The sequence below is a fragment of the Natrinema hispanicum genome, from assembly GCF_004217335.1.
In the GTDB taxonomy this organism is placed as follows: Archaea; Halobacteriota; Halobacteria; order Halobacteriales; family Natrialbaceae; genus Natrinema; species Natrinema hispanicum.
Map to the genome: position 1 here is coordinate 113,425 of NZ_SHMP01000006.1, position 54,342 is coordinate 167,766.

Here is a 54,342-nt window from a genome sequence, read left to right on the forward strand (position 1 = left end):
GACGGACCCGACCTCCCCGACGAGTTCATCGCCCCCGAAGGCGGCTACTTCGAGGACTTCGTTGCGGCGCTCGAGGAAGCCGACGACCAAAACGCTGCCGTCGCCTACCGCCACGAACGCGGTCGCACGCAGGACGACGTGACCGTCGCCTCCCTGCCGCTGGCGACGCTCAACACGGCCAAACAACACCACAACGTCGACGTGATGTCCGACTCTCCCTCCGGTGACATCGTCACCTACGGTGACGTGACCCGCTCGACGGCGCTCGGTCACGCTCGCTCGGACGAGCAGACCTGGCGCGAAGTCGGCTTCGACGACGAATCGTTCCACACATTCGTCGCCGTCGGCGACACCGTCTACGCCTTTACGCGCGTCCTCGAGGCCGAAGACGACGCCTCGAGCGACAAAGCCGGTACCGTCACCTTCGAACACATCGCGTTCAACCAGGACGACGAACCTGTCTACTCGGGAACGCGAACCGCGGAGATTCGAAAGCGTTCTAACTAACACGATCGATCGTTACAAACGACCGCAGACGACTACCAATTCAAATCATGACTGACGACATTCGACTCTGCCGTACGTTCCAGACTGCACCGGCCGCCGTTCCAAAAGACGACTCCGCGAAGTACCTGCGCTCGGGCCTTGAGGCCGAGGGCTTCCAGGCTCCCGACTGGCTCGTCCCCGACATGGAAGACGGCACCGCGCCGAACATGAAAGACGAGGGCCTCGAGAACACGATCGACCTCATCCCGGACTACGACTTCCCCGGCGAGATCTGGCCCCGCGTCGAATGGAGCTACGAGGACGCCTCGTTCCGTGACCGCGGTCGCGAACAGATCGACCAGCTCGTGAGCGAGATCGGCGACCACATCGACGGCGTCGTCGTGCCGAAGGTCGGCCGCGTCGAAGACGTCAAGCGCGCCGCCGAGGCTGTCGCCGAAGCCGAGTCCGAACACGGGTACGAGGACGGCTCGATCAAGCTCTCGGTCATCGTCGAAACCGGCCGTGCTCGCTCGGATCTGCGCGACATCGCCAAGTTCGGTGCAGACTCTCGGCTGACCGCACTCGTCTTCGGCCCCGTTGACTACGCGGCCGAACTCGGCGCGCGTGACCTCGGTGACGGCCGCCCGCGCTGGGACGGTCTCCTCGAGCGCCTCTCGAACGAAGCCAGCGCTGCTGACCTGCTCTGTATCGGTGGTCCCTTCGACGACCTGTTCAAAGAGCGCGCCGGCCTGACCTACTACAACGCCGACGCCTACGCCGACCAGGTCGAACACGAAGCCCACCTCGGCCTCGACGGCTCCTGGTCGCTGTACCCAAAGCAGACGATTCAGGCAAACACCGTCCACATGCCCACGCCCGAGGAACTCGAGCGTGACGTGAGCAAGATCGAACGCTTCAACGAGGCCAAGGCCGAGGGCACCGGCGCGGTCACGCTCGACGGCCAGATGGTCGACGAAGCGACGTTCAAGGTCTTCCGCAACACGGTCCAGCAGGTCCGTGCGATCGACGAGACCCGCCCCGCACAGACCGAAGAATACTACGACGAAGACCTGCTCGAGCGCGCTCGCGACCTCGAGCTGTCGTACACGTAACGCGCACAATCGGCGGCTGATTGCGATTTCACTCGCGGTTTCGTTTTTTTACAGTCGGTGTGATGCGGAGACGCGTCTGTTGGACCCAGCGTTATGGAGCGACCAGCGTTGCGTCCGCGGCCGCTGCCGCGGCGCGCTCGAGTAAGTCGCCGGGCTCGGCTGCGAGCAGCGGCTCGAGGCGGGCGTTGGTCTCGACGCGGCCAGGTGTGACACGGTTGCAGCCGGCATCGATCGTCGAATCAGTAAACGTCCCGATCTCGCGGGCTTTCGCGACGATGTCTGCTTTGTCCCACGTCAGCAGTGGCCGGTGGATCGGGAGCCGTGTCGCACGGCTGGTTACCCCGAGATTGCGGACGGTCTGGCTGGATTTCTGGCCGGCTGCCTCACCGGTGACGATACCGTTGGCGTTGACGCGGTCGGCCAGCGTTTCGGCGGCGCGGTAGAAAAAGCGACGCAGCGAAAGCATCCGGCCCTGTTCCATCTCATTGACCAGCAGCTCAACCGTCTCACCGCCCGGAATCCGGTAGACGTGCATGTCGAAGTTCGGTGCGTACGTCGAGAGGATCCGGACAGTCTCCATCGCACGTGCTTCGTGGTCGATGCCGCCGTAATCACCGAGATCGACGTAGGCCGGGACGACCGGGCTGCCACGGCGCATCATCTCGTAGGCCGCGACCGGCGAGTCGATGCCGCCGCTGACCAGCGCGATGACCGGCTCCTGTGAGCCAAGCGGGAGTCCACCCGGTCCAGGGACCGTCTCGAGATAGATGAAGGTCAGATCCTGGCGGACTTCGACGCCAAAAGTCAGGTCGGGATCGTCGAGGTCGACTTCGGGCTCGAAGTCGTCTTCAACGGCCTCCCAGATGGCAGTCCCGCCCTCGCGAGCTATGTCCTCGCTATCGTAGGGCAGGGTCTTGTCGGCGCGGCGAGCGTCGACGGCGAACGTCCCACCGTTGTAGCACGCGCGGGCGGTCTCCTCGAGGGCTTCGATGATCCGTGCTTTCTCGGTGCTGACGACCAGGGCGGGACTCGCGGAGACGACGCCGAAGGCGTCCGTGACGGCGTCGGTCGCGTCCTCGATGGCGTCTTCGCGCGTGTGAATCAACGGCCGATTCCACCGGCGTTCGACCTCGCCGGGAATCGAGCGGTCAGCGAGGAGGGCCTCGATGTTTTCGACGAGGAGCCCCTCCATGTACCGCTTGACGGTGTTGCTCTTGGTGTTGACGTCCCCATGACGGACGAGGACGGTGTCGGCTCCCGGGGGATGCATGGGCTGTGATAGATGGTTGCGACTATAAGGGGATTACGAGGTGCGTATCGGTCTCGAGCGGTCGAGGACAGGCCCACCGTCTCAGACGGCCGACTCGTCGACCGTCGGACTCAGACTCCCAGTATAGGTGTAGATCCCGACGACGAGTACGATACCGGCCAGTAGCGGAATGACGGCACTGAGCGCATAGAGCACGTCGAAGCCGATCGCGTCCGCGAAGGGTAGTGAGATCAATGGGCCGAGCGCACCGCCGACGTCACCGAAGACGTTGTTGGTCCCCATCGCCCGCCCCATACGGTCCTCGGGTGTAAGGTCCGCCAGCAGAGCAGTCAGGGGGCCGCCGACGCCGCCCTGTCCCGCGCCGATCAGCGTACAGCCGGCGACGACGATTGCAAGCGAGTGTGCAACCGTCAGGACCGCGAACCCGGCACAGCTCGTCACGAGAAAGGCGAGGAGAACCGGAACCCGAGCGCCGACGCTGTCGCTGATTTTGCCACCGGAGATCGTGAAAACGGCTCCCGAAAGCGCCGAGACAGCCATCAGCAGGCCGGACGTGCCCTGTTCGCCGTAGTCGATGCCGATTCTCGCGAGCTCGACGGCGAGCGTCATCGATTCGGCCTCGAGATACAACACGAGCGTCGAGAACAGCACGCCGAAGTACGCGAAGTAGAGCCCGAAGTTGACGAGCCCGATGGTGAGCGCAGGCAGGGTGGTCTCGACGTCCCACGGTCTGACCGACGAGTCGGGGCTGTCGACGTGGGTTTCGGGGACGATGGCGTACGCAATGACGCTCGCGAGCCCGGCAAACGAGGCTGCGAGGACGAACGCAGCGACGTTGCTGTAGACTTCGCTGACGATCCCACCGAGGACCATGCCGGCGGGGAAGCCGAACGTGATTCCGGCGCGGACGATGCCCATGCTCGTCCCGCGTGAGTCTGCCTCGCTGATGTCGGCGGTAATCGTATACGCCGTCGCGAACACGAGGGCGCTGCCGACGCCCCACAGGATCCGCGCGAGGACGAACCAGAACTCGGGCATCGCAGACGTAATCGCGACCACGTAGCCGGCGGTCGCAGCACCCTCGATGGCAAGCCCCGCAACGAACGGCTTTCGGGTACCGATCCGATCGACGAGCACGCCGGCGGGCGCGTTCGCAAACAGCCGCGTCCAGCGATTCGCCGAGAGGATAACGCCGACCATGAACGCCGAAATCCCGAGCACCTCACCGAGATTCGGCAGGATCGGAAAGACGACACCACCGCCGAAACCGACGAAGAAGGTACTCGCAACGACGGCGTAGACGACCGAGCGGGCGTCGTCTCGACTCGAGTTAGACACGAGTAGTCACGATGGGTTTGGAGCGCACACTGGATTCCGACGAGTTTCGATTCGGATGGCGATACGTGTGAGCAGTGGTTATGTATTCCGACACATCGTCCAGCCCAGTTCGGGCGTGGGCCGACGCGTCGACGTGGATCGAAAAGCCCAGTCGAACGATGATGTCGGACCTCGATACGGTCTGGTATCACTGTATCCCGGCACACCCGCAACGGGTCGCGGGTGTGTCGGAACTGACTGGTCGGTGCTCCTACGTGAGTGTGACCGAGCTGCGACTCGAGACGACCGGGGTTAGAACGTCGTGAGTTCGCCCTCGATCACGCTGCGAGTGATCTCGGTGACGGTAGCGAGTTCACGGTCGACGATCGCTTCGACGTCAGCGTCGACGTCGGAGACCGCAACGCCGTCGTCGGTGACGAGCTGGACGTCGGCGACGTGGGGCTGGTCGATCGGACGGCCGATCTGGGAGAGCAGTCGGACGCGAAGGTCACGGATGCCGTCGACCTCGCTGACGACGCTCTCGGCGATTTCCGTCGAGAGAAGGTTGTAGATCTTCCCGATGTGGTTGACCGGGTTTTTCCCGCTGGTCGCTTCCATCGACATCGAGCGGTTGGGCGTAATGAGCCCGTTCGCACGGTTTCCCCGACCGACGGAGCCGTCGTCACCCTGTTCGGCGGACGTTCCGGTGACGGTCAGGAAGATCGAGCCCTCCTCGTAGTCGTCGGCCGTGTTGACGTGGACAGCGACCTCGCGGTCAGTGTGTTCGCGAGCGACGCCATCGACGAACTCTCGGACGGACTCGACGGCTTCGATGTAGTCGTCGAGATCGGCGATGTATTCGTCGATCATCGCTGCGGCGACGGTGACGTCGATCGTGTCGCCCTCGCGTTTGCCCATGATCTTTACGTCCGGGCCGACTTCGGGGTTTTCGGCCGCGTACTCGCCGTTCAGCCGGCGCTCGGCATCGAGAACGATCTGCTCGGTCTCGGTCAGCGGCGCGTGGCCGACGCCGAAACTCGTGTCGTTTGCCATTGGGACGCTCACTTCGTCTTCGCCGAAGACTTCCTGCAGATCGCCGCTGCCCTCACCGAGTTTGACGTCGACGACGATGTCCTCACCGACGGTCAGGTGGGGAATCTCGGACTCGAGGTACTCGCGGGCGGCCCGCAGCGCGATGGTCTCGGCGGGGATGGCCTGACCGTCGTAGTGTTTGGTCGCGCGGCCGACGATCAGCAGATAGATGGGGTCGACGACCTCGCCGCCGCCGAAGGCGGGTGCGGCTTCGCCCGCGACGAGTTGGGTCTCGTCGGTGTTGAAGTGGAGGACTTCACCGACACGGTCGATGTACTCGCGGGCGAGCGCTCCGGCGACGCTCTCGGCGATTCCGTCACAGATAGAGTCGGGGTGACCGATCCCCTTTCGTTCGACGATCTCGACCTCCTGATCCTCGACCGCTTGCCGGTCGATAGATTCGACTCGAATGTTCCGCTCGCTCATTGACGGCACTTGAGCGAGCGTGGTCGTATAACTTGCGGAAACAGATATGGGTCAGAAAATGCTTGCTGGTTATTCGGAAGTCGATCAGGACTCGAGCAGCAGGCCTAGATACGACGTCCGCAACTGATCGTCGGGGTCGAGTCCCAGCCGCTCGAGGACGTCGTAGGCACCCTCTCGAGCGGTCTCGAGGTCGGCTTCGGCTGCGACTTCGGTCTCGACTTCGACGTACTCGCCGACGTCATCGACCGAATCGAGGGTGACCGTGTACCCATCGAGCGAAAACCGTTCGCGGTCCTTGCGGACGGTCGCAGTGGGCTCGAAACCGAGACTCGTCAGGATCGCGTCGGTCGTCTCAGCATCTTCGATCCCGGTTTCGAACTCCTCGCGGGTCTTCGTCTCCTCGTCGACGAGCGGGCCCTTGTAGGTGACGCGGGTTTTTTCGGCACCGTCGGCGGGGCGTTCCGAGCGAATCCGCAACGCCTCGTCGGTCTCGGCGAAATCGCGATGTGGCGCGTTGTAGTAGGTGTCTGCCTGGACGACCGAGCCCAGCCGTGTCGCCCCACGTGTTTCGAGGCGGTCACGAACAGCCTCGAGATCGGCGGGTACCTTCACTTCGACCTCGTACATGCTCGTGGAGACGGACGACGGTCGTAAGTATCGGTCGCTCTCGCCCGAAAACGTCGTACTTAAATGTAGACGGGCGGACGTACAACGTATGACTGAGGATCAAGAGGCCGAGCTCGACGAGCAGGCCGATGACGTCGACGAAGAAGTAGCTGAGGAAGCCGCCGCCGAAGCCGAGGGGCTTCAGGAAGGCGACTTCGTCGAACTCGACTACACCGCCTACACCGTCGAGGACGAACAACTGGTCGACACGACCGACCCCGAAGTCGCCGAAGAAGAGGGCGTCGACGATCAGGGCCAGGAGTTCAAGCCGCGAACGATCGTTCTGGGCGAGGGCCACATTTTCGAGGGCGTCGAGGACGCACTCGTCGGCTCCGAACCCGGCGACTCCGGCAGCGTGACGATCCCCGCCGAGGACGCCTTCGGCGAGTACGACCCGGACAACGTCCAGACCGTCAGCGCCGAGAAGATCGACGAGGACGACCGCTACCCCGGTGCAAACGTACAGATCGACGGCCAGCAGGGCTATATCAGTACGATCATCGGCGGCCGCGCCCGCGTCGACTTCAACCACCCGCTGGCTGGTGACGACGTCGAGTACGAGTACGAGGTCCTCGACGTCGTCGACGACCGCGAACAGCAGGCCGCTGGTCTCTTCGAGATGTACCTCGGGATGGAGCCCGAACTCTGGATCGAGACGGACGAAGTCGAGGAAGAGGTTCCCGTCGAACCCGACGAGGACGACGAGGACGCCGAACCCGAATTCGAGACCGAAACCGTCGAGAAGGAGACGCTCTACCTCGAGTCCACGCCCCAGATGACGATGAACCAGCAGTGGATGATGGGCAAACAGCAGATCGGTCAGGACATCATCGAGAAGGTCGGTGTCGACCGCGTCATCGTCCAGGAAGTCATCGACGGCATGGGTGGCATGGGCATGGGCGGTATGATGGGCGGCATGGGCGGTATGGGCGGCGGCGACATCGAGGAAGCCCTCGAGGACGCCGACGTCGATGCCGACGAGATCGTCGACGAGCTCGAAGGCGCAGAGGAGTAACGCGACCCGCCAAATTCTGTTGTTTTTCGAAACCGATACTGACGAGTTCGAACGCGCGTTGGTTCCAGTTTTCACCGCGGGCAAATAGCGGTGCATCGATGGAGTCCGGACAGCCGTCGCTGATTCCTGCAGGGACTGAGAGAGGTATCCGGACGACTGTCACAGTTCCGGCCGGCCGCGCCAATCTGCGGTCCCACCGGGACAGCGGGACAGCAGCCCGTCTCAGTCGAAGCGGTTGTCGACGCGTTACGCGATGTCGCGGCTCGTGTCGATCGCTACTTCCTCGGTCAACTCGAGTTTGATCGCCTCGGTCGGCTGGCTGCCACCGCGGAACTTTGGGATCGTCAGGTGGTTCTCGAGTTCGGTGCCGGCGATCTCGGTCCGGAGATCGAAGACGGCATCAACGGCGTGGAAGGTCCGCGTTCGGTTCGCGGGCTCGTTGCGGCCTTTCAGGCAGTGGAGCATGGCGATGCTGCCAGTCTCGAGCATCGTGGACTTGAGTTCGTTGAGGAAGTCGACGTAATCGTCCGTGTCGGCCCGTTCTAAGACGTCCAGCGTGTCGATGATGAGGTTGGCACCGTCGGGGAGCGCGCCGATGAGTTGTGTCGCTTCCTCGAGGGGCGTGTCACTGGCGACGTGTCTGACCGTGGGGCTGCCGACCGAGGACGGAGAAGTCTCGATGGCGTGGCGGACGGCGTCGTCGGTGCGTTCGGTCGAGAGGTATAGCGTTCCGCGTGCGGCCGTAAGTTCGTAGAGGAGGAGTTCGGACTGGCTGGCCGGCTCGGCAGCGAACGCGACGAGACACCCCGGCGGCAGTCCACCGTCGAGTTTGCGATCGAGCACGCTGATTCCGGTATCCAGCCGACCGACCATACAATTGTAACCAATTGCTGCAGTGCCTGTATAACTCTTTGCCTTAGTATCATGGTTTCTGTCAATACGGAACATGATATGTCGCGTGCTCGGTTTGCATCTCGTGGCGACTGGCTCGCCGGGTCGAATGGAGAGATTCAAGGGGCACGCCACAGCCTACACGAACGAATGCGCCACGATCACCTCATCACGAGCAAACAATTCTCGCGGGCGGACATCGAGACCGTCCTCGATTACGCGGCCGAGATCGACGCCGACCCGTCGGCCGTCGCCGACCGTCATGCCGAGACGTTGCTCGGACTGCTCTTTTTCGAGCCGAGCACGCGGACGAAGATGAGCTTCGAGACCGCGATGAAACGCCTCGGCGGCGACGTCGTCGATATGGGCTCGATCGAGTCCTCGAGCGTCAAGAAAGGGGAAACGCTCGCAGATACCGTCCGCGTCATCGAGGGATACGCCGACGCGTTGGTCTTGCGCCATCCCAAGGAGGGGGCAGCGACGATGGCCAGCGAGTTCGTCGACGTCCCGCTGGTCAACGCGGGTGACGGTGCGGGCCAGCACCCGACACAGACGATGCTCGATCTCTACACGATCCGGGAGAACGCCGGCTTAGACGACCTGACGATCGGCATCATGGGCGATCTGAAGTACGGTCGGACCGTCCACTCGCTGGCCTACGCGCTGACGAACTTCGACGCCCACCAGCACTTCATCAGCCCGGAGAGCCTGCAGTTGCCCCGTGAGGTCGTCTACGACCTCCACCAGCAGGATGCGCCGGGGATCCGCGAACACGACTCCTTAGAGGAGGTCCTGCCGTCGCTGGACGTCCTCTATGTCACGCGGATCCAGCGCGAGCGGTTCCCCGACGAAAACGAGTACCAGAAAGTCGCCGGTGAGTACCAGATCGATGCCGACACGCTCGAGGCCGCAAGCGACGACCTGACGATCATGCATCCGCTGCCCCGTGTCGACGAGATCGCCCCGGAGATCGACGAGACCGAGCACGCGGCGTACTTCGAGCAGGCACACAACGGCGTGCCGGTTCGGATGGCGCTGCTGGATCTCCTGTTGAGCGGCGACAAGGCGATCGGAGGTGAGGGAGATGAGTGACGATCACGACCACCACGACGGCAACGACGAGCACGAACTACGGGTCAGCAAGATCCGCGACGGAACCGTCATCGATCACGTCCGCGGCGGGCAGGCACTGAACGTGCTCGCGATCTTGGGCATCGACGGCAGCGACGGCGAGGAGGTCTCGGTCGGGATGAACGTTCCCTCCGATCGGCTCGCGCGCAAGGACATCGTCAAGGTCGAAGGCCGCGAGCTGAGCCAGGACGAAGTCGATGTCCTCTCACTGATCGCGCCCGATGCGACCATCAACATCGTCCGTGACTTCGACGTCGTCGAGAAACACCGCGTCGAACGGCCCGACGTCGTCGAAGGTGTGCTCTCCTGTCCCAACGCCGGCTGTATCACGACGAGCGGTGAACCCGTCACTTCTCGATTTGCGGTTCTGGAAGACGGTGTCCGCTGTGCCTACTGCGGAACGATCGTCCGCGAAGAGATCGCGTCGCTGATCGACACGTAAGCGGCTGTCGACTGTCCTTGGTTTCTCGCTGAGACGATCATCCAGAATACCTAAGTATTTGCCACCCAATCTCCACCTGTACATGTCACGTACTGTCAAGATCGTACTCGCCCTGTTCGTTGTCGCCGTCCTCTATAAAGTCACGTTCGGCGGCTCCGACGACGTCGAAGTCGACTACGACCCGGCCGAATAGGCGACTGCTGGACGACCCGATTGCGACTGATCGCACACCTGCTGCGATCGGATGGAGAGACAGGAGAGCACTCTATTCCGAACGGCTTACGGTGACGGCGGCGTACCCTGAATTATGTACGGCGTCGTCACCCGTAACGCCGAAGAAGTACGATGGCCGGAGTTCGAGCGCGGCTTCTACGAGGTCAAAGACGTGACCGGTCGGTCTTCCGACCCGATCGCCGACGGGGTCAATATGGTCTCGTGTTTCGGCGATAACGCTGCTGCCGACGCCGATCCGTCACTGATGCCCGTCGACGATATGGGTCGGCCAGCCGACCGCCAACAGCCCTACTTCGACTGGGCCTACATCTGTCCGTCCCGCGAGGACTACCGAGAGGGCCTGTTCGAGGTTATCGACGACTGTGTCGCCGAAAACGAGGACGTGCGTCTCGACGATATCGGCTTCCCACGCGCTGAATACTGCCACTGTGGCGTCTGCGAGCAGGCGTTCGAGGCAAGCGAATTCGACGACCGCATGGAATGGCGCGCCAGTGTCATCACCGAATTCGTCGAGGAAGCCGTCGACCGGATTCCCGGAACCGTCTATATGACCCTCTACCCCGATCCCTATCCCGGACATCTCTACGAGCGCGCCGGAATCGACCTCGAGGCCATCGAAGAATACGTCGACGAGTTCGTCGTCCCGCTGTACGATACGAACTACGGGACGACCTACTGGCTCGAGACGATCGCCAAAGGGTTCGAAAGCGCACTCGAGACGCCGTTTAACATCGAGTTGTACGCGGTCAACGTCGACATCGACAACCTCATCCACGCCAGCGAAGTCGCCCAGGAGTACGCCAAGGGCGTCTTCTTCGGCTACGATGCAGGCAGCGGCCGCGCGGCCCTGCGCCGGATGCAGGCCGACGAGCGCGAGGGGGTCACCCACGGCGAACCGGCTTCGGAATCGGATTCCTGATACTGACAGCTAGCAGTACGAAAGCGGCCACCGTGTGCAGCGTCGCTTTCTGACACGGACCCCCGTTAGTGGGGTCCGGTGTACCCGCGACTCCCCTGCGGTGTGCCGGGGAACTCGGTCGGAAACCGTTTCAGCTGTTACTATAGCCCGGCCCAGTCAGACCGCCTGAACGGGGATTTCCGTCTGACGCATGACTTGTTCGGTGACGCTGCCAAGCGAGGTTCGGCGGTCGTCGGTCACACCGCGCCGTCCCATCACGATCAGATCGGCATCCTCGCGTTCAGCGAAGGTGACGATCTCGTCCCAGGGGTTGCCACGTCGACATTCGTGTTCGACGTCGACGCCGAGGGTGCGGCCACGTTCTTCGATCTCTTTGAGCAGTTCCATGGCCTCGTCTTCGTGTTTCTCGTGGTCGACCTCGACAGTGCCGAGCGCTGGCGGTCTGCCGTATCGACGCTCGTCGACGACGTAGAGACACACCACTGTTGCATCGTATTGCGCCGCGAGGTCGAGTCCGTGGTCGATACCACGATCGGCTTGTTCGCTCCCGTCGGTTGGAATCAGGATCGTATCGTACATTATTCAGACGATGATTGGACCCGCCCCGTGGAAAAACTACCACCGTTTCTCAAAACCTGTTCGCCCGTTTCGACAGTCAGCGCGAGCACTTACTGGACACGTCGCTACCGGTCCGGATCGGACGAGCCGTTCGGGTCTGGGTTCGCTGTGGTCTCAGTCGCTGCCTGTATCGTGTCGTACTCCGAATCGCTGTAGGCGATTAGACGAACGTCCTCGAGCGTGTCCGGGTCGTAGTCGGCGATCACGTCGCCGATGATTGCTGCCCCCTCCTCGAGATCGAAGCCGGCGACGCCACAGCCAAGCGCCGGAATCACGAGCGACTGACAGCCGAGTTCGTCGGCTTTTGCGAGACTCTGATGGGTCGCGTTCCGAATGCTTTCGGCGGTCGCCTGACCGTCACCGTAGTGGGGCATCGCGGCCGCGTGAATGACGTACTCGGCGTCGAGGTCGTAGGCGTCAGTGACTGCGACGTCGCCGAGATCGACCGGTCCCTTTGCCATCGCGTCCTCGTTGATTGCTTCGCCCGCGCCGCGTCGGAGCGCCCCGGCGACGCCGGAGCCCATCCGGAGGCTCGTGCCGGCGGCGTTGACGAGCGCGTCGGCTGACTGTGCGGCGATGTCACCCTGAACGACGTCGTACTCCATGTGCGGTCTTCCGCACCAAGCCCAATGAAGCTACTCGTGAGACCGATCCGTGGAACCCGCTTCGACGCTGCTCATGCCGTCCGAACCCAGTCGGTGGCGATCAGATCGGGCTCGACGTCGGCGCGTGCAATCCCGTAAAACTTCTCGCGACCGACTGGAGTCCGCAGCCGGAGCACGCACGTGTAGTCGGTCACCTCGAACGCAGTCACGGAACGGGTAGACCGCTGGTGATCGAATCGAAAGCGCTGGTCTGCATCCGTCTCGGTGGTAATTCGGTTGCCAAGCGACCAGCTCAGAGATTCGATGCGTTCGATATCGACGTCGAACAGGTGGGCGACCAAGCTCCGACCGCGCCGTTCCATTGGCCCCTGTGACCTGTTCTCGTGTGAACTCATATGACGACGAAATCGCTCCGGTACGAAAAAAGGTACTATCTCCGTGTGGTATCCATCAACGACTGATGCGGACTGCTCTCAGACGGTCTGCTGTCGGTCAGTTCCGGCACACCCGCGACCCGTCATGCGGGTACGCCGAGAACAGAGGTAGTAGACCGTCTGAACCAACCGAACGGGAGACCGGTCGCTGGCCGCCGTTGTCCAGCACCACGTCTTAGGCCGACCAAAACCTTTTTAGATTTAGGCTCGCCTAACTCATCGTGATGGACGTGCCCGCTCGCAGGGAAGACACAGACGCAGCCGACACCCCAGAGTTCGAGGAGCCAGCGGTAGCCGTGACGAGTCACGAAACCCGCCCCGGAAAAGTCGTTTTCACCGAACAAAACAACAGCGACGGCTGGATCGCGACGGATCTGATCGTCGACCTCGAGCCCTAATCTCGCTGCCGTTCGAGACCACAAGCGTCTCGCTCGTAGCCACTGCCAGTCAGTGCACATTCGATCGCGGGGCCGTCGTGCGATCGGTGTGACTCGGTGGCGGTGCTGTACGTGTCTCGATCAGTAACCGACACGTCGCTTCTGCTCGGACTCGATCAAAAAGCCGTCGCTGCTGGTCGGCCCTCCGCTCCGACAGCCGTCGACACGCCGTCGGACCGTGTGTCTGCGTCAGTCGCTGTGAGGGTCGTGCTTAGTGCGTCGCGTCTTTGCTGACCAGCGTGTCGTCTTCGAGGTAGTGTTCGAAGTGGTGCCCGTCTTCCTCGAGGTCGACGAGGATCTCACGCAGGATCTCGCCGGTCGCCGGGTCGCCTAAGTTCTCGGCGAGTTCGATGCTGTCGCGCATCGATTCGATGATGTCGCCGTACAGCTCGAGGTCGTGTTCGAACATCGTACGGACGTCGTAGACGTCTTCGCCCTCGAACTCGACGGTGGCGCGGTCTTCTTGGGCTGTCGGGCCAGAGACGGGGACGCCACCGAGTGCCTGTGCCCGCTCGGCGATCTCGTCTGCGCCGTCCTCGACGTGTTCGTACGCCTCTTCGAGGAACTCGTGGTGTGCGAGGAAGTTGCCTCCCTCGACCACCCAGTGGTGCTTTTTCAGCTGGTGGTAGAGGACGTAGGCGTTGGCCAACTCCGTGTTTAGCGCGTCGACGATCTGTTCGGCCTTGTCCTGCTCGAGGCGAAGGCTGTTCTCCTCGACGCTGTCAGCCGACTGGCGGACGGTCTTTTGAGTGCTCATCCGATCTATGGATACACTCGCACTCACTTAAAACCAGCCTATCAGTAAAGATTTCTTTGGTATACCTAAAGATCTGTTCTCGAGATACTGTCTCGAGTTAGTTTCTATTTGAGGAGACCTGTTATCGAATGACACTGCTAGTATACTCTTTATTTTTTCGGGGTTGAGTAAACATTTTCAACATAGGGGTCCAAGGGAGGAGTATGGCAACCAGAATTGCACAGCGGCGAGAGCGGCTCTACGTCGATGGCGAGTGGCTCGAGACCGAAGATGTGCTCTCGGTTTCGGATCTCGCTGAAGGTGGAGCGTTCGCACAGGTCGCCGCTGCGGGACCGGCGGAGGCGCGAGCGGCGCTCGCGGCCGCTCACGAAATCAAGCCGACGCTTCGGGAGACGACTGTCGTCGAGCGCGCGACGTGGTGTGAGTCGATCGCTGAGAGACTCCGTGAGCGCGAGGAGGAACTCACGGAGGTCATCGTCCGCGAGGCCGGCAAACCGATCTCGTCGGCTCGCGGCGAGGTCGAGCAGGCGGCCGAGCGGTTCGACCGGGCGGCCGAGGAGGCACGCACCATCGTCAGCAACGGCGAATACCGCGAGGGGTCGACGGCGGGCCACGAGGGCTGGCAGGCGATCGTCAAGCACGAGCCGATCGGTGCCGTCCTCTGTATCACGCCGTACAACTATCCGCTCGCGACGACGGCACTGCAGGTCGCGCCCGCGATCGCGGCCGGCAACAGCGTTTTGCTCAAGCCCGCGAGCAAGACGCCGATTTCGTCGGCGATCCTCGCCGACATCATCGCCGACGTCGACGGGATTCCGGACGGCGCGTTCAACTTCGTTCCGGGCGAAGCGGGCGAGATCGGTGACGTCCTCGCCGGCGACGACCGTATCAACGCGATCGCTATGACCGGCTCCTCGGGCGCGGGCAAACACGTCGCCCGCGAGAGCGGCATGGTCAACTTACATATGGAACTGGGTGGGAACGCCCCGGCGGTGGTCTTCGACGACGCCGACCTCACGGACGTCGCGGGCAACTGTGCCAAAGGCTCATTCAAGTACGCCGGCCAGCGCTGCTCGGCCATCTCGCGTGTGCTCGCCCACGAGTCGGTTCACGACGACCTCGTCGACATACTCGAGGGCCAGATGGACGCCTGGCAGGCTGGCGATCTCTTCGACGAGAACACCGCATTCGGCCCGCTCATCAGCGAAGACCAAGCGGATTGGGTTGCAGAACTCGTCGACGACGCCGTCGACAAGGGCGCGGAGATCGTCCGCGGCGGCCAGCGGCGTGCTCCCGAGGGCGTCCCGGACGAACTCGCCGACCAGTTCTTCGAACCCACGCTGCTCGCGAACGTTCCACACGACGCACGTCTCGTCGACGAAGAGCAGTTCGGCCCCATCGCAGCGATCACGACGTTCGAGGACGAGGAGGAAGCCCTCGAGCTCGCCAACGGTTCGGATCTCGCACTCGACGCCGCAGTCTTCACGAGCGATTACAAGCGTGCAATGCGGATGGCAGAGCGCATCGACGCCGGTGCGGTCCGGATCAACGGCGCGCCAAGCCACGGCCTCGGCGACATCCCCTTCGGCGGCAACAAGGACTCGGGCATCGGCCGCGAGGGTCTCGACGCCTCGATCCATGCGATGATGCGCAAGAAGAGTATCGTGCTGTAGGCGGACATTGCTGTCGACGCTTTTCGACAAAGCCCCGTCGCACGGTGCGCTCGAGACGAGATGTCTGTCTCAAAATGAGATCGATTTCTCGGCGACGACCGCCTCAGTTTCGCCGCGGACAGCGACGATAGTGATTGTTCCTGACGCACCTCTACCGTACTCGAGTGTTGCGGCTTGGCCGACTTCGGTCAGTTCGTCGCGCAGGCCGGTCCAGTCGCGTATCTCGAGTCGGTCCGTACCGCCGCTTGAAATGTAGGTCACCGTTACCGTCCGTGCCGAGGAATCGACGTCAATGGTCACGCCCGCTTGCGGTTGTGTCGGTTGGCTTCCGCGTTCGGCGAACATGTCCCGATACTCGTAGTCCGCGGTCGGCAGGGTCCTCGTCGCGACGCTGACGTTGCCGTCGACCTCGACTGTCACGTCGTCGAACCGGTCTGCCATCGTGTCCTCGAATTCGTCCATCCGCTGGGCGTCAGCAGAGACCGCGACCATCGACTGGGTCGTCGTCTCCGATCCGAGCGCCCACGAGAACGCAGCCCCGTTGCCGTTCTCGTTTCCGTCGTATTCGCCCCAGACGAACGTACTCCCGTCGAGTCGGTCGACCAACTGCCCAAAGCCGTCGTTCGTCTCGGCACGACGATCGGTGCCCTCGATGCCGGCCGCGAGGATGGCCTCGAGGGCCGCGCCGTCGGACGGGCTCACGACCAGCGTCTCCGACGAGACGGCCACCGAGATGCCGTCGCGTTCGAAGCGGTCGAAATCGCCGGTCGCCGGCTCGAGCGCTACGTCAACCGCGTCGGGATCGAACGAGCCAGAAACGACGACGTTGCCGGCGACGCCTTTGGACCCGAACCGGCAAATCGAGTCCACTGCCGGCTCACCGTCTGCCAACTGCTCGACGAACGCGCTGCTATCCCCATCGGGTACCGTCGGGATGGACTCGGTTACACTCGGTTGCAGCGTGTCCTCGTGCTGGCGAACCGTCGCGAGGTCCCGATAGTGAAAGAGCAGCTCCGTGCTCCCAGTGGCGGGGACCCACTGTTCGAGCGGTGTCAGATCGGTCGGCTCGTCGTCCGTCTCGCCGGTCGTGTCGGCTCCGTTGCCGTCGTCGGTTCCGAGCCCGCGTCCGCTGAGGCACCCCGCGCCGGATGCGAGACCCGCACCTGCTCCCGTGGCTGCGAGTAGTCTGCGCCGCGAAACCTCTTTCATAGTGATACGACACACTCGAAACTGAATTGCCATATAGGTATCTAGTTTCGGCAACTCGGCACTTCGAGTCAGATTTCGGTTCCGGGTATCGCCGAAGGATCTACCCCCCTCGGCGGTGGAGCATCGGCCATGATTCACGACGTGCTCGTCGCCGGCGAAGCCCTGATCGACTTCATCCCCGAACGCGCCGGCCCGCTCGAGGATGTCGCCGGCTTCGAGCGTCGTCCCGGCGGTGCGCCCGCGAACGTCGCCGTCGCGCTCGCCCGACTCGACGACCCGCCACTGTTCTGGACCCGCGTCGGCGACGATCCGTTCGGTCGCTACCTCGAGCGGACGCTCGCCGATTATGGCCTCCCCACCCGATTCATCGAACGCGATGGTGAGGCGAAGACGACGGTCGCGTTCGTCACCCACGACGAGACCGGCGACCGCGAGTTCACGTTCTACCGCGACGACACGGCTGACACGCGCCTCGAGCCCGGCCAGATCGACGACCAAACGCTCGCCGACTGTGAGTGGGTCCACGCCGGCGGCGTGACCCTCTCGAGCGGCTCTGCGCGTACGGCAACGCTGGAGTTGCTCGAGCGGGCCGCCGCCGCAGACTGTACGATCTCGTTTGATCCGAACTGGCGGCCGGAACTGTGGCCAGACGAGGAGGCGTTTGCGAGTGCGGTCGGCGACGCACTCGTCCACGTCGACGTCTGTTTTGCGACGAGTGCCGAACTCGAGGCGCTGGGCGCGTCGGGCGAGTCACCGACCGAAATCGCTCGCGCGGCGATCGACGGCGGCGCGGTCCACACGGTCTTTGTGACACGCGGGAGCGAGGGGGCGGCCGCCGTCGCGAGCGATGACGCGGCGTGGCCCACAGCCACAGTTGCGCATCGGGGATTTGCTGTCGATGCCGTCGATACGACGGGAGCCGGCGATGCATTCGTCGCTGGTGCAATCGCCGCGTTGCGAGACGGTCGCGATCTCGCGGCGGCAGTGGCGTTTGCGAACGCGGTCGCGGCGACGGCGACCACCGCTCGTGGCGCGATGGCAGCGCTCCCGACTCGCGACGCGGTGGATCAGTTGCTCGAGGAATAGCGGTCGAACGCGGTCATGGCCGCCCCAAACGGCCCGTGGCTGCAAGCCAGATCGCTATCCGCCCCTGTGGCGGATGGCTGGTATGGATCGCAACGTTCGCCGAGCGGTTCCGTTTGCGAAGTCAGTCGTGACCGGGATTCAAGAAAAGAACGTGACGTTTATGGCCGCTAGTATCGCCTATCAGGCGTTCGTCTCGCTGATTCCGTTGCTCGTGTTGCTGTTCTTCCTGGTGTCGTTCGTCGGTAACGAGGGGCTCGCAACGCAGGTGTCGTCGATGACCGAGGGATTCCTGCCCGAGAGCGGTCAGGTCATGCTCGAGCAAGGGATCGAAGGCTCGACCGGCAGCGTCGGCACCTCCATCATCGGGCTGGTCGCGCTCGTCTGGGGGTCGCTGAAGATCTTCCGCGGGCTGGACACCGCATTTTCGGAGATTTATACGCCGACCGCGGAGAACTCACTGGTCGATCAGGTGCGCGATGGAGCCGTCGTCTTCGGGGCGATTATCGTCGCGCTGATCGCCGCCGCAGCGACCACCGTCGTCTTCGCGTTCTTCCCGGACAGTCTATTCATCGGGCTCTTGAACCCGCTGTTGCTCGTGGTCGGGTTGACGATCGCCTTCCTGCCGATGTTCTACTTCTTCCCAGACATCGATCTCTCGGTTCGCGAGGTACTGCCGGGTGTCATCGTCGCCGCCGTCGGCTGGGCGGCTCTCCAGTCGTTGTTTCAGGTCTACGTTGCAATTTCGAGTAGCTCCGACTCGGCGGGACCGATCGGCGCAATCATTCTCTTGTTGACCTGGCTGTACTTCGGCGGCCTGATACTACTCGTCGGAGCCGTGGTCAATGCCACACACTCGGGCCACATCGAAATCGAATCCGACGACGCGGCTCCCGACACCACGTCGCTCGAGGGGATTCCAGCGGATGACGACCGCACCTCGTTTGTCGATTCCGCCGACCGCGACCGCGAGCGACTCGAGCGGGAACTGGCCGCGCTCCGGCGCGAACGTGATCAGCTGCGAAACGATTGTTCGGCACAGCGCAGCCGTCGGTATCGGCTCGAGGATCAGGTCGACACGCTCGAAGCGGCAAATCGTGATCTCGAGATCGAAAACGAACGGCTCCGGCGCGAGCGTTCGGCCCGGCGAGGATCGTCGTGGCGACAGCGGCTTCGCGGCGTCCTAGCGCGCGTTCGGACGCTGAACATCGGCGTCATCAAAACCCAGCGTGAATAGCTCGACGGTTCGACTCGAGTCGTGACGCCTTAGTACGTGCCCGTTCCACCGGAATTCATGTCCCACCCAGTCCGTGACGCGCGGCGTCGGATCCGGACGGACCACGCGTCGATCGTCGATGGGATCGACGCCTGTGCCGACGCGGTCGCTGCCCCCTGGGATACCGCGCGAACGACCGACAGGAAGACGGTCGCGGATGGGCTCCACCGGACGCTCGCAGACGCCGGGGTTCTCGAGGCCCTGCCGAGAGTGCTCGCAGACACGGTCGACGCAACTGGGTACGAACTTCGGGCGACTCCCGTCCCCGCACCGCCCTACGTCGTCGTGACCAGCCGGGGCCCTCTGCTTCGCGCGACGATCGATCCGGGCCGGCTCGTGATCCGGTTCGACACGTTCGAGGTGGTTCGCGACCCAGTCCCGGATCGACCACCGGCTTACCGGCGGCTCGATGGAACCCGACTCGAGGTCTCCCTCGAGTAGCGCCACCGCGCTCGCTTCGTTGCGTCCTCGTTCCCTCGCCAAGCCGGCTCGCCGCTGAGTGCCGATCCGATAGCATAATAACTCAGTTCGCTATACGGGCAGTAGTTATTAACAGAGATCGCATCCAATGGCGAGAATTAATAAAAAGCAAGTGCCAGATAATAATACTTATACTCGGCTAGCACTAGCCTCGAGTATGAAGCTGACACGACGGACGCTGCTGCAGACGGCTGCCGGCACAGCCGCCGCGAGTACCGTCGCCGGCTGTCTCGATGATATCAGCTCGGCGGATGCGAACCTCGACGCCGGCTACGCCGCCTTCTTTACCCTCTGGGACTGGGCTGAGCAGGTCAGCGGCGACGCGATCGACTTCGAGAACCCGGTCGGGACCGGACAGGCCGGTCACGGCTGGTCGCCAAGCGGCGACCTCACCCGGGACATCGCCGACGCCGGCGTCTTTGTCTACTTCGATACGCCCGCGTTCTCGTGGGCACAGGACGTCGCAGCCACGCTCGAATCCGACTACGACACCGTCGTCGTAATCGATGGACTCGAGGGACTGGACGACCAGCTGTTGGGCTGGGATCACGAAACCGACAGCAACGACCACGGGAGCGAGGACAATCATAGCACCGAGACCCACGATGGCCACGACCACGAGAACGAGGGCGATCATGATACCGAGACCAACGACGGTCACGATCACGGCGAAGCGTCGATCGATCCACACGTCTGGCTCGACCCCGTGCTTGCAGGGGAGATCGTCGAGACGATCGCGTCGGGACTGGCCGACGCCGATCCGGACAACGCCGAGACCTACGAGGAGAACGCCGCATCGTATACGACCGATCTCGAGTCTATAGACCAGCAGTTCACGGACCTGCTCGAGACGGCAGACCGACACGTCGCCGTCTTCGCCGGCCACGACTCGTTTACCTATCTGCAGGACCGCTACGGGTTCGATATTCATACGCCGGTCGGCGTCTCCCCACAGGAAGAGCCGAGTGCCAACGACATCTCCGAGACGATCGAACTCGTCGATTCGGAGGGCATCGAGACGATCCTCTACGATCCCTTCGAGGATCCCGATGGCGCGTACCCACTCGTCGAGACGATCCTCGCGGAGAGCGACGCGACCGACGCGATGCCGATTACGCACCTCTCGGGGACGCTTTCGACGTGGCAGGACGAGGGCTGGGGGTACCTCGAGCAAATGGAAGAGATAAACATCCCCGCGTTCAGAGAGGTACTAGACGCACAGTGACCGTCGTCGCACTCGAGAACGTAACGTTTGCCTACGGCGAACAGCCAGCGGTCAAGGACGTCACGCTGCGGGTCGATGAGGGGGACTTTCTGGGCTTGATCGGTCCCAACGGCTCGGGCAAGACCACACTCTTGCATCTCATGCTCGGATTGCGCACGCCCGACAGCGGGACGATCGAGCTGTTCGGTGAACCCGTCTCCGCGTTCGACGACGGCGAGCGCATCGGGTACGTCTCCCAGCAGGCCACCAGTGGCGGCGGCTCGATGCCGGTCACCGTCCGCGAAGCGGTGACGATGGGCCGGTTCGCCCACGCGGGCCACGGCCGGCTGACCGCCGACGATGACGCGATCGTCGACGACGCACTCGAGACCGTCGGCATTACCGATCTCGCGGATCGACAGGTTAACCAGCTCTCGGGCGGCCAGCGCCAGCGGGCCTACATCGCCCGTGCGCTGGCCTCCGAAGCCGACCTGCTAGCACTCGACGAGCCGACCGTCGGCGTCGACGCCGAATCCCGGGACGCGTTCTACCAGTTGCTCGAGTCGCTCAACGACGACGGGATCACGATCATCCTGATCGAACACGACATCGGCGTCGTCACGGATCGGGCGAACCGAATCGCCTGTATTAACACGGAGCTGTACCACCACGGTGATACCGAATCGTTCGTCGAAAGCGATGCCCTGACCGAGGCCTACGGCGCGACGGGCCAGGTCGTCCATCATCATCACTGAACCGATGACGCAGCGACATTCCCTCCGGCGACGGCTCGAGCACGTCGGGGTCGCCGTGACCGCTGTCCTCGCGGTCGCGATGGTTGGGCTGTTAACGATCGACGCGTTGCGCAGTGTTCCCGGTATCGGCGTTCTCTACGAGCAAGCCCGCATCGCGGGCTGGTGGGCCGATCACTACCTCGGGACGAACGTCTTCTATCATCCGTTCATGTGGCGTTCGATCGCGACGGGGATCCTGATCGGCGTCGTCGCGCCGCTGGTCGGCACCTATCTCGTCCACCGCGAGATGGCCCTGATCGGCGAGACGTTGGCGCATACGGCCTTTGCCGGGGTCGCAGTCGGCCTACTGGTGAGTTCGATCACCGGCTGGGACGGCTCGCTCATGGTCGTCGCGCTCGTCGTTGGGGTGCTGGGCGCACTCGCGGTCCAGTGGCTCGCCGAGCGAACCGACACCTACGGCGACGTGCCGATCGCGATCATGTTGACCGGGAGCTTCGCCGTTGGGACGCTGGTCATCAGCTACGGTCGCGGGATGTCCGGCATCAACGTCCAGGACTTCATTTTCGGCAGCATCTCGGTCGTCACGCCCTCGGGTGCGCGGCTGATGGCTGTCATTAGCGTGGTCGTCGTCGCCGTCACCGTCGCGACCTACAAACAGCTGCTGTTCATTACGTTCGACGAGCAGGCCGCCCGCGTCGCACGGCTCAACGTCACGTGGTACAACACCCTGTTGATCGTGATGACGGCCGTCGTCGTCGTCGGCGCGATGCAGATCCTCGGCGTCATCCTCGTCGCCGCGATGCTGGTCGTTCCCGTCGCCGCTGGGACCCACCTCGCTCAGAGCTTCCGAGAGACGATCTATCTCTCGATCCTCTTCGGGCAGGTAGCCGTCATCGGCGGCTTCGTCCTCTCGATCTCACAGAGCCTGCCCACTGGTGGCTCGATCGTCGTCGTCGCCATCGCCTGCTATCTGCTCGCAGTCTTCGCCTCGAGCCGGTCATCCCCGGCGATCTCGATGCACTGAGACGGCCGATTGGACGTCAGTTCCAGCGCAGTCACCACACCATGTGGCCGCATTGGGACACAGTTACACCAGACCGTCCGACGGCCGGTTACGTTCTGGCTCGAGTGTGCACGTGCTCGGCGAGATGGAGAGCGAGACCGAGCGCGGTAGAGCCGATCCCGACCGGGACGAGCACGAGTCCGATCCCGAGGGCGTTGCCAACCGGGACGAGCCGATCGAGCAGGGTTGCGACGAGTCGGCTTACAAGGAGGGGACCGACCAGCAGAACGACGGCAAGTCCGCCAGCGGCGGCCCCGCCCATGAGCAGCCGACGCGGCCACTCGGCCGGCTCCCACACCCGCGTTACGAGACCCAACACTCCCGCTTCCACGAGTGCAAGCAGTCCCACGACTGCGTATAGTAACACGAAAATACCGGTAAGGCCGGCCGCGAACCCGGTTCCGGGCGGGTTTTCAGGAATCGTCGGCAACAACACCACTGCAGTCAGCAGACTGACCGCACCCAGTAGTGCGGTGCCGAGGGCGACGGCGCGGGGAGGGACGTTGACCATCACCCGATTGGTTCCTACACTAACATATATGTCTTCCACGTTGGCCGTGCTGGCGCAGTTGGGAACCGGCACCGATCTGCCGACTGCTCGAGACGACACCCCGTCCGCCACGATCTCCCCGATGGCTGGAACACGCCATACGCTTAACTCGCTACTTAGCGAACGCTCGATCGATGGGACGGTTATCCGCACTCTTCGATCCCGAGACCGTCGCCGTGGTCGGCGCGACCGACCGCGAGGGCGCGGTCGGACGGGCGATCCTCGAGAACCTGCGTGATGGGTTCGACGGTGAGGTCGTTCCGATCAATCCCTCGCGCGAGACGGTCCTCGGGCTCGAGTGTTATCCGGACGCGAAGAGCGCCCCGCCGATCGAGCTGGCGGTGGTCGTCGTACCGCCCGACATCGTCATCGAATCGATTCGGGAACTCGCCGAGACAGGCACCGAGAATATCGTCGTCATCACCGCTGGGTTCGCCGAGACCGGCAGTGAGGGTGCAAAGCGCGAACGCCGACTCCGCGAACTCGCCGCCGAAAACGACCTCAACGTCGTCGGTCCCAACAGTCTCGGCATCATGGCGACGCCGAACGGGCTGAACGGTTCCTTTGCCCCGCAAACCCCGCTCGAGGGATCAATTTCCTTTCTGAGCCAATCAGGTGCGTTCATCACCGCCGTGCTCGACTGGGCGACCGACGAAGGGATCGGCTTTCAGGACGTCGTCTCGCTTGGAAACAAGGCCGTCCTCGATGAGACTGATTTCATCCGCGAGTGGGACGACGATCCGGCAACTGACGTCATCATCGGCTATCTCGAGGACATCGACGACGGGCAGACGTTCCTCGAGGACGCACGTGAGGTGACCGACGAGACACCGATCGTCCTCGTCAAATCCGGTCGGACGGACGCTGGCGCGAAGGCGGCCTCCTCGCACACCGGTGCGATCGCCGGCAGCGAGCGGGCCTACGAAGCTGGTCTCGAGCAAGCTGGCGTCCTGCGAGCCCACTCAGTCCAAGAGTTGTTCGACTACGCGCGGGCACTCGCAGGGCTGCCCGAACCCGACACTGACGGCGTTGCCGTCGTGACGAACGCGGGCGGGCCTGGCGTGTTAACGACCGACGCGGTCGGCGATTCGCGCCTCGAGATCGCCGACTTCACTGACGAGACGGTCGCAGCGTTGACTGAGGCACTGCCCGACGAAGCCAACGTCTACAACCCGATCGACGCGATCGGCGACGCCGACGTCGACCGCTTCGGCGAGGCCTTAGAGATCGCACTCGCAGACCCCAACGTCGGCAGCGCGGTCGTCGTTGCCGCGCCGACGGCGGTCCTGTCCTACGACGACCTCGCCGAGACGGTGATCGAGATCCGCGAGACACACGAGACGCCGGTCGTGACCTGCCTGATGGGCGGGAAACGCGCTCGAGACGCCGAAGCAACGTTGCGCGAGGCGGGAATTCCGAACTACTTCGATCCTTCACGGGCGGTGTCGGGACTCGACGCGCTCGCTCGGTTTCGCGATATTCACGAGCAACCGACCGACGAACCCGAGACGTTCGACGTCGACCGAGAGCGTGCCCGCGAGATACTCTCGCGAGCGACGCGGCGCGACAACAACCGGCTCGGCGTCGAGTCGATGGACCTACTCGAGGCCTACGGGATTTCGACGCCGGCCGGCGAGATCGTTGACGATCCCGAGCGCGCCCGCGAGGTGGCCAAGTCGATCGAGGGCGACGTCGTCATGAAGATCGTCAGTCCCGAGATCTCACACAAATCCGACATCGGTGGCGTCAAAGTCGGCGTCGCGACCGATGACGTCTACGACGCCTACGAGGACATCGTCGCCCGGGCACGCAACTACCAGCCCGACGCGACGATCGTTGGCGTCCAAATCCAGGAACTGGTCGACCTCGAGACTGCGACCGAGACGATCGTCGGGATGAACCGCGATCCACAGTTCGGCCCGCTGTTGTTGTTCGGACTCGGCGGCATCTTCGTCGAAATCATCGAAGATACGTCGGTTCGTATCGCGCCGATCGGCGAGCGCGAGGCCCGCGAGATGATCGACGAGATTCAGGCCGCACCGCTGTTGCGCGGCGCTCGCGGCCGCGAGCCCGCAGACGTCGAGGGAATCGTCGAGACGATCCAGCGGCTCTCACAGCTCGTGACGGACTTCCCGTCCATTCTCGAACTCGACATCAACCCGCTCGTGGCGGGCCCCGACGGCGTCCAAGCGATCGATCTCCGACTGACCGTCGACACCGACGAACTCGAGACGGAGGAACCATGACCGACATCGATTCAGACCCCGAATCCACGGAGACCGACAGTGACACAGACACGACGACCACCGAGACCGTCCCTGGCGACACCGACACGCTCCTCGTCAGTTCGCTCGCGGAGAGCACCGGCAAGACGGCCATCACGCTGGCGCTTGCCCGCCTCGCACGAAGTGCAGGCGACAGCGTCGGCTACATGAAACCCAAGGGCACCCGCCTCCAGAGCAACGTCGGCAAAACGTTGGACGAGGACCCGCTGCTCGCCCGCGAACTGCTCGAGTTGGAGGCGGAGATCCACGATCTCGAGCCGGTCGTCTACTCGCCAACGTTCATCGAGCAGGTGATCCGCGGCCGCGAGGACCCGGACGACCTCCGCGAGCGCGTCCGGGAGGCATTCGAGACGCTCGCGGCGGACCACGATCGACTGTTCGTCGAGGGTGGCGGCAGATACGACATCGGCCAAATCGTCGATCTCACCGATGCCGACATCGCGGCCCTGTTCGACGCTCGTGTCCTGCTGGTCGCCTCGTACGAAATCCCGGCGGACATCGACGACGTGCTCGCCGCAGCCGATCAGTTCGGCGACCGGCTCGCAGGCGTCGTCTTCAACGACGTCCCCGATGCGGCCTACGACCAACTCGAGACGGACGTGGTGCCGTTTCTCGAAGGACAGGGGATGCCAGTCCACGGCGTTCTCCCGAGCGAACGGGAACTCTCGGGCGTGACGGTCGCCAACCTCGCCGACGAACTCGGCGCGACGATGCTCGTCGACGAGGGACAGGACAGCTACGTCGAGCGGTTCTCAGTCGGGGCGATGGGTGCCGACAGCGCCCTGCGACGCTTCCGCCGGACGAAAGACGCCGCCGTCATCACCGGCGGTGACCGGGCAGAAATCCATACTGCCGCGCTCGAGGCACCCGGTATCCGCTGTCTCATCCTGACCGGTGGGCACCGCCCACCGGGAACGATCCTCGGGCAGGCAAGCGAGAAAGGCGTCCCGATCCTCTCCGTGCAGACGGACACGCTCGCGACCGTCGAGCGTGCAGAGGACGTGATTCGGAGCGGGCGGACGCGAGATGCGGAGACGGTCGACCGGATGGAACAACTTCTGTCCGATCACGCGGCCGTCGACGAGATCCTGTGATAAACCGTCAGACACACCGTTATCGCGGTTTGGTGTTGCCCTCCGCTGGCGGCCACCACGGGTTCCACCGATCGCATTGCAGCGCTCGCCGCTGCAGCGACGGCTGTCCGTATGCGATCGCCCTTCATCGACTGGTGTCCAACAGTCTGACTGTCACGTCTAACCAAAAGTTAAGAGTCCACCACGCATGAACCCAGACATGGACGACACACCCCAAGAGATCACCTCTCTCGTCGGCCGCGAGGTCTATTCGAACAACGGCGTCTTCGTGGGCGAAGTCGAGGATCTCAGACTGAACATCGACGGCCAGGTCGTCTCCGGTCTCGCACTCGCGAAGTTAAACAGCGAACTGTTCGCCGAAGAAGCCCGCAGCGGCCAGGGCATCATCGTTCCCTACCGCTGGGTCCGGTCTGTCGGCGACATCATCCTGATCAACGACGTCGTCGAGCGCGTCCGCGACCCCGACGAAGAAGAAGACGAACTCGTCGTGTAGGCCCTTCCACGCGTCGACAGCGGGTCGAACCGGCAGCTGCGAGTTCGACCCATAATTCTGGCGTGGAACGCCACTAGCTACCGTTCGAGCCTTCGCTGCTTCCCTCGACGCCCATCGCGTCGAACAGCGTCCGTTTGACCGCTTCTTCGGTCAACTCGAGTAACGTGTCCCGCGTGCCATCCGATATTTCGATGCCGGTGAAAATGCCCAGCGGAATCTCCGCGCTGGCCTGCGTGGAGTGGCCGGCCGTCTCGCCAATCTCACCGTAGGCGTCGTCTAACACCTTGCCGATGTTGATGCGGATGTCCTTCGAGCGACCGGCGAGGAAGATCGTCTCGTCGGCGATGCCGAAGACCGCCGTCGTGGTGACGCCCTCGAGATTTAAGAGGTGGCTGGCGGCCTGGGTCAGTGCCTCGCGGTCGCGGACGATGCCGGCGTTGGAGATGAGATGACTGCCCTGGACGTCGCGATTGGTGATCGCCTCCGCGAGGACGTCCAGCGTCTCGGGGGACATCGATGGCGACTCGACCTGCTCTAAGGTGTCGTGATTTGCGAAGGGGTACAGATAGGCAGCGGCCGTCAGATCGGCGGGGGTCGTGTCGCGTTTGAAATCCAGGGTCTCCGCGCGGATGCCATAGAGTAAGGCTGTCGCGACCTCCTCGGAGACGTTCATGTCGAACTCCTGGATGTACTTCGTCATGATCGTCGATGTCGAGGACATATTCGGCCGGATGTCGACGAACTCGGGTTCGACACCCTCCTCGGTCTCCGCCTCATGGTGATCGATGACGATGTCAACGGGGAGTTCCATCTCGCCTGCGGTCCCGTGATCGACCAGCGCGACGGTGTCGTAGATCGAGTGGTCTTCGATCTCGTCCCACTGAACGAGGTCGATCCCCAGCAGATTGACGAACGCACGGTTCTCCTGATGGCCGACGTCACCCAGATAGATGATGTCGGAGTCGACGTCGAGGTGGCCGGCGATCGCCTGCAACGCCGCCGCACTGGCGATCGAGTCCGGATCGGGACTATCCTGGGTGACGATCGCCAGTTGCGTCCCAGTCTCCTCGACGATCCCGGCGAGTTGGCTTGCGTTGTACTCGAGTTCGCCGGACTCGAGCGCTCGCATCGCAGACTCAGCGATGACCGAGGACGGGTTGATCACGATGTCGGCTCCGAGCTCGGAGAGTTCGTCGCCGGAGACGGGGTCGCTCGCACGGGCGACGACGAACTGGTCGTCGTTTGCCTCACGGATGTGCTCGAGGGCCTGCTTGTTCGATTCGACGTCCGACGCGAGGATGAGGACGACATCGCGGTCGGCGACGAGATCGGCGATCTCGGCGTCACGGATGTCGGCCGCACGGGCATCCAGATCTTGATCGCGAAGCGATTCGACCCGGCTCTCGTCGCGATCGATGATGGAAACGTCCTTGCCCTGTTCGACGAGTTCCTCCGCGACGGCATACCCGACGCTGCCACAGCCCAAGATAGCGTAGTCAGAAATCGACGAAATCGTAACCCCCGTACTCATTGCCCGTGTGGTCGGACCCACCGCACTTAATGGTCCCGAAGCGTGGCATCGACTGACTTTCGTGCCGGTGGCTCGAGAGCAATCGCGCGTGGATGGCTGTCACAGCGCCTCCCAAGGGAAACGTATTTGAACGACCGAGCGAAAGTCGGAGGTACAGGGCCGGTAGCTCAGTCCGGCAGAGCGTCTGACTCTTAATCAGACGGTCGCGTGTTCAAATCGCGCCCGGCCCGCTTTTGCGACGAACACTTTCGTGCGGAGCGAAGCGGCCAGCATGATTTGAACGCAGGGAGGTCGCGCACAACACAGTGAGCACGTCCGACCGTGTGTTCAAATCGCGTCCGGTCCGCGTCTACTCCGGACGACATCTCGAGCGAACGACCGACCTATAAGACGACCCGTTCCGTACCCTCGAGCCACCATGTCCGTTGATTACGAGGGCCTGACGTTCGAACGGCTCGGTCACGCGAGTAAGCGTCTCGAGACCGCGGATGGCACGATTATCTATATCGATCCGTGGAGCGAAGTGATCGAGGGCGAACCGGGCGACGGCGACGTGATTTTCGTCACGCACGACGATTTCGACCACTACGATCCGGCGGCGATCGCGGCCGTTGCAGGGCCGGACGTCACTGTTGCGGCCTACGAGGCGATCGACACCAGCGAGCTCGCGGGCGACGTGATCGACCTCCCCTACGAGGGCGAGACGACTGTCGACGGGATCGACGTGCGGACGGTCCCCGCCTACAACGACCCCGACGGGGATCACGTCGACGAGGACGGCGAGCCCTACCATGCCGACGGCGAAGTGATCGGCGTCGTGCTCATGCTCGAGGAAACGACCGTTCTGGTCCCCGCTGATACGGATTTCCTCCCGCACCACGAGTCGCTCTCGGTCGACGTGCTTGTCCCGCCGATCGGCGGCCACTTCACGATGAATCGTGCCGAGGCTGCCGACTTCGCCCGGAGCGTCGACGCTGACCTGGTCTTGCCCGAACACTACGACACGTTCGAGCCGATCGAGACCGACGCCGAGGCGTTCGCGGCCGACCTCGAGGCCGACGGAATCCGCGTCGAACTCTTCTAACCGACGACCGCGCCTTGCTGACGCGGAACTTTAAGTTCGGATCGTCAACGGACGCGCATGGCAGCGGACACAAGACTGCGGGCTGTCTGCGTAGCCGGCCCGAGCGATGCTGGGAAGACGACGCTCGTCGAGCGGCTGGTGCCCCGGCTGGCCGAGGACGGCCGCGTCGCGACGATCAAGTCGATCCACCACGATATCGAGGTCGATACGCCGGGAACCGACACCCATCGCCATCGAACCGCGGGCGCGGAGACCGTCGTTGGAATCACACCAACGACGACGTTCGAGGTGACGACACACGGGAAAGACGCGCCGCCGGCCGCCGACGGCGATACCTTCCTCGAGGCCGACGATCCCGAAATTCAGGCACTCTCACGGACCCTCGAGCGACTCGCACGTCGTGGATACGACACCGTTCTCGTCGAGGGGTTCTCGCAGTCGCCGCTGCCGACGGTTCTGGTCGGCGACCGGGACCCAGCTACGGTCGGCGGTCCCGTCGTCGGCCGCGGCAACGACGAAATCGACGATCTCGTCGACACGATCCGAACACTCGAGGGCGTCAGGCGATCTGACGGGCTGGATTCGTGAGTCGTTCCGGAAGGTCCCCGGTCACGTCGGTCGTGTCGCCGCTTTTGATGCACTCGAGCGATGCGAGAACCAGTCAAGAGACTCGTCATTCACTCAGATCGTCTCTAAGTGGTTTGGAAGTGCGGTTATGGACATCGTCGCTGTATCCCAGGGTGAGATTTATGACATCCATTGCAGACATCGAGATTCAGGCCGACGGCACCGGAACCGGCGAGCTATTCGAAGCCGTTCCGTCGCTGACCTGCGAGATGGAGCGGGTGATCGCCTCGAGCGGCCACGGACTCTGGCTCTCGGGGCCGTCCCAGTCGGACGTCGAGGACGCGCTTGAGGAGGCGACCGCGATCGGAACGTACACGCAGATCAGCAGCGACGAGGACCGCTGGCTGTACGACATCGAGTTCGAACCGGACACCATCGACCCCTTCGAGCTCGTCCTCGAGGAGGGCGGGACGGTGCTGAGTGCGTCGGCTTCGAACGGGACGTGGCTGCTCAGCGTCCGCGTTGTCGACCGCGAAAGCGTCAGTTCGTTGTACGACCGCTTCGACGACGCCGACGTCACGCCGACGATCGTCCGGCTGTTCGACCTGGCAGCGGAGACACACTCCCAGTGCGGGCTGACGGCCCGCCAGTACGAGACGCTGGTTGCAGCGATCGATCACGGCTACTTCGAGATTCCGCGCGAAGTCTCGATGCAGGAACTCTCCGAAGAGCTGGACATCTCCCACCAGGCGCTCTCCGAGCGCCTGCGCCGAGCCTATCGTGCACTCGTCACGTCTGAACTCAACGTGACCGAAGAGGAGACCGTCGCACCGCCGATCCCGACGAGCTGACCGCTACCCGCCCGAAGCCACAGTCCCGATCGACGACCATCTCGGTGCTTTTCGCGACCGCTCGACCCGTCGAGTGCCCTCTCCTGGACGAAAACAGGATCGAGACCCGCGTTTAATAGCCAGGCGCACAACAGTCGTGGCATGAAAACTCATCACGATGACGGTGTGGTGCGATTGACGTTCGATCGACCGGACGCGCGCAACGCGCTCACGACCGAGACGGCCAGCGATCTGGCCGACGCTATCGACGCCGCCACGCCCGAAGAGAACGACGCGATCGTCATCACCGGTGCGGGCGACGCCTTCAGTGCCGGTGGCGATCTCGAGGCGCTCGCCGAGATTCCCGATTCGTCACAGGCAGCCTATGAACAGGTCACTGAGACGTTCGGCCGCGTCGTCGAGGCGATGCTCGCGTCTCCCGTCCCGATCGTCGCGAAGGTAAACGGCGACGCCATCGGCGCGGGGCTGTCGATCGTCGCGCTCGCGGATATCGCGGTTGCCGCTGCCGACGCCCGCTTTTCGTGTGCGTTCGTCAGGCTCGGGCTACTTCCCGATACCGGCGGCACCGTCATGCTCCCCCACATCATCGGACTCCGCGCCGCCAAGCGGCTCGCGTTTACTGGCGAGTTCATCGACGCAGACCGCGCGGCCGACCTCGAGTTAGTCAACGAGACAGTCCCTGCCGACGAACTCGACGACCAGGTCGCAGCCATCGTCGCACAGCTCGCGGCCGGTCCGACGGCTACGATCGGACTGATGAAACAAGCCATGCACGAGAACCTGGGTCGATCGTGGAACGACGGACTGGACTACGAGAACCTGCTGCAGGCACAGGCCCGCACGTCAGCGGCCCACGAAGAGGGCGTTACCGCGTTTCTCGAGGACAGAGACCCGGCGTTCGAGTGATCGACGACGACTTGCGTCAGCTCGATGTTAGCCGGTCGCAAGCGCAGGCAAGCACCACGGCCTTGCACGACTCGCTCCATCCTTCGAGTGCAATGTCTCCACAGTTTACCGACGACGACATCGGCAAGCGCGTCGTCAACGCCGACGGTGACGAAGTCGGAATGGTCGCAGCTGTCGAACACGGCACCGCTCACGTCGAACCGGATCCCGGAATCACGGACTCGATCAAGGCGAGACTCGGCTGGAGCGGGAGCGGCGAAGACACGTATCCACTGCAGGAGGAAGCGGTCAGCCGGGTGACCGACGACGAAATTCGCCTCAATCAGGACCTGTCCAGTGGGACATAAGGCGGGACAGCGACCGATACCGAATCGACCGGCCGCGACGACCGAACCCGATAGCAACGTTCTCCCCGCTGTCTCGAGTCCCATCACGGTCTCGAGTTCGGAGCCTGCGGTCGGTCACATGCGTTCCGTTCGCGTGATTCTCGTCGTTTCGAAACGGCTCATACGGTCAGCTGTCTCGAGTTCCCTGGTGGCCCGCAAGGCGGTCGCGGGTGCCGGGTGCACCGGACCCCGCTGACAGGAGTCCGTATTAGGACAGCGAGAGGCCGCGAATCTCGACCGACTTGCCGTCTTCGACGTGGCCGATGAGCTGCCCGTCGGTTTCAGCGACGAGTTCGGCGGCACGATCCTCGGGGAGCGCGACAACGAAGCCGGTCCCCATGTTGAACGTCCGGTGCATCTCCGTGTCGGTGACGTTGCCTTCCTCCTGGATGAACTCGAAGATCGGCTGCGCAGGCAGTGGGTCGTCGATTACATACTCGTGGTCGCCCATTCGCAGCAGGTTCGTCCAGCCACCGCCCGTGACGTGGGCTGCCGCGCGGACGCCGTACTCGCGCATCGGCTCGAGCAACTCAGTATAAATCCGAGTCGGTCGTAGCAGTTCCTCACCGATCGTTCGCTCGGGGTCCAGCGGGAACGTGTCAGTGTACTCGTGGTTGCGAGTCACTGCTTTGCGGGCTAGGGTTAGCCCGTTCGAGTGGATGCCGTTCGAGGGGAAGCCGACGAGCGCGTCGCCCACTTCGGCCTCGCCCGCGAAGATTTCGTCTTTGCCGGCGAGACCGGCACAGGTCCCCGCGAGGTCGAAGCCCTTGATGACGTCGGGCATGACGGCCGTCTCGCCACCGAGCAGGGTCATGCCGGATTCTTCGAGGCCGACGGCAAGCCCTTCACCGATCTCGTTGGTGAGGTCGTCATCGGGTTCGTCGATCGCGAGATAGTCGACGAACGCGACGGGTTCGACGCCCGCCGCGACGAGATCGTTGACGTTCATCGCGATACAGTCGATCCCGATCGTCGAGAAGTCCTCGATCGCTTCTGCGACCATGAGCTTCGTGCCGACGCCGTCGGTCGCCAGCGCCAGATACCGGTCGCCGATGTCGATCAAGCCGGCGTACTCGGTCGTCAGATCGCTGCCGAAGGCCTCGAGCAGTGCTGCAGTCGCGTCTTCGCTTGCCTCGATGTCGACGCCGGTCTCGGCGTAGGTAAGTCGGTCCGCGTCGTCCGTGTCGGTCATACTCGAAGGACCTCTCGGGGCGAGCAAAAGGTCACCGGTCCGGCGGAGCCACCGCGGTCGGCGCGGGAGTGTCGTGGGAGCTCAAAAGAGCCCGACGAAGAAGAGAACGTAGCCAGCAAGCACGACGCTCGGCACGAACACCAGCGCGAAGACGCCCTTGTGCCACTTGAGGACGGATTTCCCGTCCAGCGGGCCGAAGGGGATCATGTTGAACGCGGCCAGAAAGAGGTTGATCCCGACCCCCATTTGCCCGATCGCTGTAAGCAGGCTCGGCAGGAAGCCGGGCGTCGCAGCGAACATCAGCAACGGGACGAAGAGTGCGGCGAGCAGGAGATTCGTCACTGGGCCGGCGACGGCGATTAGTCCGTTCTCTCGCGTCGTGATCTGGCCCCGATGGTAGACAGCGCCGGGTGCAGCAAAGAGAAACCCCGCGACTGCACCGACCAGTGCCAGAAAGAGCATCTGGTAGTCTGCGCGGAACTCTGCTATCTGGCCGTGTTCGATCGCGACGACCTTGTGTGCGAGTTCGTGCAGCAGGAAGCCGACGCCGACGGTCAGGAAGCTGATGCCGACCGAGATCGTGAACATCTCGAAGCTGGCAAGCCCGCGATGAAACGGCGCACGGACCAGCGCAAAGGCCACGCTGAGCGCGACCCAGGCCACAGCGAGATCACGCAGTTCCCTGTCGCTGAACGTCAGCTCGTGCTCTTGGGCGTGCGTCGTGCGATGGCTCATTAGAGGAGTCCCCGAAGTAGCTCGAGGCTGTTTTTCGCCCCTTGGAGGAGCTGCCCCATCAACGCATCGACACCGCCGATCTCAGGGGCCAGCCACGGCAGTACCACGAACGGGAACAGGAACGTCGCGATCATGCTCCCGATGTTCGTCAGCGCGACGATCATGATCAGCCGAAACAGCGGGACGTCGAACATCGCGGAAAGGGCCTCGTCGATCGGACGGTCGGTGTCGTCGACGATCTCGTTTAACGTCTGGATGTCCCGAACGTTGACCGGACGGTGTCTGAGCTCGACGTACCCGGCGAACCAGCCCGGCGCGAGCAATGGATTGATGCTCGTCAGCCAGGCGATCGCACCGCCGACACCCGCGCTGGTCCAGCGCGCGCCAGCCAGCCGCGCCAGCCCAAAGGCGAAGACGCCGTTGAACAGGAACCAGGCGGCGAACAGCTTCAGCAGGAACGTGTTCCTGACTCCCGCCATGATCAGCAGGAAGAAGAAGGCCAGAAAGCCCACCATGATCAGGTAGCCACCGATCTTCAGCGGCGAAAATCGGCTGCTCGAGGCGGTGCCCGAGATCGACTCGAGCGACGGCAACGCGTCGGGATTTCGCAGGTAGTGTTCGATGCCGGCTTTGTGGCCAGCACCGACGACGGCGAGGACATCGTAGCCCTGTTCACGGAGGTCATAGAGGTTGTGTGCGATGTAGGCGTCGCGTTCGTCGATCAGGGCGTTTGCGCCGCCCGGACTGAACTGACGAAACTCCTCCATCATCGCGTCGACGACATCGCCGTCGGTCATCTCCTCGATGGCGATCTCGTCGACGTCCTCGACGTCAGCGCCGAGCGCGTCGAAGATGAATCCCAAGACGAGCCCGATCGTTACGCCGACACCGAGGCCGGCGAGGGTCCCGGTCGTACCGCGGACCGCGTAGAGACCGACGCTCTCGAGGGTCACAGCCGAGAACGGACCAACGAACGTGCCGGTTGCGACCAGCGTGAGCCCGCCAGCGATGCCGAGGACGACCCCGGCGAGAATCCGTATCGTGAATCCCGAGAGATAGCCGCCGGCGTATCGGCCTGCGGACTCGAGAGAGGGGAGCGCTGCGAGGCCGACGAACGCACCGATGAGCGCGCCGACCGCGCCGCCGCCGGCATACTGCAGCAGTGTGGGATCGGACAAGCCGACCAATAGCAGGTCACCGATACCGAGCAGTGGGGCGAGAAACGCGCCGATGACGAATCCAGCGAGCGCACCGCCAACCGCACCGAACGTGAACCCGAGCGTTCGCGGTTCGGTGATCCCGAGTGCGAGCCCGCCGACCATCTTCAGCTTCTCGACACCGGACAGCCGGCTCCAGAACCGCTGGATCGTCACCTGAATGTCGCGGTCGACCAGTGCGACGCCGCTGCCGTTTGCCTCGGCGGCTTCGATACCGGCTCGCATGTCGGCACCGGGCTCGATGTCGAACTGATCGCCCAGCCGTGACTGGACGTACGAGAGCATCCAGTAGGCCAGAAATTGGAAGACGGTGTTGCCCGACAGGAGGTCTTCGGCTTCGATGTCGTCCGGCGTGCCGCCTTGCATCTGGCGGTACCGTCCTTCGTCGAGTTCGACGGCGACGACATCGGGATCCTCCCGGTCGATCGTTTCGCGCACTTCGTCGACACTCGCTTGCGAGACGTGTGCTGTCCCGAGGACTTCGACGGAGCCGCTGTCGCCATCGGGTGGTGCTGGCGGCTCCGGCACGTCGGCCTCGCCTGCATCGCTCATTACAGGCTCAACTCGGCGGCGACTTTTACCAGTATCGGACATGGAGTCGAACCAATCAGTGACTGTCAAACGGACTGTTAGCAATCGATCGCTGGCAGTGCTGGCGTCCCCACAACCCGCCGCGTGGACGCGTCGGGTGGCATACGGACTCCTGTCAGTCAGCGCCGTCGCACCCGCGACTCGTCATGCGGGCCCGCCGGGACATCGGGACAGCAGCCCGTGTCAGTGATGGAGCCCGTCTCGGTCGTGGCGTGAGCCGGGAACCACACTTATGAAAATGGGCGTACAACTCTCCTGTATGCCTCACGATCAAGACGTCGAAGGTGCGAACGATCCGGACTCCGCGTCGACATACGAATGTCTCCAGTGTGGGACTGTCGTCAAAGCCACGACCAATCCGGGGACATGTGAGTGTGGTGGCGAATTCCACAATCGAGCAAAATCGCTCGAGTAACCGCGCGATCGACCGTTACTCCGTGTCGGCCGTTTTAGACCGCGGATCGTACTCCTCGACGGTCTCGAGCAGGTCCTCGATGGTTCCACGGGTGTCGGCAGCGGTTGCGCCGACGAGGCCGCCGATCGCACCGCCAGTACTCGCGGCGTTCCGGCTGAAGACGCTGCCGATCGCCGCACCGATCGCTGCACCGATCGCCGCGTATCGCGCACGCAGCAACACTTCGCTGAGACGTTCTCTCATGTGTCGTACGTTGTGACTGTCGGTGATAAATATATCTCTCGAGTGCGCGCACTGTCGAGGTAACTGGGTCAACGAGCAGCATCGGCAGAGAGACCTACAGGAGCGTGTCGACTGCGGCGAGCGACTCGAGGACGTGGTCAGGTTCGATCGACGAACCGGCGAGCGCCGCCCGGTCGGTGACGCCGGTGAGTACCAGGGCCGTCTCCATGCCAGCCCGATTCCCAAGTGCGATATCGGTGTTGAGCCGGTCCCCGACAACGAGCGTGTTCGCGGGATCGGCGTCCAGCCGGTCTATCGCTGCTGTGGCCGCGACCGAGGACGGTTTCCCCAGGATCGCATCCGGTTTGCGGCCGGCGACGGCTTCCATCGCGGCGAGAATCGCTCCCGTCCCCGGAATCTCGCCCTCGTCGATCGGGATCGTCGCGTCGGGATCGGTGCCGTAGAAGGGAATTGCACCCTCGAGCGCTCGGAGCGACTCCCAGAGCGTTTCAAACGAGAACTCCCTGTCGAACGATCCCAAGACGACCTCAGCCGCGTCGGGATCGCTCGTCAACTCGACGGCTGCGTCCTCGAGCATCGACTCGAGTCGCCCGTCGCCGACGAGAAAGACGCGTTCGTCGGGGTGGGTCGCTGCAAGATACTCCGCCGAGACGGTCGCAGAGGTGAGGACAGCCTCCGGATCGATGTCAATCCCGTGAGTGATGAGCTTCTCCTGGTAGTGGGCGGGCCCACGCGTTGGATTGTTCGAGAACAGTAGTCGCGAGCAGCCTGCCGCCTCGAGTGCTCGCAGGCCGTCGATCACATTGGGGAGTAACTCCTCGCCCCGGACGATCGTTCCGTCGACATCGAGGACCACTGCCTCGTACGCTGTCATTGCTCGACAGTAGGAGTGGCTGCCGATTGAGTGTTTGGTTGCGAGACGGCCGCCGACAGGACACGGCGGGACAGCACACTCAACTCGGCCTGCCGTTACGACCGGTGGGAATTCTTATCCGATGACCCGACCTACGGCCGCGTATGACACTCGAGGTCGAACCCCCCGAGCCACCGACGCTGGAGTTCGTCGATCCAAACGAGTACGAGGACGCGACGATTAGCGCCGACGGGACCGACGAGATCGACTACCGTCGCGAGGAACTGCAGGCGTTTCTCGAGGAGGGAGCGTGGACCGAAGCGTTCGACGAGTGGCGCGCGGACACCGATCTCACGGAGCGTGAGTACGAAATCGCCCGCGACCTCGAGCTTTTCGGCGGGTTCGATTTCTTTTGGGACGACTTCGCCGACCGCGTCGGCTATCACGCGCCGGGGATTCCCGAGGACTGGCAAGCACGGGAATATCACCCCGACCTCGACACCTGGGGGACGGTCTCGGCGATCAATGCCGAACTGACGGAGTTCGGGCAGATCGTCTCGGTGACTCTCAAAGAGGAGTACGTCGACTGGGAAGCCGAGTACGAACCACCCGAAGACCTGCCCGATTTCGACTGAGACGGACACCTGTCAGCACAGCAGGGGCCGGCATATCCGCGACCGTCCGACGGGCCTACCGGGACATCGGGACAGCAGGCCGTATGCGAGTTCGCCAGACAGGGTAGGTCCGTTATCCGGTCCACTCGCCCGCGAGGTCACCGGCGATATTCGCTCGCCAGTGTTCGAATCCCTCCTCACAGTCGGCGTTGTCGTCGATGTGATCGACGAACCCAGCACCGGGCGATGTGAGCTCGGCTCCGCAGAACGGACAGGCGACTGGATCACTCCAATCTGTGGTCGTGTTGGTTGCCATTCGTACGATAGTCTATCAGGAACCTTCATATAAACTCACCCTGTTAAGGACTATTACAATATTATGGTATTTAATGGCAACATATGTTGTCGAGAGCGTCTTCGCGCAGCTTGTTGGCGATGCCGACAGAAGCGACTCGGGCACCGGTCGAAGTCACAGACGTGAACTGAAGTCGACGGATTCGCAGACTGGCGTGGCTCAATGGCTGTCATCACGGCCGGTGCGATCGTCGAGCCACAGTACTTGGCTGTCTGCTCTGAACTTCGATCCGAACCTCGATCATTGACTGGCGGCTACTGCACTGATCGCACTTGGCAGCTCAATCGTCGCCCCCAGCAGTGATTTACCACAGTAAGAGTTAATAGATACTATGTGGGGTGTTATTGTATGGCACAAAAGAGGGAGCGAGAGTACGTCTGCGTTCGGTGTAGCCATCAAGAGACTGTCGGTGATGCACTTCTCAGTACCTGCCAACGGTGTGGGGCCGAAATGCGAAACGTCGATCCGATTCGCGGATAATCGAGTTCGGCGTTCGCCTCTTCATACGACCGGACAACACGACTTACACATCGCTCGTCTCTCACGGTCGACTGATATTCCAGCTGTAATGCGGCCGGACGGCACGGAGGAGACGCGAGGCACGATCGCTGACGGCAAGAGATGTCGAGGCGTGAGCGGACGGTCATAGACAGCTATCGAACAGCACGCGATTCAGAAATCCGGCGGTGTGTCGACCAGAATTATCTCGTATCTGAATACTTGTGGAGGGGTGTCATGGCGGCTGTCTCACAGTGGCGTGGCAATCAGAGTATTGCCGGCTACTCAGGGTCTACGCACCGTACGTCACCTCGTCACTGGGTACGCTATGCCACACAAAGAGCGAAATCCTCACGTTTATCTATCAGGCTGGTGGTGGTTTATGTGTATGTCTGAAACCGGGACGGAGTCTCGTCCGCTGGTCCGGCAGCTTCCCGATCCAGCGGCAGCGTCGAACGTCCGGTACAACCCGTCGCTCGAGGAGCTGCGCGAACTTGCCAAACCCGACGAGACGACGACCGAGTTCGGGTCGCCGTCGTACGTCAGCGAGTTTCGCTCACGGAGTTCCGATCGGACGAAAAACGCCGTCGATGACGAATTCACCGATCACGATCAGGAACTGATCGACGATGCCGTCGATCTGGCTTCCGACGTTGAACTGGTCTGTGTCGACCGGCTGATGGGCCGTCATCCGGACGCCTCGTTCTGCTGTCGCCTGTTCGTTCCCGTCGAACACGCTCGGATCGCCTACGCGTGGGCGAACCTCTTCGAGCCCGCCGACGGGGAAGACCCCGACCTCTACACCGTCCAACTCCCCGACTACGACGAGACTGCGATTCGTGTCCTGCCCGACACCGGCTTTACCGCCGTCCTGGGCAGCGACTACACCGGTGAGGCCAAAAAGTCGTTCCTGCGACTGTTCATGTACCGGATCAAACAGCAGGGCGGCCTCGGTCTCCACGCGGGCAGCAAACGCGTCCGCGTCCGCAATGACGAGGATGACCTCCAGACCGTCGGGCAGGTGTTCATGGGCCTGTCCGCGACCGGCAAGTCTACGCTCACCTCCCACGGCTGCTGGCTCGAGGACCCCGAAGACGCGTCCATGCTACAAGACGACGTCTGTGGGCTGCTCTCGGACGGCTCCGTCGCTGGCAGCGAAGGACAGGGGCTGTTCATCAAGACAATCGGTCTCGGCGAGGACGAACAGCCCGAACTCTACGAGGCTGCGACCGACGAGTCGGCCATTCTCGAGAACGTCGCCGTCGACGACGACGGCACCGTCCACTTCGACGAGGACCGCTATACCTCGAACTCCCGGGCGATCATCCAGCGTGACGAACTCGAGAGCGCCGACGAAGAGATCGACCTCGGCAGCATGGATCAGGTTTTCTTCATTACGCGCAATCCCCTGATGCCGCCGGTCGCCAAACTCAACGAGGAGCAGGCTGCCGTTGCCTTCATGCTCGGTGAGTCGATCGAGACCAGTGCTGGCGATCCGTCGCGTGCCGGCGAGTCGATCCGTGTCGTCGGGACCAACCCCTTCATCATCGGCTCCGAAGGTGAAGAGGGCAACATCTTCCACGAACTGATCGACATCCTCGATGTCGACTGTTACGTGATCAACACGGGCTATCTCGGCCAGAAGTCCCAGGACATCGGTGTCACCGAGTCCGTGACGATTCTCACCGAAACCGCTCGCGGCACCATCGAGTGGACCGACGACGAGGAGATGGGACTGACGATTCCCGAAACCGTTCCAGGCATCGACATCGAGGAGTTCTACGTGCCGGACCACGTCGACGACTACGACGAGGCGCTTGCGGACCTGCGTGCCGAACGCCGGGAGTATCTCGATCAGTTCGAGCAGCTCCGCGACGAGATCAAAGACGCCGTTTACTGAACTGCTGGGCACTCGGTTGTCCGAGCGGCGATGCGTTGCGTACCGTCGTCCGACCTGCGTGATCGCATGGACTTTGATTTCTGGTGGGATTACCGACCCGCAAGCGACGGCTCTGTGCTTGCCGCACACGAATACTGTTATATGTGTCGAGTTCCCACGGGTGGGTAATGAGCGCACAGGTACGAACACCGACCGCACGAGTCTGCGAAATCTGCGGCCGCAGCGAAGTATGGGACGACGACCTGGAAGCGTGGCAACTTGCCCGCGAAGACGGCGACAAACAGGTTGGCAATCCACACTGCCTCCACGAGTGGGATATCAACGGCACGTTCAATCCGGTCGACGACTCCGATAACTAACGGTCGACCACCCACACGACGGCGATAGCCGCGCGACGACAGTGCGTTTTTCTCCGGCTCGAGCGTAGCCCCTGCTATGCCGACCGTCTACATTACGGCCCCACCCGAAGCGGCCGACGACATCGCCAAACAGCTCGTCGACGCGCGACTTGCCGCCTGCGTCAACCAGTTCGAGACGACCTCGACGTACCGCTGGGAGGGCGACGTTCATCGCGACGAGGAAGTAATCTTGCTGGCGAAGACGACTGACGACGCCTACGACGACCTCGTCACACGCGTTCAGGAGCTGCATCCGTACGACGTCCCCTGCATCGAGCGATTCGACGAGAGCGACGTCCTCGAGTCGTTTGCGGCGTGGCGAGCAGACAGCGTCGAGTAGTCACGCGGGTGCGACAGACGGTCACAGACGATGATTGGCTGAATTAGCAACCCTTAAAACTCGCGCACGGGTTGTGATGGGTATGGCTGGAACCATCGAAGTGCTCGTTCCGGGTGGCCAGGCCAACCCTGGCCCACCGCTCGGTCCCGAGCTCGGACCGACCCCCGTCGACGTGCAGGCTGTCGTACAGGAGATCAACGATCAGACCGAGGCGTTTGACGGGACCGAAGTCCCCGTCACAGTCGACTACGACGACGACGGTTCCTTCGAGATCGACGTCGGTGTCCCACCGACGGCGGCGCTTGTCAAGGACGAGGCCGGTTTCGAGACCGGCAGCGGCGAGCCCCAGGAGGACTTCGTCGCTGACCTCTCCGTCGATCAGGTCAAGAAGATCGCCGAGCAGAAACACCCCGACCTGCTCGCCTACGATACGATCAACGCCGCGAAGGAGGTCGTCGGTACCTGTGCCTCGATGGGCGTCACCATCGAGGGCAACGACGCTCGCGAATTCAAAGAGCGCGTCGACAGCGGCGAGTACGACGACGTGCTTGCAGCAGACGCCTAATCACGGTCCCGTTCGGCACGCGGGTGCCTGCGTCTCTTGTAGTACCCGCACAGTCGACCTACCATCGACGGTGGATACCTCGCACGTCGCAGCGTTTTCGCACGTGCGGCCACGTCACGTTGACCACGACTCTCGAGTTCACGACGCATTTGCACAGTGCTCGACAACCGAGCGTGTCGACTGTAGAGCCCACCGCGATGGTGGGCGGTTCGGTTTGTGTCGTGGCTACGTCCGGCTGCCAGGGACTCAATCGTCACGTTCGTGTTGCTAGGACGTGAACTGGCAACGAAGGATACCTCCGAGTGTCGCTGACCGAAGCATTTCTTCGATTAAAAACCAACCGTCGCTAGTGGCTGGGTCGAAACGTTCCCACTGTCAGCAATCCATTGACTACTCGAGCGGCGTTCCCTCGCTTCCTCTAGCGCCTCTCGAAACGAGAGCTGTAACAGTCCCCACGGTTCTGGGTCAGTCCGCCTGATTTGACCTGCTAGAAATTTGACTCGGTGGCTGCTGTTTCGGGAGGAGACGGTGACGAATCTATCCCTGTTGTCTCTCGACGTGAAGGTCCTGTTCGACGACAGCGCGAACGCTCGGCCCTTCGAGACCGATCGTGACGGTATCAGTGACGACACCAGGTTCCGCGTCAGTGAGCGTGACCGCCACCGAGACTGGCTCCTCGAGCGAAATTGGCGGAGCCGGATCAAATGCGAACGCGTCGGCGTCGAGTGACGTCACTGTCATGTCCTCGAGTTGGGAATCCATCGTCACCGTCGCCTCCGATTCGGCAACCGGCTCCTGCAGGGCGGCACCCTCAAGCGAGAGGTACGATTCGCTCTCAGACGTGTCGATGCTGGCCGTGTGGCCGGCACCGACACGGGAGACGCTGCTGGTCCCGACGAGAAGTGGAATCGATGACCCGGCCGCAAGCGCAGCGAACAGCCGCCGTCGTGTTAGGTTCATCGTTCTGAAGTGAGCCGTTTCGTCTACTATGATCGTTGTGGTCCAATTGTCGAACAATCATTCGGGGAACCAGATATTTTCACAATAAGATCCACTCATTCGATAAATACACCACAAATTGTTAATCAATATGGGCTGAACCGCTCAACCACAGCATGGCGACAAACGACAGTCAACGGGCGATCCAGGCTCGACCGACGGAACACTGCGGACGATCGACCGGGGGGATCTAGCATGAAACGACGTCTGTTCCTGTTTGGGTCGGCGACTGGTGGTGCCGGACTGCTGTTCGGCACGAGTGCGTTCAGTGCGTCCGGTGTCGGCCACACCGTTTCGATCGGGACCGGAAACGGTCACTTTCACGTCGAACTAAACGACGACTATGCGGGAGACGCAAGCGAGTACGTCGTGGACACCAATCCAATCAGGTTGATCCTCGACGATCTTCACAAGCACGGTTGGATTCGATTCGACGACCTGCTTCGGGTGACGAACACGGAAACGCAGGCTATCAACGTCCACGTCAAGGACCAGGACTGGCTCGGCGACGATACGGACGCTGTTCTCGATTATCGGTACGACGGCAGCTCGATCGTTGGCAAGGAAAACAGTGTCCCGCTCGAAGGTGTCTCGGGCGACAACAGCATGCCGATCACTGTTCGCGCCGATACGACCGATCACGACAATCTTCAACAGGCCTTACCTGACGCTGAAGCCGACGATGGGGATCGAACTGTAATGTTCGTTGCCTCGCCCGGTGACGCTAACGGAGGAACTGGAGACGAGAGCGATGAAGAGGAGGTTACCAAAGGTGGCGAGAATCTCTCTGTCAGCGCGCCCGGACAAGTCACCGTCGGCTCGGATAATCACTTCACCGCCACGGCGACTGTCTCCGACGGCGACTACAGCGGCGAGGCGACCGTGACCCTCAATGTGGAAGACGAGCTTGTCGACGAACAGACCGTTACGGTACCCAAAGACGAACCAGCGGAAGCGACATTCGATGTCCCGACAGTCTATAACGATCTGGAGGAGGGGAACATCGTGACCGGCCGCCACGGTCCACTGCGCTTCGACGGAACCGACTGGTCGGCTGGGGTCGAATACGGCGAGTCGACGGCGGAGGCCAGCGGGACTCTGGAAGTTGAGGACGCGCCAATCACGTTCGGCAACGCAAAGTGTGCCGTCTGCGGAATGGATACGAAATCTGGGATACTGCCCACGCGCAACTAACCCACGTGAACGGCGACCGGATGGAGTTTTGTTCCACCGGGTGTCTGGTTACCTACGCCGTCGATCCCATGAAGTACGACGGCAACCATGTTGATGTCCCCGATGAACCAATTGAAGGGGCTTGGGTCGTCGACTACACCGACCTTGACAGCAGTGGCGAGCGCGCCGGCGACGGGACTGATCTCATCAACGCACACGAGGCGTACTTCGTCCTCGACTATGACACCTCATACGGGGCGATGGGCGGAAATCCACGTGCGTTTACTACCAACGACGACGCCGTCGGCTACGTCAACAGCGACGATGACCTCACGGTGAGGAAGCTATAATCACGTTCGACAACTTCGACGCCGGCATCGCTGAAAAATATCGCCCTAGATTCAACTAAGCATACCTGCTCCAGCACCGCGAGCCGCGCCAACCGCCGCTCGTCGGCGGCTGGCCGCTCTCGTAGACCGACACACCATGATACTCCGAACTACCACACGGCTGCTCAAGATAATCTTGATTCTCGCAGTTGCGGCGCTCCTTGTCGGCCAGTTACTCGGCCAGCCGATCCTGCTCGGCTACGTCACCAGCGACAGTATGGAGCCAACAATCGACGCCAACGACGGCTTTGTCGCTGTTCCGGCCGCCGTCACAGAGGACCCGAGTTCGGGTGATGTCATCGTCTATGAGGCGACCGATGGTGAACTGGTAACTCATCGCGTTGTCAACGAGACCGCAGCCGGCTACGTAACGCGTGGCGATGCGAACCCAGTGACCGATCAAGACCAAGGTGATCCACCCGTCACCGAGGATCGAATCGTCGCGAGAGCCATGCAACTCGGCGGGACGGTCCTCACGATCCCAGCATTAGGAGCGGGAGCGGCCAACCTGGATGCGGCTGTGATTACCGCACAGCAATGGGTGTGGGATCTGACCGGCATCCGGCTCAATGGCATCAACGGCGTCGCCACTGCGCTCCTCGTGATCTCGCTTGTCGGGTACGCCGTCGAAACCGTCCGCGACAGGGATCAGTCGGCACTTGACACGCGAGAGCGAATCGACGACCTGGATCTCAGTTTCCATCAACTAGTTATCGCGTTCACACTCGTTATGATGGTCGGTGCGGCGGCGGCGATGCTGGTTCCCGCAGGAGCGCAATCGATGACACTCGTCAGCTCACAGCCGGCACCCGACGGCAATCTGATTGTTGAGCCCGGGGGGACTACCGAGACGACGTATCGAATCTCGAATACCGGATTCACGCCGATCGTCGTCTACCTCGAGTCGAGCGAGGGAGTCGCCCTCGAACGAGAGACAGTGGTAGTGTCAGGAAAGGACAGCGCAGCCGTTGAGGCGACGCTCGAGGCACCTGAAGAAACGGGCCACTTCGAGCGATCGATCTACGAGCGGCGGTATATCCACGTGTTGCCTCGATCCGTGATCGGCTGGCTCTATGGCGTTCACCCATGGCTGCCATACGGGATGATCGTCGCCTCGCTTGGCGGTGGCGCATACGTCTCCGGTCGTCTCCTCGTCATTGAGCAGATCCGTGATCGCGACTGAACCACTCTTACCAGATTCAAAACTCATCTGAGAACCCAATACGAGGCTTAGAAAGGGTACCAAAGCAACAGCAACGGAGTACGTCAGTGCTGCCTTCACTAGCGCCCTATATTTTGTTCGCGGGCGGGACAGTTCGCTCGTCAGGTCGTGCCGTCCCAGCACCGCTGAACAGCACGCGAATGCTTGCACCGAGCCCGAGCGCGCCGGCGAGACCAGCAACCGCGATGGTCGCCGGTAGTGCCAGCCCGGCGAGCCCGCTTACGAGCGAGCCGACGACGATGCCAACCCACAGCCGGTCAGTGCCGAGCCGCGAGGCGATCGTCCGGCCGATCGCGGCGAGCCCGATCGCAAGTACCACCGGAATGACCGCCGCTCCGAGAATGACCAGCGGGATGCCGAAGAACACCCCGATACTGGTGTCGACGATAAGATAGCCCGTCCCCGCGAGACCGCTGACAACGAGCAGACTCGGGCCACCGATCCCGATCGAGATTACGGGGCTCTGTCGCGATTTCCGGACCGCTTTGCTCCCGTACCGATGGAGCAACCCGAGCACGATCGTCGTGACGAGCACAGCGACGACGAACTGGATTCCAACCCGAACGAACGGCTCGAGCGATCGATACGCTGCGATCGTGCCATCCGCGCCGGACAGCGAGACGGCCGACCCCAGCCCTGGGCGCCCACCGATAGTATATAAGTCTAATGGCCACATCGACGTATATTACACGGGAGCTTATAATAGAACTTTTGATTGTAAGGATGACATTCCGTTTGACAGCGAGACAGTCGTCCGTATCGGTCCGGCCTGCATTTGAAGGATGATCGTGATGAGACGCGGTCACACCCGAGCACGCGGGTAGTTCGACGGGTTTAAGTCTGCGATGACACTTGGTTCAACGGAGACAGGCATCGCCTGTTTCACTGACCCGTAGGAGCACTCCTGCGTACTACGGAGGTGAACGATGGCAGATTCGGATATTGAAACAGCAGTAGCCCGCGCACTCGAGGATTCGCCCGATCGGAACTTTACCGAGACGGTCGACCTCGCGATTAATCTGCGCGACCTAGACCTGAACGAACCGTCGAACCGCGTTGACGAGTCGATCGTCCTTCCGTCCGGAACCGGACAGGAAACTCGCATCGTCGTCATCGCCGAGGGAGAAACCGCAGTCCGTGCCGAAGAGGCAGCGGACGAGGTCCTCTCGGGAGACGACGTGGCCGATCTGGACGACGACGAGGCCAAGGACATGGCCGACGAGACGGACTTCTTCATCGCCGAAGAGGCGATGATGCAAGACATCGCCCGGCACCTGGGTACCATTCTTGGTCCCCGCGGTAAGATGCCGGACCCGCTCGCACCCGACGACGACGTCGTCGAAACCGTCAACCGGCTCAAAAACACCGTGCAGCTTCGCTCCGGTGACCGACGAACCTTCCACACCCTCGTCGGTGCCGAAGACATGGATGCCGAAGCGATCGCCGACAACATCGACGTCATCCTGCGTCGCCTGCACGCCGACCTCGAGAAGGGGCCCCAGAACATCGACGCCGTCTACGTGAAGACGACGATGGGGCCGTCCGTGGAGGTGGCCTAGAATGAGCGCACAGGCTGAACGCAAAACCGAGAACCTTCCCCAGTGGAAGAAAGAGGAAGTCGACGAGCTTGCCGAGATCATCGGCGAGTACGAGAGCGTCGGCATCGTCGGCATCGCCGGCATTCCTTCGAAGCAGCTTCAGGACATGCGCCGCGACCTGCACGGCACCGCCGAGTTGCGCGTCAGCCGCAACACGCTGCAGGTCCGTGCGCTTGAGGACGCCGGCCTCGACGACCTCGTCGAACACATCGAGGGACAGGTCGGAATCATCGGCACGAACGAGAACCCGTTCTCGCTGTACAAGGAGCTCGAGGCGTCGAAGACGCCCGCTCCGATCAACGAGGGCGAGGTCGCACCCAACGACATCGTGATCCCCGAAGGGGACACCGGTGTCGACCCGGGGCCGTTTGTCGGCGAACTCCAGAGCATCGGCGCGAACGCACGCATCGAAGAGGGTTCGATCCAGGTCATGGAGGACTCGACGGTCTTAGAGGCCGGCGAGGAAGTCTCTGCAGATCTGTCGAACGTCCTCAACGAGTTGGGTATCGAACCCAAGGAAGTCGGGCTCGACCTGCGCGCCGTCATCGCTGACGGTGTCCTGTTCGACCCCGCGGACCTCGACATCGACGTCGAAGCCTACCAGAGCGACGTGTCGACGGCCGCTGCTCGCGCCCAGAACCTCTCGATCAACGCGAGCTTCCCGACCGCGGCGACCGCACCGACGCTCATCGCCAAGGCCACGGGCGAGGCCAAGAGCCTCGGCCTGCAGGCCGCGATCGAGGACGAAGCCCTCATGCCCGACCTCGTCAGCAAGGCCGACGCACAGCTGCGTGCGCTCGCGACCCAGATCGACGACGAGGAGGCACTCCCTGAGGAGCTTCAGGACGTCGAGGCGGCCGCTCCGGCGGCAGCCGACGACGAGGACGAATCGGCAGACGACCAGACCGAAGACGAGACTGAGACCGAGGACGCCGACGCCGACGATGACGACGACGAAGACGGCGGCGACGGCGCAGCCGGTCTCGGCGAAATGTTCGGATAACGACTCACGGAGGATACACCAATGGAATACGTATACGCTGCACTCATCCTGAACGAATCGGGCGAAGAGATCAACGAAGACAACCTCACGAACGTGCTCGACGCTGCCGGCGTCGACGTCGAAGAGTCCCGCGTCAAGGCGCTCGTCGCCGCGCTCGAGGACGTCGACATCGACGAGGCCGTCGAGGAAGCCGCTGCCGTCCCCGCTGGCGGAGCCGCCGCAGGCGGTGCCGCAGCCGCGGAAGGTGGCGACGACGACGGCGACGAGGCTGAAGAGACCAGCGACGTGCCGGACACGGCGGACGAAGACGAAGAAGAAGAGGACGAAGAGGCCAGCGGCGAGGGCCTCGGCGAACTCTTCGGATAACGTCTCCGTCGACCCGGTTTCGACGAGTTGCACACACCGATTTTTTCTTGGGCTCGCGGATGAGTGGCGACACCCGCGGCTGTAGGCACTGACCCGCGGCTCCGCGTGGCCGAGTGCTTATACGTGAAGGCGCGGCCAGAGTCAGCGATGCCTGCCCCGGTCGAGGTCGTCGTCAAGCCGGCGCTGACACTGCAGTTGTTTGCGTGGGTGCTCGCCGGATCGCTGTGTGGGACCTGTAGCGGACTCGTTCCGGGACTGCATGCCAACAACTTTGCACTCCTGCTGGCGGGAATCGCACCGTCAGTCCCCGGCCCACCGCTGTTCGTCGGCTGTGCGATGCTCTCCGCCGGTGTCGTCCACACCTTCCTGAACGCCGTGCCGGCGATGGCACTCGGCGTTCCCGATGCGGAGATGGCCGTCACTGCGCTGCCGGGTCATCGGCTGGTCCTCGAGGGACGAGGCTACGAAGCGATCAGGCTCTCTGCGCTCGGCAGTCTGCTCGCTGTCCTCGCCGCGGTGCCGCTTGCCGTTCCCGTAACCCGGGTCATAACGGCCGTCTACCCGACGATACGGGCACAGCTGTCACTGATACTCGCGATGATCGTGACCGCGCTGGTCGCATCGGAACCGACGTGGCGACGCCGCCTTGGCGGCCTGCTTTCGTTCGGGCTGGCGACCGGGCTCGGCGCGCTCACGCTGGATCTGTCACCGGCGGCCCCGCTCGAGGCTGGCGGCACCCTCGCGCCGCTGTTTGCTGGCCTCTTCGGGGCACCGGTGTTGATCGACGCGGTTCGTGGGAGTGGTCTTCCGAGTCAGGACGGCTCCGGGATCACAATGTCGCGCGGGCTCGTCGGGCTAACGGCGCTTGCCGGGACGCTCGCGGGTGCCGCAGTCGGCTATCTCCCCGGTATCACGGCGGCGATCGCGGCCGTTGCGGTGCTCGTCGTCGTCCCGGACGGAGCCACCGATCGAGGATATATCGTCGCGACCAGCGGCGTCGACACCGCAAACACGATCTTCGCTCTCTTTGCGCTGGTTGCCATCGGCCAGCCCCGGACCGGCGTGCTGGTCGCCGTCGACAGTCTGGGCGTACCACTCGAGCTCCCGATCCTGCTTGCGGCCGTCGTGCTCGCGGGTCTCGCCGGCTTCGCGCTCGTACTCGTCGTTGGAGATGCCTATCTCGAGTTCGTCGGTCGACTTCCCTACTGGCAGCTGTCGGGAGCCGCTCTCGCGCTGTTGCTCGTCCTTTCGTATCTGTTTACCGGCGTAGTGGGAATCGCGATCTTCCTCGCTGCGGCCACAGTCGGGATGGTGCCGGTTCAACTGGGGGCCCGCCGTGTTCATCTGATGGGTGTCCTGATCGGCCCGCTACTGCTCGGGCTCTGAGTTCCGAGCTGCAGCGACGAGGTCCGCGACGCGCTCGCTGGCGACCGGTGCGGTCGTCTTTCCGCCCGCTTTGAGCGCGGTCCCCACGATGACGCCGTCCGCGCCCGCCGCGAGACAGTCGCCGACCGTTTCACTCGTCACACCGCTGCCGACGAACACCGGGACCCGATCGTGACCGTGCGCTGCGAGCGTGTCGGCGACGGACTCGACGTCCGCGAGCGGTGTTTCGACGCCCGTACCTGGTCCGGAGACGATCACGCCGTCTGCCTTGCCGCGGTCGACCGTCTCGAGCGCTGCCCGATCGATCGGTTGCTCGCCGACTGGCGTCGCGTGTTTGACGTGGACATCCGCAAGGATCGCGACGTTGGTTGCGAGCCGATCATGGAGCCGAAGCGTTTCGTGGGCGCGGCCCTCGAGGACCCCTTGGTCCGTCGCGGCGGTACCGACGTGGACGTTGACACGGACGAACGCGGCATCAACGGCTGCGGCGATCGACAGCGCTGCCTCAGCGTCGTTGCGAAGCACGTTGATACCGACCGGCACGTCGACGGCGTCGGTCAGGTCCGTCGCGATCGCCGTCATTTCGGCGACGACGTGTTTCGGCACGTCATCCGGATAGAACGGTGCATCGCCGAAGTTCTCGAGGATGAGCCCGTTGATTCCGCTATCTGCGAGTCGGCGTGCGTCCTCGAGCGCACGGGCTCGGACGGCATCGCGGTCGCCGTCGAACCCCGGTGCGCCGGGCAGCGCCGGCAGGTGAACCATGCCGACGACGGGCTGGTCGGTATCGAAGCGCTCGAGCAGTGCTGTCCGCGTGGTCATACCAGTGCTGAGAGCGCGAACGGGATAACGTGCTGTGGTAGCGAGAACGATGGGCTCGAGCCGGCAATCTCCTCCCCCATCACGGCTGTTTTCTCTCCGCCGTGGCTATCTCTCTCCGATGGCCGACTTGCTCTCCACGTTGTCGCTGCGCGAAACGGAGATTCCGAATCGCATCGCTGTCTCTCCGATGTGTCAGTACTCCTGTGAGCCCGACGGGCTGGCGACCGACTGGCACCAGGTTCATCTCGGGAGCCGCGCTGTCGGTGGTGCAGGCATCGTCATGACCGAGGCAACTGCAGTCGAACCACGCGGTCGCATCACGCCCTCCGACCTCGGGATCTGGAGCGACGAGCACGCGGCAGCGCTCGAGCCGATCACCGAGTTCATCCGCGATCAGGGGTCCGTGCCGGGGATCCAACTCGCCCACGCAGGTCACAAGGCGAGCAAAAGCGCGGCCGTGGGAGGGTAACGTGCCGAAACAGCCCGATGAGGGTGGCTGGGAAGTGCTCTCTCCGTCGCCGAGTGCCTACCCACCGTTCGACGGCGACCGGCCGGCACTGTGCAAGGCCGACACGGACGACATTCAGGACGTGATCGACGCCTACCGCGCCGCGGCCGAGCGCTCGCTCGAGGCTGGCTTCGAGATCGCCGAGGTGCATGCAGCCCACGGCTATCTGCTCCACGAGTTCCTCTCGCCGGTCACGAACCGCCGGACGGACAACTACGGCGGCAGCTTCGAGAACCGAACCCGACTGCTCCGCGAAGTCGTCACCGCAGTCCGTGAGGTCTGGCCGACCGAGAAGCCGCTTTTCGTCCGCATTTCCGGCACCGACTGGCTCGAGGTCCGCGAGTCGTGGAATATCGAACAGTCCATGCGGCTGGCCGACGATCTCGCCCGCCTCGGCGTCGATCTGATCGACGTTAGCTCGGGCGGACTCCACCCTGAACAGGAGGCCCCTGGCGGTCCAAACTTCCAGGTGCCACTGGCTGAACGCGTCCGCAGGGGGACCGACGTCGCCGTCGGCGCGGTCGGCGGCATCACCGAACCCCAACAGGCCGACGCGCTGGTTCGCAACGGCCGCACCGACATCGTGCTCGTCGGACGGGAGTTCCTGCGCGATCCGTACTTTGGGCTCCGTGCTGTCGGCGATCTCGAGCGCGACCCGGACGACATCGCAGAACAGTGGCCGGTTCAGTACCGGCGGGCCGTCGACAAATAGCTCGGGACTCGCTTGCCGTCGGCTAACGCTACAACGGTCTTCCCGGCAGGGCAGCTGTCGAGATGGTCAGTGACTGAGACGGGCTGCTGTCCCGCTGTCCCGGTGGAACCACACTGCTGGTCGTGGCCGGCCGGCACTGACTGACAGGAGTCCGTCTGCTGTCCTCTAGTCGTCTTTCCACTTGATCGAACAGCCCTGTGACGGCTGCCACTCGAGATCGACTTCCTCGCCGGCCAGTACGGCATCGATTGCCTCCCGAATGTGGAACCTGGTTGGCTCGTCGTCGGGGTTCAGCGCGTCATCGAGACGGCCATGATAGACCAGCCGGAACTCGCCGTCCGACCGGGCAAAGAGGAATGGATCCGGCGTGCAGACCGCACCGTACGCTCGGGCGACATCCTGACGCTCGTCACGGAGATAGGCGTCGTAGTCGATTGTTCCGTCGTCGACGTACGTTTGCATCGCCTCGAACGAGTCGTCGGGATATTCCTCGGCATCGTTGGGGTTGATTCCGACGACCGCAACGTCGTCATACTCCGCCGAGAGGTCGTTCAGCAGGTCGAACTTCGCCTGTGCGTACGGACAGTGATTACACGTAAAGACGACCAACAGTGCCTCGTTGTCGACAAACGACTCGAGCGAGTAGGGGTTCCCGTCAACACCCTCGAGTTCGAAGTCTGGCGCGGCGTCGCCAGCCTCGAGTTCGGAGTCGGATTCCATCAGTACCATGCCAGATCGTTCGGGTCGTTCGTCCTTAACGCTCCCGCTCAGCTTGGCTGGCTCGAGCAACTAGTCGGTGACGGAGACATGTGACTGGCTGCTCACTGATCGGGGCCGTCGTCTGGTTGGTAGCCAGATCGACAGCCTGTGCTGACTGTCAGGCTCGTCGTGACAACCTCTTTTCTTCGCTCGGATCGTCAACCGGGATATGCAAGGGTTGCGCTGGCTCCAGATGAGCGACGACGAGATCGCTGACTTCCTCGGTCGTGGTGGGACAGGCGTGCTTTCGTTTGCCCCCGGGTCAGACGAGCCGCCGGTTTCGATACCGGTGTCCTACGGCTACAACGCGGATGAGAAACGGTTGTACTATCAGCTGTCGACGCCCGAAGACAGCCGGAAGAGCGATCTCATCGACCAGCCCGTCTCCTTTGTCGTCTACGGCAGATCCGACGGCAAGTGGGAAAGCGTCATCGCGACGGGCACGCTCGACGATATCGAGGAGAAACCGTACGAATCCAGTGCGGTACAGGGGATGTGGGCGATTCAAATCCCGCACGTCGACATCTTCGAACGGCCGCGAGACGAGGTCACGTTCCACTTTTTCAGCCTCGATCCCGACACGCTGACGGGACGGAAAGAGGTTCCATCTCGGTCCTGATCGGTCCGTGACAGCTCCCCACCCGTAACTGGACGCAGTAACCGACAAATCGGCAGATCGGTGCTAGCCGAACAGTTCAGCGATCGAGAGCAGGACGCTTGGAACGACGAGCAAGGCGATCCCACCGACGATCAGGACGAGCGGCAAGACGAGTATCCCCATGTCGGTCAGCAGCCAGAGTCCAAGGCCGGCTACCACCGCAACCAATCCGACCAGCCGAAGCAGCCAGACGAATACGCCTTCGAGCTCCGAATCGGCGACGAGATCGACGAGTTCGAGCACATCGTCCATAGCCGACTAAATCTGTCAACTCACATCACTTGAATCCAGTGCTCGACCATTCTGGGGCCGTGTCAACGCAGCTATCGTCTCGAGACCGATCTACTGCTGCTGAATCACGGGGTGCGACGACTTACATATTTGTACCTTCAGGATCATCGACGGGGTATGAAGACACTTGAGGTCACCGACGAACAGTACGCCTGCATTCAGCATCTCCGTGAGGAGATCTCCGAATCCGTCGTTGGC

61 protein-coding genes, 1 tRNA gene and 1 pseudogene (2 of these 63 cut by a window edge) are annotated in these 54,342 nt (G+C 62.9%); 40 read left to right on the plus strand and 23 right to left on the minus strand.

Annotation, left to right across the window (positions count from 1 at the left end):
* Together mch and citE are read left to right on the plus strand one after the other, a co-directional pair.
* A protein-coding gene (gene mch / locus BDK88_RS14995) for a 2-methylfumaryl-CoA hydratase (protein WP_130501146.1) crosses the window boundary here: on the plus strand, positions 1-507 show its 3' portion. Its footprint begins 558 nt before the window's first position; only the last 507 of its 1,065 coding nucleotides appear in the window; its start codon lies off the left edge, out of view; its stop codon occupies positions 505-507.
* A 47-nt stretch (positions 508-554) separates the two neighbouring features.
* Complete coding sequence (gene citE, locus BDK88_RS15000) at positions 555-1,598, plus strand: L-malyl-CoA/beta-methylmalyl-CoA lyase (protein WP_130501147.1); 1,044 nt, start codon at positions 555-557, stop codon at positions 1,596-1,598.
* Positions 1,599-1,689: 91 nt separating this feature from the next.
* Here the strand turns inward: citE and BDK88_RS15005 are convergent, their stop codons facing one another.
* From BDK88_RS15005 to cyaB, 4 genes are all read right to left on the minus strand, one after another.
* Positions 1,690-2,868 (minus strand): tRNA sulfurtransferase, encoded by a 1,179-nt coding sequence (locus tag BDK88_RS15005; RefSeq protein WP_130501148.1) that lies wholly within the window; start codon positions 2,866-2,868, stop codon positions 1,690-1,692.
* 81 nt (positions 2,869-2,949) lie between these two features.
* Positions 2,950-4,206, minus strand: coding sequence for an MFS transporter (locus tag BDK88_RS15010; RefSeq protein WP_130501149.1), 1,257 nt, complete (start codon positions 4,204-4,206; stop codon positions 2,950-2,952).
* 291 nt (positions 4,207-4,497) lie between these two features.
* On the minus strand, positions 4,498-5,703 hold the full coding sequence (locus BDK88_RS15015) for a methionine adenosyltransferase (RefSeq protein WP_130501150.1): 1,206 nt from the start codon (positions 5,701-5,703) through the stop codon (positions 4,498-4,500).
* Positions 5,704-5,787: 84 nt separating this feature from the next.
* Entirely contained in the window at positions 5,788-6,330 is a 543-nt protein-coding gene (gene cyaB / locus BDK88_RS15020; RefSeq protein ID WP_130501151.1) for a class IV adenylate cyclase, read from the minus strand.
* Between the two features lie 88 nt (positions 6,331-6,418).
* Here cyaB and BDK88_RS15025 point away from each other — a divergent pair, with 88 nt between their 5' ends.
* The gene (locus BDK88_RS15025; protein WP_130501152.1) at positions 6,419-7,384 is read left to right on the plus strand and encodes an FKBP-type peptidyl-prolyl cis-trans isomerase; all 966 of its coding nucleotides are present in this window, start codon (positions 6,419-6,421) and stop codon (positions 7,382-7,384) included.
* 246 nt (positions 7,385-7,630) lie between these two features.
* Here the strand turns inward: BDK88_RS15025 and BDK88_RS15030 are convergent, their stop codons facing one another.
* A complete protein-coding gene (locus BDK88_RS15030; RefSeq protein ID WP_130501153.1) occupies positions 7,631-8,257 on the minus strand; it encodes an RAD55 family ATPase in 627 nt (208 codons plus the stop codon).
* Between the two features lie 168 nt (positions 8,258-8,425).
* On the opposite strand from BDK88_RS15030, the gene pyrB reads away from it, so the two are divergent.
* The 3 genes from pyrB to BDK88_RS15045 all read left to right on the plus strand — a co-directional run bounded on the left by pyrB (position 8,426) and on the right by BDK88_RS15045 (position 11,001).
* Entirely contained in the window at positions 8,426-9,367 is a 942-nt protein-coding gene (gene pyrB / locus BDK88_RS15035; RefSeq protein ID WP_130501154.1) for an aspartate carbamoyltransferase, read from the plus strand.
* Complete coding sequence (gene pyrI / locus BDK88_RS15040; protein ID WP_130501155.1) at positions 9,360-9,848, plus strand: aspartate carbamoyltransferase regulatory subunit; 489 nt, start codon at positions 9,360-9,362, stop codon at positions 9,846-9,848. Before pyrB ends, pyrI begins: the two co-directional genes overlap by 8 nt.
* Before the next feature lie 307 nt (positions 9,849-10,155).
* Positions 10,156-11,001, plus strand: coding sequence for a hypothetical protein (locus BDK88_RS15045; RefSeq protein ID WP_092933066.1), 846 nt, complete (start codon positions 10,156-10,158; stop codon positions 10,999-11,001).
* Between the two features lie 156 nt (positions 11,002-11,157).
* Here the strand turns inward: BDK88_RS15045 and BDK88_RS15050 are convergent, their stop codons facing one another.
* From BDK88_RS15050 to BDK88_RS15060, 3 genes are all read right to left on the minus strand, one after another.
* Entirely contained in the window at positions 11,158-11,580 is a 423-nt protein-coding gene (locus BDK88_RS15050; RefSeq protein ID WP_130501156.1) for a universal stress protein, read from the minus strand.
* Positions 11,581-11,684: 104 nt separating this feature from the next.
* On the minus strand, positions 11,685-12,224 hold the full coding sequence (locus BDK88_RS15055; protein WP_130501157.1) for a macro domain-containing protein: 540 nt from the start codon (positions 12,222-12,224) through the stop codon (positions 11,685-11,687).
* Positions 12,225-12,295: 71 nt separating this feature from the next.
* The gene (locus BDK88_RS15060; protein ID WP_130501158.1) at positions 12,296-12,619 is read right to left on the minus strand and encodes a hypothetical protein; all 324 of its coding nucleotides are present in this window, start codon (positions 12,617-12,619) and stop codon (positions 12,296-12,298) included.
* A 263-nt stretch (positions 12,620-12,882) separates the two neighbouring features.
* Here BDK88_RS15060 and BDK88_RS21280 point away from each other — a divergent pair, with 263 nt between their 5' ends.
* Positions 12,883-13,056 (plus strand): hypothetical protein, encoded by a 174-nt coding sequence (locus tag BDK88_RS21280; RefSeq protein WP_008010337.1) that lies wholly within the window; start codon positions 12,883-12,885, stop codon positions 13,054-13,056.
* Positions 13,057-13,306: 250 nt separating this feature from the next.
* On the opposite strand, the gene dpsA is transcribed toward BDK88_RS21280, so the two are convergent.
* Positions 13,307-13,852: a DNA starvation/stationary phase protection protein DpsA gene (gene dpsA, locus BDK88_RS15065; protein WP_130501159.1), complete on the minus strand. Its 546-nt coding sequence runs from the start codon at positions 13,850-13,852 to the stop codon at positions 13,307-13,309.
* A 203-nt stretch (positions 13,853-14,055) separates the two neighbouring features.
* On the opposite strand from dpsA, the gene BDK88_RS15070 reads away from it, so the two are divergent.
* Entirely contained in the window at positions 14,056-15,525 is a 1,470-nt protein-coding gene (locus BDK88_RS15070) for an aldehyde dehydrogenase family protein (RefSeq protein WP_130501160.1), read from the plus strand.
* Between the two features lie 69 nt (positions 15,526-15,594).
* Here the strand turns inward: BDK88_RS15070 and BDK88_RS15075 are convergent, their stop codons facing one another.
* On the minus strand, positions 15,595-16,734 hold the full coding sequence (locus BDK88_RS15075; RefSeq protein WP_130501161.1) for a hypothetical protein: 1,140 nt from the start codon (positions 16,732-16,734) through the stop codon (positions 15,595-15,597).
* 129 nt (positions 16,735-16,863) lie between these two features.
* On the opposite strand from BDK88_RS15075, the gene BDK88_RS15080 reads away from it, so the two are divergent.
* The 6 genes from BDK88_RS15080 (at position 16,864) to BDK88_RS15105 (ending at position 22,556) form a co-directional block, all read left to right on the plus strand.
* Positions 16,864-17,820 (plus strand): carbohydrate kinase family protein, encoded by a 957-nt coding sequence (locus BDK88_RS15080; protein ID WP_130501162.1) that lies wholly within the window; start codon positions 16,864-16,866, stop codon positions 17,818-17,820.
* Between the two features lie 82 nt (positions 17,821-17,902).
* Positions 17,903-19,054 (plus strand): YhjD/YihY/BrkB family envelope integrity protein, encoded by a 1,152-nt coding sequence (locus BDK88_RS15085; RefSeq protein WP_130501163.1) that lies wholly within the window; start codon positions 17,903-17,905, stop codon positions 19,052-19,054.
* A gap of 57 nt (positions 19,055-19,111) precedes the next feature.
* Positions 19,112-19,534 (plus strand): hypothetical protein, encoded by a 423-nt coding sequence (locus BDK88_RS15090; protein WP_130501164.1) that lies wholly within the window; start codon positions 19,112-19,114, stop codon positions 19,532-19,534.
* Between the two features lie 196 nt (positions 19,535-19,730).
* Positions 19,731-20,798: a metal ABC transporter substrate-binding protein gene (locus BDK88_RS15095; protein WP_130501165.1), complete on the plus strand. Its 1,068-nt coding sequence runs from the start codon at positions 19,731-19,733 to the stop codon at positions 20,796-20,798.
* Complete coding sequence (locus BDK88_RS15100; protein WP_130501166.1) at positions 20,795-21,532, plus strand: metal ABC transporter ATP-binding protein; 738 nt, start codon at positions 20,795-20,797, stop codon at positions 21,530-21,532. The genes BDK88_RS15095 and BDK88_RS15100 overlap by 4 nt, the downstream gene beginning before the upstream one ends.
* A 4-nt stretch (positions 21,533-21,536) precedes the next feature.
* Positions 21,537-22,556, plus strand: a complete 1,020-nt coding sequence (locus BDK88_RS15105; RefSeq protein ID WP_130501167.1) for a metal ABC transporter permease — start codon at positions 21,537-21,539, stop codon at positions 22,554-22,556.
* 88 nt (positions 22,557-22,644) lie between these two features.
* Here the strand turns inward: BDK88_RS15105 and BDK88_RS15110 are convergent, their stop codons facing one another.
* Entirely contained in the window at positions 22,645-23,106 is a 462-nt protein-coding gene (locus BDK88_RS15110; protein WP_130501168.1) for a hypothetical protein, read from the minus strand.
* Positions 23,107-23,279: 173 nt separating this feature from the next.
* On the opposite strand from BDK88_RS15110, the gene BDK88_RS15115 reads away from it, so the two are divergent.
* The 3 genes from BDK88_RS15115 to BDK88_RS15125 all read left to right on the plus strand — a co-directional run bounded on the left by BDK88_RS15115 (position 23,280) and on the right by BDK88_RS15125 (position 27,017).
* The gene (locus BDK88_RS15115) at positions 23,280-25,391 is read left to right on the plus strand and encodes an acetate--CoA ligase family protein (protein WP_130501169.1); all 2,112 of its coding nucleotides are present in this window, start codon (positions 23,280-23,282) and stop codon (positions 25,389-25,391) included.
* Positions 25,388-26,524 carry a phosphotransacetylase family protein gene (locus BDK88_RS15120; RefSeq protein ID WP_130501170.1) on the plus strand — a complete coding sequence of 379 codons (1,137 nt, stop codon included), beginning with the start codon at positions 25,388-25,390 and terminating at the stop codon, positions 26,522-26,524. The genes BDK88_RS15115 and BDK88_RS15120 overlap by 4 nt, the downstream gene beginning before the upstream one ends.
* A gap of 199 nt (positions 26,525-26,723) precedes the next feature.
* Positions 26,724-27,017 carry a PRC-barrel domain-containing protein gene (locus BDK88_RS15125; protein ID WP_130501171.1) on the plus strand — a complete coding sequence of 98 codons (294 nt, stop codon included), beginning with the start codon at positions 26,724-26,726 and terminating at the stop codon, positions 27,015-27,017.
* 73 nt (positions 27,018-27,090) lie between these two features.
* Here BDK88_RS15125 and BDK88_RS15130 read toward each other — a convergent pair whose 3' ends face one another.
* Positions 27,091-28,548 (minus strand): DHH family phosphoesterase, encoded by a 1,458-nt coding sequence (locus tag BDK88_RS15130; RefSeq protein ID WP_130501172.1) that lies wholly within the window; start codon positions 28,546-28,548, stop codon positions 27,091-27,093.
* 156 nt (positions 28,549-28,704) lie between these two features.
* On the opposite strand from BDK88_RS15130, the gene BDK88_RS15135 reads away from it, so the two are divergent.
* The 6 genes from BDK88_RS15135 to BDK88_RS15160 all read left to right on the plus strand — a co-directional run bounded on the left by BDK88_RS15135 (position 28,705) and on the right by BDK88_RS15160 (position 32,303).
* Positions 28,705-28,778 (plus strand) — tRNA-Lys (locus BDK88_RS15135).
* 188 nt (positions 28,779-28,966) lie between these two features.
* Positions 28,967-29,632 (plus strand): MBL fold metallo-hydrolase, encoded by a 666-nt coding sequence (locus BDK88_RS15140; RefSeq protein WP_130501173.1) that lies wholly within the window; start codon positions 28,967-28,969, stop codon positions 29,630-29,632.
* Between the two features lie 57 nt (positions 29,633-29,689).
* Positions 29,690-30,220 (plus strand): molybdopterin-guanine dinucleotide biosynthesis protein B, encoded by a 531-nt coding sequence (mobB, locus tag BDK88_RS15145; protein ID WP_130501174.1) that lies wholly within the window; start codon positions 29,690-29,692, stop codon positions 30,218-30,220.
* 161 nt (positions 30,221-30,381) lie between these two features.
* On the plus strand, positions 30,382-31,050 hold the full coding sequence (locus BDK88_RS15150; protein WP_130501175.1) for a helix-turn-helix domain-containing protein: 669 nt from the start codon (positions 30,382-30,384) through the stop codon (positions 31,048-31,050).
* A gap of 141 nt (positions 31,051-31,191) precedes the next feature.
* Positions 31,192-31,956, plus strand: coding sequence for an enoyl-CoA hydratase/isomerase family protein (locus BDK88_RS15155; protein WP_130501176.1), 765 nt, complete (start codon positions 31,192-31,194; stop codon positions 31,954-31,956).
* 92 nt (positions 31,957-32,048) lie between these two features.
* Complete coding sequence (locus tag BDK88_RS15160; RefSeq protein WP_242611679.1) at positions 32,049-32,303, plus strand: hypothetical protein; 255 nt, start codon at positions 32,049-32,051, stop codon at positions 32,301-32,303.
* Positions 32,304-32,550: 247 nt separating this feature from the next.
* Here BDK88_RS15160 and purM read toward each other — a convergent pair whose 3' ends face one another.
* The 3 genes from purM to BDK88_RS15175 form a co-directional block, all read right to left on the minus strand.
* The gene (gene purM / locus BDK88_RS15165; protein WP_130501177.1) at positions 32,551-33,534 is read right to left on the minus strand and encodes a phosphoribosylformylglycinamidine cyclo-ligase; all 984 of its coding nucleotides are present in this window, start codon (positions 33,532-33,534) and stop codon (positions 32,551-32,553) included.
* Between the two features lie 81 nt (positions 33,535-33,615).
* A complete protein-coding gene (locus tag BDK88_RS15170; protein ID WP_130501178.1) occupies positions 33,616-34,269 on the minus strand; it encodes a zinc metalloprotease in 654 nt (217 codons plus the stop codon).
* Positions 34,269-36,038, minus strand: a complete 1,770-nt coding sequence (locus tag BDK88_RS15175; protein WP_130501179.1) for a TraB/GumN family protein — start codon at positions 36,036-36,038, stop codon at positions 34,269-34,271. The genes BDK88_RS15170 and BDK88_RS15175 overlap by 1 nt, the downstream gene beginning before the upstream one ends.
* A gap of 298 nt (positions 36,039-36,336) precedes the next feature.
* On the opposite strand from BDK88_RS15175, the gene BDK88_RS15180 reads away from it, so the two are divergent.
* On the plus strand, positions 36,337-36,492 hold the full coding sequence (locus BDK88_RS15180) for a rubrerythrin-like domain-containing protein (protein WP_008010385.1): 156 nt from the start codon (positions 36,337-36,339) through the stop codon (positions 36,490-36,492).
* Between the two features lie 15 nt (positions 36,493-36,507).
* Here BDK88_RS15180 and BDK88_RS15185 read toward each other — a convergent pair whose 3' ends face one another.
* Complete coding sequence (locus BDK88_RS15185; RefSeq protein WP_008010388.1) at positions 36,508-36,735, minus strand: glycine zipper 2TM domain-containing protein; 228 nt, start codon at positions 36,733-36,735, stop codon at positions 36,508-36,510.
* 94 nt (positions 36,736-36,829) lie between these two features.
* Positions 36,830-37,609 (minus strand): HAD-IIA family hydrolase, encoded by a 780-nt coding sequence (locus BDK88_RS15190; protein WP_130501180.1) that lies wholly within the window; start codon positions 37,607-37,609, stop codon positions 36,830-36,832.
* Positions 37,610-37,752: 143 nt separating this feature from the next.
* Here BDK88_RS15190 and BDK88_RS15195 point away from each other — a divergent pair, with 143 nt between their 5' ends.
* Positions 37,753-38,223 carry a hypothetical protein gene (locus BDK88_RS15195; protein ID WP_092933114.1) on the plus strand — a complete coding sequence of 157 codons (471 nt, stop codon included), beginning with the start codon at positions 37,753-37,755 and terminating at the stop codon, positions 38,221-38,223.
* Between the two features lie 112 nt (positions 38,224-38,335).
* Here BDK88_RS15195 and BDK88_RS15200 read toward each other — a convergent pair whose 3' ends face one another.
* Positions 38,336-38,518 carry a DUF7501 family protein gene (locus BDK88_RS15200; protein WP_008010393.1) on the minus strand — a complete coding sequence of 61 codons (183 nt, stop codon included), beginning with the start codon at positions 38,516-38,518 and terminating at the stop codon, positions 38,336-38,338.
* Positions 38,519-38,905: 387 nt separating this feature from the next.
* Here BDK88_RS15200 and BDK88_RS15205 point away from each other — a divergent pair, with 387 nt between their 5' ends.
* The 5 genes from BDK88_RS15205 to BDK88_RS15225 all read left to right on the plus strand — a co-directional run bounded on the left by BDK88_RS15205 (position 38,906) and on the right by BDK88_RS15225 (position 42,258).
* Positions 38,906-39,037 carry a rubrerythrin-like domain-containing protein gene (locus BDK88_RS15205; protein ID WP_130501181.1) on the plus strand — a complete coding sequence of 44 codons (132 nt, stop codon included), beginning with the start codon at positions 38,906-38,908 and terminating at the stop codon, positions 39,035-39,037.
* Positions 39,038-39,443: 406 nt separating this feature from the next.
* Positions 39,444-40,955, plus strand: coding sequence for a phosphoenolpyruvate carboxykinase (ATP) (locus BDK88_RS15210; RefSeq protein WP_130501182.1), 1,512 nt, complete (start codon positions 39,444-39,446; stop codon positions 40,953-40,955).
* Positions 40,956-41,122: 167 nt separating this feature from the next.
* On the plus strand, positions 41,123-41,314 hold the full coding sequence (locus tag BDK88_RS15215) for an HEWD family protein (protein ID WP_130501183.1): 192 nt from the start codon (positions 41,123-41,125) through the stop codon (positions 41,312-41,314).
* A gap of 76 nt (positions 41,315-41,390) precedes the next feature.
* Positions 41,391-41,693 carry a divalent-cation tolerance protein CutA gene (gene cutA, locus BDK88_RS15220; RefSeq protein ID WP_130501184.1) on the plus strand — a complete coding sequence of 101 codons (303 nt, stop codon included), beginning with the start codon at positions 41,391-41,393 and terminating at the stop codon, positions 41,691-41,693.
* 82 nt (positions 41,694-41,775) lie between these two features.
* Positions 41,776-42,258 (plus strand): 50S ribosomal protein L11, encoded by a 483-nt coding sequence (locus tag BDK88_RS15225; protein ID WP_130501185.1) that lies wholly within the window; start codon positions 41,776-41,778, stop codon positions 42,256-42,258.
* A 537-nt stretch (positions 42,259-42,795) separates the two neighbouring features.
* Here BDK88_RS15225 and BDK88_RS15230 read toward each other — a convergent pair.
* Positions 42,796-43,218 carry a hypothetical protein gene (locus BDK88_RS15230; RefSeq protein WP_130501186.1) on the minus strand — a complete coding sequence of 141 codons (423 nt, stop codon included), beginning with the start codon at positions 43,216-43,218 and terminating at the stop codon, positions 42,796-42,798.
* A 234-nt stretch (positions 43,219-43,452) separates the two neighbouring features.
* Here BDK88_RS15230 and BDK88_RS15235 point away from each other — a divergent pair, with 234 nt between their 5' ends.
* The 3 genes from BDK88_RS15235 (at position 43,453) to BDK88_RS15240 (ending at position 46,002) form a co-directional block, all read left to right on the plus strand.
* Complete coding sequence (locus tag BDK88_RS15235; RefSeq protein WP_242611680.1) at positions 43,453-44,451, plus strand: hypothetical protein; 999 nt, start codon at positions 43,453-43,455, stop codon at positions 44,449-44,451.
* Between the two features lie 68 nt (positions 44,452-44,519).
* Complete coding sequence (locus BDK88_RS21825) at positions 44,520-44,780, plus strand: nitrous oxide reductase accessory protein NosL (RefSeq protein WP_242611681.1); 261 nt, start codon at positions 44,520-44,522, stop codon at positions 44,778-44,780.
* A gap of 136 nt (positions 44,781-44,916) precedes the next feature.
* Entirely contained in the window at positions 44,917-46,002 is a 1,086-nt protein-coding gene (locus BDK88_RS15240) for a signal peptidase I (protein ID WP_130501187.1), read from the plus strand.
* Between the two features lie 106 nt (positions 46,003-46,108).
* Here BDK88_RS15240 and BDK88_RS15245 read toward each other — a convergent pair whose 3' ends face one another.
* Positions 46,109-46,717, minus strand: coding sequence for a hypothetical protein (locus BDK88_RS15245; RefSeq protein WP_130501188.1), 609 nt, complete (start codon positions 46,715-46,717; stop codon positions 46,109-46,111).
* A 250-nt stretch (positions 46,718-46,967) separates the two neighbouring features.
* Here BDK88_RS15245 and BDK88_RS15250 point away from each other — a divergent pair, with 250 nt between their 5' ends.
* The 4 genes from BDK88_RS15250 to BDK88_RS15265 all read left to right on the plus strand — a co-directional run bounded on the left by BDK88_RS15250 (position 46,968) and on the right by BDK88_RS15265 (position 50,394).
* Positions 46,968-47,600, plus strand: coding sequence for a 50S ribosomal protein L1 (locus BDK88_RS15250; protein WP_008010406.1), 633 nt, complete (start codon positions 46,968-46,970; stop codon positions 47,598-47,600).
* 1 nt (position 47,601) lies between these two features.
* Complete coding sequence (locus tag BDK88_RS15255; RefSeq protein ID WP_130501189.1) at positions 47,602-48,642, plus strand: 50S ribosomal protein L10; 1,041 nt, start codon at positions 47,602-47,604, stop codon at positions 48,640-48,642.
* Between the two features lie 21 nt (positions 48,643-48,663).
* Positions 48,664-49,008 carry a 50S ribosomal protein P1 gene (gene rpl12p, locus BDK88_RS15260; protein WP_092933136.1) on the plus strand — a complete coding sequence of 115 codons (345 nt, stop codon included), beginning with the start codon at positions 48,664-48,666 and terminating at the stop codon, positions 49,006-49,008.
* Positions 49,009-49,155: 147 nt separating this feature from the next.
* The gene (locus BDK88_RS15265) at positions 49,156-50,394 is read left to right on the plus strand and encodes a tripartite tricarboxylate transporter permease (RefSeq protein WP_130501190.1); all 1,239 of its coding nucleotides are present in this window, start codon (positions 49,156-49,158) and stop codon (positions 50,392-50,394) included.
* On the opposite strand, the gene BDK88_RS15270 is transcribed toward BDK88_RS15265, so the two are convergent.
* Complete coding sequence (locus BDK88_RS15270) at positions 50,377-51,216, minus strand: BtpA/SgcQ family protein (RefSeq protein WP_130501191.1); 840 nt, start codon at positions 51,214-51,216, stop codon at positions 50,377-50,379. The two genes, BDK88_RS15265 and BDK88_RS15270, sit on opposite strands and share 18 nt — an antisense overlap.
* A 118-nt stretch (positions 51,217-51,334) precedes the next feature.
* On the opposite strand from BDK88_RS15270, the pseudogene BDK88_RS15275 reads away from it, so the two are divergent.
* Positions 51,335-52,436 (plus strand): annotated as a pseudogene (locus BDK88_RS15275) (NADH:flavin oxidoreductase/NADH oxidase).
* Between the two features lie 165 nt (positions 52,437-52,601).
* On the opposite strand, the gene BDK88_RS15280 reads toward BDK88_RS15275, so the two are convergent.
* A complete protein-coding gene (locus tag BDK88_RS15280; protein WP_130501192.1) occupies positions 52,602-53,165 on the minus strand; it encodes a thioredoxin family protein in 564 nt (187 codons plus the stop codon).
* Positions 53,166-53,364: 199 nt separating this feature from the next.
* On the opposite strand from BDK88_RS15280, the gene BDK88_RS15285 reads away from it, so the two are divergent.
* The gene (locus BDK88_RS15285) at positions 53,365-53,814 is read left to right on the plus strand and encodes a pyridoxamine 5'-phosphate oxidase family protein (RefSeq protein WP_092933145.1); all 450 of its coding nucleotides are present in this window, start codon (positions 53,365-53,367) and stop codon (positions 53,812-53,814) included.
* 63 nt (positions 53,815-53,877) lie between these two features.
* Here BDK88_RS15285 and BDK88_RS15290 read toward each other — a convergent pair whose 3' ends face one another.
* Positions 53,878-54,105 carry a hypothetical protein gene (locus BDK88_RS15290; protein ID WP_130501193.1) on the minus strand — a complete coding sequence of 76 codons (228 nt, stop codon included), beginning with the start codon at positions 54,103-54,105 and terminating at the stop codon, positions 53,878-53,880.
* Between the two features lie 156 nt (positions 54,106-54,261).
* Between BDK88_RS15290 and BDK88_RS15295 the strand changes: the two genes are divergently transcribed.
* Positions 54,262-54,342 carry the start of a hypothetical protein gene (locus BDK88_RS15295; protein WP_130501194.1) on the plus strand. It continues 615 nt past the right edge of the window, so the window shows 81 of its 696 coding nt (coding positions 1-81); the start codon lies at positions 54,262-54,264; its stop codon lies off the right edge, out of view.

Excerpts from the sequence above, each read along its gene's own strand:
- BDK88_RS15240 (WP_130501187.1), top strand. The coding sequence starts at position 44,917 with ATGATACTCCGAACTACCACACGGCTGCTCAAGATAATCTTGATTCTC.
- BDK88_RS15095 (WP_130501165.1), top strand. The coding sequence starts at position 19,731 with ATGAAGCTGACACGACGGACGCTGCTGCAGACGGCTGCCGGCACAGCC.
- BDK88_RS15025 (WP_130501152.1), top strand. The coding sequence starts at position 6,419 with ATGACTGAGGATCAAGAGGCCGAGCTCGACGAGCAGGCCGATGACGTC.
- BDK88_RS15265 (WP_130501190.1), top strand. The coding sequence starts at position 49,156 with ATGCCTGCCCCGGTCGAGGTCGTCGTCAAGCCGGCGCTGACACTGCAG.
- BDK88_RS15080 (WP_130501162.1), top strand. The coding sequence starts at position 16,864 with ATGATTCACGACGTGCTCGTCGCCGGCGAAGCCCTGATCGACTTCATC.
- BDK88_RS15290 (WP_130501193.1), bottom strand. The coding sequence starts at position 54,105 with ATGGACGATGTGCTCGAACTCGTCGATCTCGTCGCCGATTCGGAGCTC.
- BDK88_RS15225 (WP_130501185.1), top strand. The coding sequence starts at position 41,776 with ATGGCTGGAACCATCGAAGTGCTCGTTCCGGGTGGCCAGGCCAACCCT.
- purM (WP_130501177.1), bottom strand. The coding sequence starts at position 33,534 with ATGACCGACACGGACGACGCGGACCGACTTACCTACGCCGAGACCGGC.
- BDK88_RS15255 (WP_130501189.1), top strand. The coding sequence starts at position 47,602 with ATGAGCGCACAGGCTGAACGCAAAACCGAGAACCTTCCCCAGTGGAAG.
- BDK88_RS15140 (WP_130501173.1), top strand. The coding sequence starts at position 28,967 with ATGTCCGTTGATTACGAGGGCCTGACGTTCGAACGGCTCGGTCACGCG.
- BDK88_RS15075 (WP_130501161.1), bottom strand. The coding sequence starts at position 16,734 with ATGAAAGAGGTTTCGCGGCGCAGACTACTCGCAGCCACGGGAGCAGGT.
- BDK88_RS15045 (WP_092933066.1), top strand. The coding sequence starts at position 10,156 with ATGTACGGCGTCGTCACCCGTAACGCCGAAGAAGTACGATGGCCGGAG.
- rpl12p (WP_092933136.1), top strand. The coding sequence starts at position 48,664 with ATGGAATACGTATACGCTGCACTCATCCTGAACGAATCGGGCGAAGAG.
- BDK88_RS15215 (WP_130501183.1), top strand. The coding sequence starts at position 41,123 with ATGAGCGCACAGGTACGAACACCGACCGCACGAGTCTGCGAAATCTGC.
- pyrB (WP_130501154.1), top strand. The coding sequence starts at position 8,426 with ATGCGCCACGATCACCTCATCACGAGCAAACAATTCTCGCGGGCGGAC.
- BDK88_RS15250 (WP_008010406.1), top strand. The coding sequence starts at position 46,968 with ATGGCAGATTCGGATATTGAAACAGCAGTAGCCCGCGCACTCGAGGAT.
- BDK88_RS15070 (WP_130501160.1), top strand. The coding sequence starts at position 14,056 with ATGGCAACCAGAATTGCACAGCGGCGAGAGCGGCTCTACGTCGATGGC.
- BDK88_RS15175 (WP_130501179.1), bottom strand. The coding sequence starts at position 36,038 with ATGAGCGATGCAGGCGAGGCCGACGTGCCGGAGCCGCCAGCACCACCC.
- BDK88_RS15170 (WP_130501178.1), bottom strand. The coding sequence starts at position 34,269 with ATGAGCCATCGCACGACGCACGCCCAAGAGCACGAGCTGACGTTCAGC.
- BDK88_RS15150 (WP_130501175.1), top strand. The coding sequence starts at position 30,382 with ATGACATCCATTGCAGACATCGAGATTCAGGCCGACGGCACCGGAACC.
- BDK88_RS15285 (WP_092933145.1), top strand. The coding sequence starts at position 53,365 with ATGCAAGGGTTGCGCTGGCTCCAGATGAGCGACGACGAGATCGCTGAC.
- BDK88_RS15110 (WP_130501168.1), bottom strand. The coding sequence starts at position 23,106 with ATGGTCAACGTCCCTCCCCGCGCCGTCGCCCTCGGCACCGCACTACTG.
- BDK88_RS15245 (WP_130501188.1), bottom strand. The coding sequence starts at position 46,717 with ATGTGGCCATTAGACTTATATACTATCGGTGGGCGCCCAGGGCTGGGG.
- BDK88_RS15090 (WP_130501164.1), top strand. The coding sequence starts at position 19,112 with ATGTCCCACCCAGTCCGTGACGCGCGGCGTCGGATCCGGACGGACCAC.
- BDK88_RS15200 (WP_008010393.1), bottom strand. The coding sequence starts at position 38,518 with ATGGCAACCAACACGACCACAGATTGGAGTGATCCAGTCGCCTGTCCG.
- BDK88_RS15180 (WP_008010385.1), top strand. The coding sequence starts at position 36,337 with ATGCCTCACGATCAAGACGTCGAAGGTGCGAACGATCCGGACTCCGCG.
- BDK88_RS21280 (WP_008010337.1), top strand. The coding sequence starts at position 12,883 with ATGGACGTGCCCGCTCGCAGGGAAGACACAGACGCAGCCGACACCCCA.
- BDK88_RS15130 (WP_130501172.1), bottom strand. The coding sequence starts at position 28,548 with ATGAGTACGGGGGTTACGATTTCGTCGATTTCTGACTACGCTATCTTG.
- BDK88_RS15195 (WP_092933114.1), top strand. The coding sequence starts at position 37,753 with ATGACACTCGAGGTCGAACCCCCCGAGCCACCGACGCTGGAGTTCGTC.
- BDK88_RS15050 (WP_130501156.1), bottom strand. The coding sequence starts at position 11,580 with ATGTACGATACGATCCTGATTCCAACCGACGGGAGCGAACAAGCCGAT.
- BDK88_RS15160 (WP_242611679.1), top strand. The coding sequence starts at position 32,049 with ATGTCTCCACAGTTTACCGACGACGACATCGGCAAGCGCGTCGTCAAC.
- cutA (WP_130501184.1), top strand. The coding sequence starts at position 41,391 with ATGCCGACCGTCTACATTACGGCCCCACCCGAAGCGGCCGACGACATC.
- BDK88_RS15270 (WP_130501191.1), bottom strand. The coding sequence starts at position 51,216 with ATGACCACGCGGACAGCACTGCTCGAGCGCTTCGATACCGACCAGCCC.
- pyrI (WP_130501155.1), top strand. The coding sequence starts at position 9,360 with ATGAGTGACGATCACGACCACCACGACGGCAACGACGAGCACGAACTA.
- BDK88_RS15055 (WP_130501157.1), bottom strand. The coding sequence starts at position 12,224 with ATGGAGTACGACGTCGTTCAGGGTGACATCGCCGCACAGTCAGCCGAC.
- BDK88_RS15125 (WP_130501171.1), top strand. The coding sequence starts at position 26,724 with ATGGACGACACACCCCAAGAGATCACCTCTCTCGTCGGCCGCGAGGTC.
- BDK88_RS21825 (WP_242611681.1), top strand. The coding sequence starts at position 44,520 with ATGAAGTACGACGGCAACCATGTTGATGTCCCCGATGAACCAATTGAA.
- BDK88_RS15205 (WP_130501181.1), top strand. The coding sequence starts at position 38,906 with ATGGCACAAAAGAGGGAGCGAGAGTACGTCTGCGTTCGGTGTAGCCAT.
- BDK88_RS15115 (WP_130501169.1), top strand. The coding sequence starts at position 23,280 with ATGGGACGGTTATCCGCACTCTTCGATCCCGAGACCGTCGCCGTGGTC.
- BDK88_RS15185 (WP_008010388.1), bottom strand. The coding sequence starts at position 36,735 with ATGAGAGAACGTCTCAGCGAAGTGTTGCTGCGTGCGCGATACGCGGCG.
- BDK88_RS15190 (WP_130501180.1), bottom strand. The coding sequence starts at position 37,609 with ATGACAGCGTACGAGGCAGTGGTCCTCGATGTCGACGGAACGATCGTC.
- BDK88_RS15230 (WP_130501186.1), bottom strand. The coding sequence starts at position 43,218 with ATGAACCTAACACGACGGCGGCTGTTCGCTGCGCTTGCGGCCGGGTCA.
- citE (WP_130501147.1), top strand. The coding sequence starts at position 555 with ATGACTGACGACATTCGACTCTGCCGTACGTTCCAGACTGCACCGGCC.
- BDK88_RS15060 (WP_130501158.1), bottom strand. The coding sequence starts at position 12,619 with ATGAGTTCACACGAGAACAGGTCACAGGGGCCAATGGAACGGCGCGGT.
- BDK88_RS15235 (WP_242611680.1), top strand. The coding sequence starts at position 43,453 with ATGAAACGACGTCTGTTCCTGTTTGGGTCGGCGACTGGTGGTGCCGGA.
- BDK88_RS15120 (WP_130501170.1), top strand. The coding sequence starts at position 25,388 with ATGACCGACATCGATTCAGACCCCGAATCCACGGAGACCGACAGTGAC.
- BDK88_RS15085 (WP_130501163.1), top strand. The coding sequence starts at position 17,903 with ATGGATCGCAACGTTCGCCGAGCGGTTCCGTTTGCGAAGTCAGTCGTG.
- BDK88_RS15280 (WP_130501192.1), bottom strand. The coding sequence starts at position 53,165 with ATGGTACTGATGGAATCCGACTCCGAACTCGAGGCTGGCGACGCCGCG.
- BDK88_RS15155 (WP_130501176.1), top strand. The coding sequence starts at position 31,192 with ATGAAAACTCATCACGATGACGGTGTGGTGCGATTGACGTTCGATCGA.
- BDK88_RS15210 (WP_130501182.1), top strand. The coding sequence starts at position 39,444 with ATGTCTGAAACCGGGACGGAGTCTCGTCCGCTGGTCCGGCAGCTTCCC.
- BDK88_RS15105 (WP_130501167.1), top strand. The coding sequence starts at position 21,537 with ATGACGCAGCGACATTCCCTCCGGCGACGGCTCGAGCACGTCGGGGTC.
- mobB (WP_130501174.1), top strand. The coding sequence starts at position 29,690 with ATGGCAGCGGACACAAGACTGCGGGCTGTCTGCGTAGCCGGCCCGAGC.
- BDK88_RS15015 (WP_130501150.1), bottom strand. The coding sequence starts at position 5,703 with ATGAGCGAGCGGAACATTCGAGTCGAATCTATCGACCGGCAAGCGGTC.
- BDK88_RS15030 (WP_130501153.1), bottom strand. The coding sequence starts at position 8,257 with ATGGTCGGTCGGCTGGATACCGGAATCAGCGTGCTCGATCGCAAACTC.
- BDK88_RS15005 (WP_130501148.1), bottom strand. The coding sequence starts at position 2,868 with ATGCATCCCCCGGGAGCCGACACCGTCCTCGTCCGTCATGGGGACGTC.
- cyaB (WP_130501151.1), bottom strand. The coding sequence starts at position 6,330 with ATGTACGAGGTCGAAGTGAAGGTACCCGCCGATCTCGAGGCTGTTCGT.
- dpsA (WP_130501159.1), bottom strand. The coding sequence starts at position 13,852 with ATGAGCACTCAAAAGACCGTCCGCCAGTCGGCTGACAGCGTCGAGGAG.